This is a genomic window from Bacillus sp. FJAT-27225 (assembly GCF_001685025.1).
Taxonomy (GTDB): domain Bacteria; phylum Bacillota; class Bacilli; order Bacillales; family Cytobacillaceae; genus Bacillus_D.
The window spans coordinates 173,014-229,457 of record NZ_MAYU01000025.1; the positions used below are offsets into that span (position 1 = coordinate 173,014).

The following is a 56,444-nucleotide window of genomic DNA, read 5'->3' on the forward strand; positions in this document are numbered from 1 at the left end:
CTTGCCAATTGGAAAAATCGGTGTTGTCTACGGTCCGATGATGGCTGCACCGGATACGTTTTGGATAACCGTAAAGGGTAAAGGGGGCCATGCTGCATTGCCACACCAGACGATCGATTCAATCGCGGTTGCCGCCCAGGTGGTAACCAACCTGCAGCACATCGTCTCTAGAAATACTGATCCTCTCGATAATTTAGTTTTATCGGTCACACAGTTTATTGCCGGTACAACTCACAATGTTATTCCGGGCTCTGTTGAAATGTGCGGTACAGTGCGCAGCTTCGATCCACAGCTTCGTGAATCGGTTCCTGCTACAATGGAAAGAGTCATTAAAGGTATCACCGAAGCGCATGGGGCAACATATGAATTTAAATATCAATTCGGCTACCGACCAGTCATCAATGATGAGGAAGTTACCAGAGTTATCGAGGAAACCGTATTGGAAGTTTACGGCGAAGAAGCTCTCGATTTGATGCGGCCAAATATGGGAGGCGAGGACTTCTCTGCATTCCAGCAAAAAGCCCCTGGTGCATTTTTCTATGTTGGAGCAGGGAATGAGGAAAAGGGAATCACTTATCCTCACCACCATTCGCGTTTTACAATTGATGAAGACTCCCTTGAAAAAGGAGTAAAGATATTCCTACATTCAGCGTTTAAATTTTTGGCATAAGGAAATAATGCGTATCACTTGTCTGACGGATGAAGGAGAGGGCAGCCAAAAACAGCTGCTATCCCTCCTCATAAAGGTGAAGGGGGGAACAGTTCAAAAAACAGCTGCTACCCATCCTTCATAGACGCTTAAGGAACACTAATTTTTAATAAGTATAGAGAAGGAGGCTGGCCAAAATGGTCAGCCTTTTTTATGGAGTTGAAAAATTGCAAGTTTGATTGGTCTGAATTTGCAATCTAATAAACCCGGTGGCATGATAATAGTGTTTAGTGAATCGAAATGATCACTGGCAGATACAGAGACCGTAATTGGGGAGGAATAGTAATGTCAGCAGCACATTTGCAGGATACGGTTACGCTTCACAATGGCGTGAAAATGCCGTGGTTCGGCCTTGGCGTTTTTAAAGTTAGAGAAGGGCAGGAAGTTATTGACTCTGTCAAGGCCGCTATCCGCAACGGCTATAAAAGCATAGACACTGCAGCTGTTTATAGGAACGAAGAAGGCGTTGGGCAGGCATTAAAAGAAGCACTTGAGGAGAACGGTCTCAAGAGGGAAGATATATTTGTAACTTCAAAGGTCTGGAACTCTGACCAGAGCTTTGAATCCACACTTGAAGCTTATCATGCCAGCCTGCAAAGATTAGGCCTGGATTATCTGGATTTATACTTGATTCACTGGCCGGTCAAAGGGAAGTACAAGGAAACCTGGCGTGCGCTAGAGTCTTTGTATAAGGAAGGCAAGGTTCGTGCCATTGGCGTCAGCAATTTCCATGTCCACCATTTAAAAGATATTCTTGAAGATGCCGAGATTAAGCCGATGGTGAACCAGGTTGAATTTCATCCGCATCTTACCCAGGTCGAACTTCGTGCATTTTGCAAAGAACAGGGTATTCAGTTTGAAGCATGGTCTCCGCTTGCCCAGGGAAAGCTTCTTGAAAATGAAACTTTGAAGGACATCGCTGAGAAATACAATAAGTCGGTGGCACAAGTTATCCTTCGCTGGGACCTTCAGCATGGTGTAATAACAATCCCTAAGTCAATTAATGAACATCGCATCATTGAGAATGCCTCCATCTTTGATTTTAAGCTATCCAGCGAGGATATGGAAAAAATAGATGGATTGAATAAAAATGAGCGCGTTGGTTCTGATCCTGATAATTTTAATTTTTAATAAAAAGGCGGTTTCTCCAAATCGGGAGAAAACCGCCTTTTTCAGTTGCGAGTATCGTCTTTTAAGCAGAGCATATTCGGATAGTGGGCGAAGATTTTGACGCCTGTGCAATGATTCGGGGCCGCCCAAATTGTTTTGAGGCGGCGGTTAAAGAAATCGATGGATTCTTTATAAAAGAGCCCATACTGAAACACTTCCGCCATTGACCTTAAAGGTAGCCCAGCCGTCTACTTCAATTGTAACTTCTTCCTGTCTTTCTCCGGTTAAATCAAGCCATACTTCGCCTGCACGATGCTCACCTACATACATCCGTTTTTCACCATCATCCCCGTTTGAAATGATGACAGCACACCCGGAGTTTTCGATTTCTTCAGTGCCTTTCCTGACCCAGCCAATTGTACATGGATGGTCGAAGTAATCATCTTGCTCACCGTATGCTTTTGTTTTTCTTGCTTTAAGGAGGATGTCGAGTTGTTCCTTAATGCCAGGCTTTGGTTCGGGGCCGCCGATTCCGTAGTAATCGCCGTAGAAAACACATGGATAACCATCACGCCTTAGTAAAATGAGGGCATATGCACTTGGCTTGAACCAATCTTCAACCCAGGATTCAAGCGCTTCGTGCGGCTGGGAATCATGATTGTCGACAAATGTTACGGCGTGGTTTCCATGGGTATTGACAAGAGTGTCATGGAAAATGGTAGTCAAGTCAAAATCACTTCCTGCCTTTGAGGCTGCATGAAGTTTATAGTGCAGAGCGACGTCGAACAAATCGATATTAAAGTCAACAATATCAAGATACTGCCGGCAAGCTTCAAGGTCAGGCTTCCAAAATTCTCCGACAAAGTAGAAGTTTTCCCCGCGATGATCCATTAAAGAATGGACGAAATCGTTAATAAATTTATGGTTGATGTGTTTAATTGCATCCAAACGGTAACCGTCACAGTTTGTCATGTCTGCGAGCCACTTTCCCCAGTTGATCATTTCATCGTGGACATCGGAATGGTCATAATCATAGTTTGCGAACATGAGATAATCATAATTTCCAAACTCATCGTCCACATGGTCGCTCCACGATTTATTTTCACCAAGGATGCGGAAAATTCCGGTACGGCCAGTTTTTTCATCATAATCTGTACCGTTAAAATGTGTATAATTCCATTTAAAGGAGGAATATGCATCAGCGCGCCCCTGGAAATCGAAACGCGTCCAGCCGTGAATTTCAAAAGGCTCTGAAATCACTTCATGCCTGTTCAATTCATCGACTTCAACAACCTCGAATTTTTCCATGGCATCTGCCCCTGCTTTGTGATTCATGACAACATCGATGTAGACCTCAACACCATGATGGTGGCATGCTTCAATGGCTTCCAAAAGTTCTTCCTTTGTCCCATATTTTGTGCGGATCGTGCCTTTTTGGTCAAATTCACCGAGATCATACAGGTCATAAGGTGCGTAGCCATTGTCTTCGTGAGAGGTAGCCTTTGTAACAGGAGGAATCCAAACAGCATCAATTCCCATGTCTTTCAAGGTCGGAGCCATTTCCTTCAGCCGTTTCCAATGTTCACCATCGGCTTCCAAATGCCATTCGAAAAATTGCAGCATGGTTTTATTTTTTTCCATTTTACATAATCCTTCCCAACAAAAACTGTTTTAACTTATAGCAATCCTCTATACCCTGAATTCAAACTTTTTAATCTTTTTGAAAAAGCTTCCGGATTAATTTAACAAAGTGTTCTCAAATCGTTTGCATTCCCGCCATAAATGGATTTATTTCAATGTTCTCTTTCAGCTTATAATGAAGGTACAAACGACAGACGCTCAGAGAAAGAGAAAACAGGGTCCTGGGAGGAGACCAAAAATGTTAATGAAAAAGTGGAAGTATCTGATTGTGGCACTCTTGATTATTGCTGCATCCCTAATCTACTATCAGGCAACACACATCACCCTGTTGGATTTTTCGGGGACATATTGAAAGATAGAACTGTCGGGCACTTGCTGCCCGGCAGTTTTCATTTCAGAGCAAGGTTTGGCTCTGGGCCTTAACGGTTAAAATCAGATAGGAGTCTACATATTTGTAAAGAGGAGGATGTTAATGATTGGCGATGTTGAGCTTGTACTAGATACAAAGGCAACTCTTGGAGAGGGGCCAGTTTGGGATCAGAAAACCGGTGCCTTGTTTTGGGTAGATATTGAAGGAGAAAAGATTTATATTTATTATCCAGAGACAGGGGAAGACCGGATTCTGGATGTAGGACAGCGGATTGGCGCGATTGTGCCTAGACAATCTGGAGGGGCTGTCGCCGCGCTTGAGAACGGTCTATACTTTGTAGATATAGAGCTGGGACAGTTTGAGTTTATTGTTAACCCCGAGGGCGGCCTTCCAGAAAATCGCTTTAATGATGGAAAATGTGATCCGAAGGGAAGGTTTTGGGCCGGGACGTTGAATATGAGCGGCAAGGAGGGGCAGGCTTCCCTCTATTGTCTTGAAACGGACGGTTCGCTGACAAAAAAACTTGATGGGCTAAGTATTTCAAATGGGCTGGCCTGGTCCCCTGATCACAAATTTATGTATTTTATTGATACACCTACAAGGAATGTAGTTAGGTTCGAGTATAATCTTGAAACAGGCGATATTCGCAATCCGGATATTTGTGTAACTATTCCCGATGGAGAGGGCTTTCCGGATGGAATGACAATTGACAGTGAAGGCCATCTTTGGATCGCACACTGGGGTGGCGGAAAGGTTTCAAGATGGAATCCCGCGACTGGGATTAAGGTGACAGAAATTGAAATACCGGCTGTGAACGTGACATCCTGCACATTTGGAGGGGAGCACCTGCTAGACTTATATGTAACAACAGCACGAGACGGAATGTCCGATGAAGAGCTTGAAAAATACCCCAATGCAGGGGGTGTATTCAAGGTTACAACCGCAACAAAGGGTCTGCCAGGTTTTCAATATATGGGGTAGGGCATGGACAGCAGTATCTGAGAACCCAATGAGCAGTAGAAATAGGGTACTGGCAATTTTATAAAAATATTTATATGCTAACCGTTTATTATTCCCTATTAGAGGTAAATAGAAAGGTAGAAACATATACTTCCAAAAAGGGGATGTGTCTATGGAATGGATGGCAATTGGGCTGGGAGTGTTACTGTTACTGATTTTGATTGAAGAAACAGGCCAATATATATGGAGGAATCGGTTCTACGCCAAATATGTCAGCCAGGAAGACACTCCGCTGGAAGTAGAAATGGATAGTCAACCAGAGCCGCTTCAAAAGCCGAGTCCAGTCTATAGATTGAAGCAGGGTGTCATTCGGACGTTCTTTCAGCTGATGCTTATCTCGGTAATAGTCCTAAGGATGGATAAGGTATACAGGTTTTTGGAGAAAAGGGCTGAAGCTCGGCGCATTAAAGCGAAGAACCCAAGAGCCGGAAAATTCTCATTTAAACATCCGCTCGCAGGTGTAAAACATACTGCAATTGCAATCAAACGATATAAAAAAAGCTCTTCCCTCTAAAGGGAGGAGCTTTTTAACTTTCTGTAAATTACGGTTCCTGGAGCTCTTTCAGCTTATCGGCAAGTCTCCCAAAACCGTCCGTAACAGCGTTTACCCCTCGTTGGATAGCTTCCTTCCATTCTGGGGCGTTTTCCTTAATGGTTTCACCGGCTGCTTCGGCAGTTTTGGCAACTTCTTGTCTAAATTTTTCCGTTTGTTCAAGGAGTTCATCTGTCGATAACATTGGCTCGCCTTTTTCACCGGCAGTTGTTAACCCAAAGGAATCCTCCTTAAGAAACGGCTTTGCTTCTTTCATAATAGCCCCAAATAGCGGAGCTGCGCCCTGAGAAGCACCTGTTGTTAAATAATGCTGTCTGTCAGTCCGGTCATAGCCAAGCCAGATTGCACCTGCAACTTCAGGTGTATAGCCAGCAAACCACTGATCCTTTATTCCCCTAATATCCTCGTATGGGAGCTGGGTGGAACCGGTTTTCCCGGCGATGTCCAAACCTTCTACTCTGGCACTCCGCCCGGTTCCTTTTTCAACAACCCGGAGCAGCATTGAGGTCATCTCACGGGCAGTTCCCTTGGAAGTCACCTTTACAGATTTCTTCTTATGGCTTGCAATTTCATTTCCCGTAGGACCGACAATTTTGGTAATAAAATGGCTCTCATATCTCCGTCCGTCATTTGCCAGCCCAGCATAGGCAGATGCGACCTGAAGAGGGGAGATGCCGTTATGCATACCACCTAGTGCAAGTGCGAGGTTCCGGTCTTCCTTCTTAACCGGAATGCCAAACTTTTCAGCGGTTTCAGCCCCCCGGCTAACTCCGATATCGTTCAGAAGCCATACGGTCGGAACATTGAGTGATTTTTCCACTACTTCATAGAGCGGGACCTTGCCCAGGAATGTTCTTGTGGCGTTTTCAGGCTTGTAATCCCCAAATGTCATCGGCTCGTCGGTAAGCTCCGACTCCGCCGAGTAGCCTTCCTCGAGAGCCGGCGTGTAGACAGCCAATGGCTTTATCGTTGACCCAGGCTGTGCTTTCAATTGTGTGGCCCGATTGAAGCCGCGGAAAACATGCTCACCGCGGCCGCCGACTACTGCAAGGACACCGCCTGTTTTAGGTGATACAAACACAGCGCCGCTCTGAACGATTTCACCGCCGCGGCCCCGCGGGAACAGCCAATCGCGTTTGTATACGTCTTCGAGCGCCGTTTGAAGATCCGGATTCAATTGCGTATAAATTCGGTACCCCCTGGTCAAAATTTCATCCTGTGTCAAGCCGTACTTTTTAACTGCTTCATCGAGGACTGCATCGACATAGTAAGGAAACTTACGTTTTATCGGTGTCCCGCCGCCATCGCTGAGTTTAATTTTTTGAGATACGGCTTTTTTGTATTCATCATTGGAAATTTTATTAAGTTCCTTCATTTTTCCGAGGACGACATTCCGCCTTTCCAGTGCCCGATCGTAATTCCTGAACGGATCATATGCTGAAGGAGCTTTAAGCAGGCCCGCAAGCACTGCCGCTTCACTGATTGTCACATCACCAATATCCTTGTTGAAATATTTCTTTGCTGCTGATCCAATTCCATAAGCCCCGCTGCCAAAATAAACCTGGTTGAGGTACATCTCAAGTATTTCATCTTTTTTATAGGCATCTTCAAGTTCGGCCGCAAGAAACAGTTCCTCGGCCTTTCGCCTGTACGTTTGCTCCGGGGAAAGAAGGGCATTTTTGGCAAGCTGCTGAGTAATCGTACTGCCGCCGCCAGTTATCCTGCCCGCAAACAAATTACCAAAAAATGCACGGGCAATCCCTTTAATATCAAAACCGTTATGCTGGTAAAACCGTTCATCTTCAATTGAAAGAACAGCATCTTTTACATGCTGAGGTATTTCCTCAATTTTTGTACCGCCAACCCGGTTGGCAGTGATTTCGGCAGCTTTCTTGCCGTTTATGTCATAAATAACAGTCGACTGGCTTAAGCCCTCCTTGAGTGATTCAACATTCGCACGACTCGCCAGAAAAGCGAAGAACAAAATTGTCAACAGAAATGTAATGAGGGCAATGAGTAGCAGAATCTGTGTTAAATGCTTTCTTTTCCAAAAACGCTTTATCGCTTCCCAAAGGGCAATCAACTTTTCTTTTATCATAAAAATCTACCTTCAATCCAAAAGTCTTATAGCAGAAGAATATCAAAAGGAGAAACGAAACACAAAAAACTTCGGTCACCAATAGTTCCAAAATATAGCAGTGTCTACTATATTAAAAACATAATTTCTTTTCAACAGGGTATATATCATACGAAAACTTCTTCCGAGGGTTTCCCATTTTTTCGATTTTGTATATTTCTTCTGCTTTGTTGGTTCCATATATTTCCGAGTTTCTGCGTTTGCGCCCGTGTTCACATTTATATTAACGGGTTCAAATTATATCAGAAATTCATATTTAACAACAATTCCTCAAAAAGAAGCGGTACCCAGCATGTGGGTACCGCACCGTTTCTCCTGCCCAGCGATTACCAGCGGTGAGCTTTTGCATTGCTCCGAAGGATAATCTCTGTTTGAGACATGCGCGTTTGGCCATTCAGCTGCGATTTCGTATGCTTCCGACGGCTAAACGTGTGGTGAAAAAGCCCTGAACGTGGATCCAGCATGTTCCTGTAGCTCATTCGATCACCTCGTGTGCAGGATTTTGTGAAACGCAGGCATCATCAGGGATGCCGTATTTTAGCTTTTGCAAGAGACGGGAATATTACACTCATTGGCTTGTGCAGAAGATGGAGGATGGTCTATTTTTAATAAAATCCCGGCCGGAGCAGGGCGCAGGCGAAGGGGATCCTGCTTTATCCCACTCCTAAAAAAGTCAGTGTTTCGTAAGGATTAGTGAAGGAAAATGAAGGAGTATAATATTTCAAAATAGGCAGGCGGGAGGCTTTCGTGATATAGTAAAAAGAAATTTATTGATACATAGTGTTGGGAAGGTGAGTCTATGGCAACGAATGACAGCATGTTCCCGCTTAGGCGGGATGTGAAGATGCTAGGTAATATACTTGGTGAAATTCTTGAATTCAACGGAGGATCTACGCTATTTCAAACTGTTGAAAAGCTTAGGCTAATGTGCAAGGACCTTCGTGAAACGTTCGACGAGAAGATATATGAGGAGTTGAAACAGGAAATTGCGAGTCTTGACCCGAAGCTCAGAATCCAGGTAATCCGGGCGTTCGCTACATATTTCCATTTAATTAATGCGGCTGAACAGAACCACAGAATCCGGAGGCGCCGTGAGTATCAGCTCGAGGAAGATGCCAAAAAGCAGCCTGGTTCAATTGAACGAGCAATTTACTCGCTTAAGGAAAATAACATAAGTTCCGATGTCATCCGCAAGGTGCTGGCCGATATGTCCCTTGAACTCGTTATCACTGCACATCCTACTGAGGCGACAAAACGTTCTGTTCTTGAATTGCAGAAGCGGATTGCCGACCTGTTGAAGAGTCTTGACAATCCGCTTTTATCAAAAAAAGAGCGGAAGAAAATTGAGGAAAGTCTTTTTAACGAAGTTGCGGCCCTTTGGCAAACAGATGAACTTCGTGACAGAAAACCGACCGTGATTGATGAAGTGCGCAATGGCCTTTATTATTTTGACAAGACACTCTTTGATGTGCTTCCTGATATCCATCAAGAGGTTGAGGAGTGCCTTGGGAAATATTATCCGGAAGAGGCATGGAAGGTACCGACCTTCCTAAGGTTCGGATCATGGATTGGCGGGGACAGGGATGGGAATCCGCATGTTACTGCGGAGGTAACATGGGAAACACTTACCCGCCAGCGCAAACTCGTGTTAAAAAAGTATCGGAATGTTTTGGTTGAATTGATGAGGCGGTTTTCACATGCAACATCGCGGGTTGAAGTAAGTGATGAGCTAATTGAATCGGTCAGCCGGGACGAGGAACTGTTTTTGCCTGAAGAAAAGCGCTGGACTGTGTCCGAGGAGCAATATCGCCGGAAATTTGCGGTTATGATTGAGAGAGTGAAGCAGGTCGGCCAAAGTGAAATTGGCTACAAACAGCCTGAGGAGCTCCTTGACGATCTGGAGATTATTAGTCGCAGTGTGTATAAACATCATCCGGCAAACCGCGAGTTGAAAATGCTTGAAAAATTGATTCGCCAGGTTAAGCTGTTTGGCTTCCATCTGGCAACACTCGATATCCGCAACCATAGCGGCGAGCATGAGGCGGCGATAACCGAGATTTTGCGGAAGGTTAGGATTGCAGACGATTACCGCAGCCTTCCTGAGGAGGAAAAGCAGGAAATTCTATTGAGGCTGCTTCAAGATCCGCGCCCGGTGTTGCTCTTGCATGAGGATTATTCACCAGAGACACAAGAAATAATCCGCGTCTTTGAATTAATCCGTGAAGCCCACCAGGAATTCGGTAAGCAGTCGATTAATGTTTATTTGATAAGTATGGCCGAATCAGTTAGTGATCTTCTTGAAGTGCTGCTACTTGCAAAGGAAGCGGGCATTTATCGGCTGCATGCAGACGGGACCGTTGAGTCCGACCTAAACGTTGCTCCGCTCCTGGAAACCATCGATGATTTAACTGCCGGCCCAGAAATTATGGAAACATTGTTCAAGACGCCTCTGTACCGGGAGCATCTGCGCATGCTTGGTGACCGCCAGGAAATCATGCTTGGCTATTCAGACGGCAGCAAAGACGGCGGAACGATGACAGCAAACTGGAAATTATATAGGGCGCAGCTTGAAATTCATGAAATGGCAAAGCGTCACTCGATCAGATTGAAATTTTTCCATGGCCGTGGCGGTTCTCTCGGCCGCGGCGGCGGTCCATTGAACCGGAGCTTGCTGTCGCAGCCGGCTGAAACATTCGGAGATGGCATAAAGATTACTGAACAGGGTGAGGTTCTTTCATCCCGCTATCTGCTTGAAGATATTGCGTACAGAAGCCTTGAGCAGGCGACTTCGACCATGCTGCAGGTAGGTGCTCATGTATCCAACGAGTCCGAACAGGATTTCCGTGATCCTCGCTATGTTGAGGCAATTGAGGAAATTTCTTCAGCTTCTTTGGCAAAATATCAGTCGCTTGTGTTTGAAGACAAGGATTTCCTGACGTATTTCAATCAGGCGACTCCACTAAACGAAATCGGCGAATTGAACATTGGTTCACGTCCAATGAAGAGGAAGAACTCACAAAAATTTGAAAATCTGCGTGCAATACCGTGGGTGTTTGCCTGGACTCAAAGCCGTCAGCTTCTGCCAGGCTGGTACGCAGCCGGTACAGGGTTAGAAAGCTATGCAAATAAGGGTTCGGAAAATCTGGCGCTGCTTCAGGAAATGTACGAAAAGTGGCCGTTCTTCCGCTCGACCATCGACAACCTGCAGATGGCGCTGACAAAGGCAGACATCACAACAGCAAGCGAATACGCATCTCTGGTCGAGGACAAGGAAGCCGGGGACCGAATTTTCGGCAATATCAAGGACGAATACAAGCGTACCAGAAAGATCTTGCTTGAGATCTCCGGTGATGAAGAGCTGCTCGACCACTCGCCGAACATAAAGGCCTCAGTCAAGAGGCGCAATCCGTACATCGACCCACTCAACTTCCTGCAAGTAGAATTGATTAGGCAGCTCAGGGAAGATGACGGACAAAATGATCAATTGATGACAGAAGTATTACTTACAATCAGTGGAATTGCAGCTGGGTTGAGGAATACTGGTTGATCGAAGATAGGAGTCCCCTTATTTAGGGGGCTCCTTTTTTGGTGAGGTTATGCTTTATGTAGGGGGTTCCAAATGTATATGGCCAATTAGGGGCATACACGGATTATGTGAAACCTCGGTATCTTGAGCAAAACCTTGGATTAAAGTTAGTAAGCCAAGACGGAAATGTGAAACGTCCTTGAGCAACGGTTTCAGGGATAAATCAACGTGGTGAAAAAGTCCTTGAGCAGGGGATTCAAGGATAGAACGATGTGACAGAAATGAGAAAATGTCCTAGAGCAGGGGGGACAAGGACAAATCGAGTGATAGACATGTGAAAACGGGTAGTGTGATTAATTTTGTGTAACTGATTAAGTTAATCAAGTAGTTGGCACTATATTTTGATTTTTGCCTGGTGCTATTGGCATCGTTTTAGGCCTTTCAAACGGTCAAAATGTCCCCAATAGCTTGTATTGGCACCGTTTCAGGCCTTGGAAACAGTTAAAATGTCCCCAATAGCTTGTATTGGCACCGTTTCAGGCCGTGCAAACAGTCAAAATGTCCCCAATAGCGTTGGGAACACGATAGAGTATTAAGATAAATTTTGGCGAAGGTTTCGAGGACAATACCTCGTGAAGGGAATGTGAAATTGTCATTGAATAGGAGTTTTAGAACAAAGGAAAACGTACGAAACCATTATAGCTTTTTACGGAATCCAGGCACATAAAGAAGAGGAGCTTAGCAAAGGTATCGCTAGCTTCTCTCCGTCCATCTAATGATAACCCCAACATACCCCAAAAAAAGAAGCCCGGCAGCTGCCGGACCTCAATCATACATCCAGCCTCTATTGCTGAAAATTCAATTCCCATGTAATCCCGAATTCATCGCGGACTTTTCCGTATGTTGCACCCCAGAAGGTGTTTTGCAATTCCATGTAGACTATGCCATTTTCGGATAGTTTTTCATAGGCAGCCCTGATTGCATCCTCACTTTCAAACTCAAGTACAAGTGATACGTTGCTGCCGACAGTGACTTCTCGGCCACCGGCTGTGTCTGAAACCATGATAACCAGATCGCCTTTCCGGAGGCGGCCGTGGATCAAGAGGTCATCGGCGCCTGGCGGGGTCGGGTAGTCTGCTTCCCCATATGTTTGCAGGCCTTCAAGTTCTCCGCCAAAAATATCCTTGTATTTTTCCAGGGCTGAGCGGGCATTTCCGTTAAAGCTGAGATAGGGCGTAATTTGCTGCTTCATGATATCCACTCCTTTAATAGTAGTATTCTCCCTTTCTGGTGGAAATCCTTCAACTTGAATTTTTTGACGTCATGATAAGCAAACACCTATAATTCTAATGAATGACATAATTTTCTGAAAGGTTTATTCCGAAGAGTTCTACATAAGACTGTGCTGTTTACCTGGACCGGCAAGAGCGCTAGGCCAGATGAGGATTAATTTTACATGCTGTTAGAATCTGCAAGTCGATGAAGTTGGAAGTCGTTATCCTGTCTTCAATTCCCCAAATGGAATCGGCTAGGGAATGAAGATAAATGAGGTATGGTAAACAGTCGAAATTCCTAAAGCAATTATGGCAGGAGAAATTCGAAAACAAGTGAGGAGTCGTTACATGAGAAAGTGGATTGATATTTCACAGCCATTGGATGGAACAATTGGCCATTGGCCTGGTGATACTCCGTTTAAGTATGAGACTGCTTTTACGAAACAACAAACAGGTTCAGTAAACATTGGCCGCATCACGACGAGTTTGCACACCGGCACCCACGTTGACGCGCCTTTTCATTTTGATAATGAGGGAGCAAAGATCATTGACCTTGACATCGAGGTCTTTATTGGGCCTGCTCGAGTGATAGATGTGTGTTCTTTTTCAAAAATTGACCAAAAAGTTTTAGAGACATTCGATCTGGATGGAGTAGAACGGCTCCTAATGAAAACATCCATCCCCAATAACCCACAACTTTTTCCGGAAACAATCCCGGAACTTGACGCAAGCATTGCTGCTTACCTTGGTGAAATGGGCGTACTCCTCCTGGGGGTCGATATCCCGTCAGTCGATCCGCTCGACAGCAAGAGCATGGAAACGCACCATGCCCTGCACCGGAATGGCATTCATATTTTGGAAAACATTATGCTTGATAGCGTCGAAGAAGGGGACTATGAGTTGATTGCGCTGCCGCTTCCATTAAAAGATGCGGACGGAAGCCCTGTTCGTGCATGTATTAGAAAATTGGAAGGGGTGACGTGAATGAGCAGCGAAGAAATAACTGAAACAACAATCCATACTGATTTTAAAGATACTATGACCTATGGCGAGTACCTGCAGCTTGATAAAATCCTTTCTGCCCAAAACCGCCTGACCGGCCATCATGATGAAATGTTGTTTATCATTATCCATCAGGTAACCGAGCTGTGGATGAAGCTGATCCTTCATGAAGTTGAAGCGGCAATTGTTTCTATTAAAAAAAGTGACCTCGCTTCCGCTCAAAAGAAGCTGGCTCGTGTTTCCAAGACACAATCACAAATCATTCAGGCTTGGGATGTGCTTTCTACACTAACTCCTTCCGAATATATGGAGTTCCGTGATTCACTTGGCCAAGCATCTGGTTTCCAATCATTTCAGTACCGGATGCTAGAATTCGCGCTTGGTTACAAAACCCCTCATATCCTGAAAATCTATCAAAAGGACCCGGCATTGTTGGCGGAGCTTCAGAATGCGTACGAGGCTCCAGGGCTTTATGACGTTGCAATTGAGGCACTTCACAGAGCCGGGATTCCTGTAAATGAAGATGTGTTGAATCGCGATTTCACAAAGGCCTACAAGGAAAACGAGTCAGTAAAGGCTGCCTGGATGACGGTTTATAAAAACCCGAAAGTCTATTGGGAGCTGTATGAGCTGGCCGAAAAGCTGGTCGATATTGAAGACTGGCTTCAGCAATGGCGGTTCCGCCATATGAAAACCGTTGAGAGGATTATAGGCTTCAAGAAGGGGACTGGAGGCTCATCTGGTGTAGGATATTTGAAAAAAGTCCTCGACCAGCGCTTCTTCCCTGAGTTATGGGCTATCAGAACGGAGCTTTAGATAGCGTTTTTTTTAAAAGAAGCTTTGAATCGTGTTCCGGTTTAAGAGTTGAACAGAATAGTCCTAGGAGAAGATAATTATTGTGATAAAAGATGAAGAGGATATTGTTGCCCTTATCAGTAACGATTCTTTAATGATGGATTGTTTAAGAGCGGCGAACACATTAGATTTACCAGATTGGTGGATTTGTGCAGGATTTGTTCGTTCGAAAATCTGGGACACTTTGCACGGATATAAACAAAGGACACGTATACCCGATGTCGATGTAATCTACTTCGACGAAAAGGATAGAAACGAAGAAACAGAGAAATTATTAGAAGAAGAATTGGCCGTGTTACTTCCGGATATCCCATGGTCTGTAAAGAATCAGGCGAGAATGCATAGTGTTAATAAAATTCCGCCATATTTATCATCGACAGATGCAATTTCAAAATTTCCTGAAACGGCTACCGCTCTTGGTGTAAAACTCGATTGTGATCATCAGGTTATTCTTGCAGCTCCATGCGGAATTGAGGATGTGATCAAAATGGTCGTAAAACCGACTCGCTTTTTTGCTGAAACGCCTCAACGTACAGCATTATATAAGGATAGAATCCATAAAAAGAAATGGAAATCCACTTGGCCGAATGTAACGGTTATTCATATATAATTCCATTACAATAGCAAAGTTGGGGTTCATTTAACTTAAAGACAAAGCGGCTAATAGCAGTAGTAGCAGAAGGCGGGGCTGATATGAAGCGGTTCACTAAATTGATGATCGTGCTGTGTGTCATTTTCACATTAGCGGGATGTATTGGAGAAGATTACGATGTAGGGGTGCCAACAGCTCATTTGCATTTAGCCTTATATTCTGTGCAATTAAAAGAGGCGGATATTAGTTGGAGCACTGCCAGTGAAAATGTACAACAAAAAATCGAGGATATTGAAGGATATGCAACATCCCTGGAAGAAATAAAAGTCTTTTCAAATCAGAAAGCATCCTTGGAATTTAAAGAGAATGAAGACAATGGTGGAGATATTTGGACTGATACGAATATAAAGGTAGCCCTCGTAAAAAACGGTCAACGTCTTGAACTCCCTGTGGAAGATTCATTGGAATTTCAATTTCCACAGAACAAGGGGAAGTACATACTGGAAGTTGATTTTACTAATTCGGCCGGAACTGCTCAATATATTGGGAATGTACTCATTCAATAATTATATTGTCAGCGGAAAAGTCCCGCTAAAAGCAAAAACAGTCATATGAAAATGGTATGAATCATTTGCGAAATAACGTGGTCTCATGTGAATTATAAACCTTGTCCTTTAACTTAGTTAAGGGCAGGGTTTTTTTATTTTCTATATAATCATGGGGCAAAAGTATATCCCCATTTCTTCCTTTTTCAAGAGAATTGATTTAGCAAAGATTGATTATGAGTTAGAAAGATTGAATAGGCAAGCGACTTGAGCTGCCTTTTAGTATTCCTTCCCATATTCTCGGAATGCTTTGTAACATTCCTGTAACGTTTGTAACAATAAACTTGGGTAGTATTTCCACCTAACATGATTATTCATCCTAAATAACCCCTTAGACACATTTTAATCAGGTAAGGTACATTCCCTCAAAGTTAAACATTTACGAGAAGCAAGGCGGTTTTAACCAAGCTCTAAGCAGTGTTATTAATGTCCTTTATCGATAAAACAACCGATGAAATAATCTGATTTTAATATTCCTTTAACAAACAAATAGGTAAAACTTGGTACAATATGAAAGACGAAATTTTTGTGGAAAGCAGGGGCTATAAATGAGAGAAATGATTCATGATTTTGATGATCTACTGCTTATGCTCGATGAGCTGTTGAAGGAACAATCCCGTTTTGATTGGAATTCCTTTTATACTAATCGTGAAAAAAAGGTGCCTTTTTTTGCTAACAATCCTGATGAAAATCTAGTAAATTATTTCGATGATCAACTATTTAAGCCAGGAAGAGTTCTTGAATTAGGCTGTGGCCCAGGAAGAAATGCCATTTATTTTGCTGAAAAAGGCTGCACGGTTGATGCTGTTGATTTATCCAAGGAAGCGTTGGAATGGGCTAAGGAACGGGCTGAAGAAAAAAATCTAGAAATAAATTTTATAATGGAAAACATCTTTGATTTACATGCAGAAGAAGGCAGTTACGACATTATTTATGACTCTGGCTGCTTCCATCACATTCCTCCGCACAGAAGAATGTCTTATATAAATTTGATTAATAAGGCTCTTAAAGCGGATGGGTTGTTTGCGATTACATGTTTTGTGGAGAATGGTAAGCTCGGGGGAGCAAACATTTCCGATTGGGAGGTTTATAGGATCCGAAGCCTTAAAGGAGGTCTCGGTTTTAGTAAGGAAAAATTAAGATCGATTTTTAAAGATTTCAAGGAAATTGAAATCCGGTCAATGAGGGAATTACACCCCAAATCGAATGTTTTTGGAGTGGATGGCTTATTAACGGCGGTGTTTAAAAAGAGCCAGTCTTGAATATAGATTCAATCGCCGGCCGGTTTGGGTACCGTGTTGGCGTTTTTATATACTGCTCCGATGGCAAAGGATATAGGAGGAATCGTGAAGAATCCGGAAATACTTCTTATTGGGTCACTTAGTTAATAGATTATAATCTGAAAAACGAATTTAGATCGATGGGCTCTTAGCTTTTGCTTGGAGCTTTTTTATTTTCAAATCAATGCTTCTAGTAAAAAGCCCAACGCCGGATTCAGAAAAATCTACTAATTTTACAGGTTCATATGGTAAAAACATCCTGACAACGATAATATGGAAATATATACATATGGGATGTGAGAAATTTGGTATCCAAGAAAAAGAAAAAGCGATTTGTACCGCTTAGGCTAAACCTGCTGTTTTTAGCTATATTCTTTTTGTTTTCGATGTTAATTGTCCGGCTGGGCATTGTTCAAATCGTTTATGGTGATGATTTTAAGAGGGAAGTGGAACGGACTGAGGATGTTACTGTCAAATACCCTGTGCCAAGAGGCAAGATGTATGACAGGAACCAAAAAGTCATTGTAGACAATACGCCTCTGAATGCAATTATCTATACCAAATATCAGAACACGAAACCGGAAGAAATGCTCGAGACTGCGAGGAAACTGGCAAAACTGATTGAGAAAAAGCCTGGAAAAATTCCTGAATGGGAATTGATAGATTATTGGCTTTTGACTAATCCTAAGAAGGCCAAAAACAAAATAACCAAACAAGAATGGAAGTTGTATTATAAAAAGGACCTGAAGGAAAAAGATATTTACCGGCTCCAGGTGGAACGGGTGACCAAGGAAGAGCTTGAAACGATTACGAATAACCCGGCTGAAATGGAAGTTCTGGCTATTTACAGAAAGTTTAAATCAGGGTATGCACAGTCTCCCCAAATCGTTAAAAGCGGAAAAAAACAGAGGGACCCTGAGGATGACAAAGATATTGAAATTGTAACCGACGAGGAGTTCGCTGCGGTAAGTGAGAACCTGGAAGATTTGCCGGGGGTAGATACAACAACGGATTGGAAACGAAAGTATGTATTCAGTAACACATTAAGATCGATTCTTGGAAATGTCTCAAACGATGAGAAGGGGATTCCGAAAGAAAAACTGGATTACTACTTATCGAGGGGATACAGCAGAAACGACAGGGTTGGAACAAGCTATATCGAGCAGCAGTACGAGAACATTCTAAGAGGCCAGAAAGCGAAAGTCAAAAATGAGACAGACAAAGCTGGTTCAATCATTAAGTCGGAGACCGTCTCGGAAGGCAAACGTGGTAAGGACATAGTTCTGACAATTGATATGGAACTTCAGAAAGCAGTAGAAAAAATAATTGAAGATCAACTTTGGGCTGGAAAACGAAGCGGAAGCTCTCCTCTTCTCGACCGGGCGTTTGTTGTGCTAACCGATCCGCATACTGGTGAAATTCTTACAATGGCCGGAAAAAAGATTGAACGCAATAAGGATACAGGGGAATATGAAATAGGCGACTATGCTCTGGGTACTTTTACAACATCCTATAGTGTCGGGTCTGCCGTTAAGGGAGCAACCATTTACTCTGGATTCAAAGAGGGCGTTATAAAGCCAGGCAGCCGTTTTTTTGATACAGCGATGGTAATCAGAGGAACGGATGAAAAATCTTCCCACAGGGCAGGCATTGGCTGGACAGATAATGTCAGGGCGCTGGAACTTTCCTCCAACGTGTATATGTTTTATATTGCGATAAAAATTGGTGGAGGATATTATGAACGCAATCAACCGTTAACCATAAATCTAAACGGATTTAACAAAATGAGGTCTGCGTTCGGCCAATTTGGGCTTGGAACGAGGACAGGTATTGACCTTCCTGGTGAAGCAGCAGGGTTCCCTGGTCCTTTGGAAGGGGGTAAACTGCTCGACTTGGCGATTGGACAGTATGATACGTATACACCGATGCAGTTAGCCCAGTATGTTTCCACGATTGCTAATGGCGGCAAGAGAGTCCAGCTGCATATTTTAAAAGAGATACGGGAGCCAGAACTGGACAATAAAGAACTAGGCCCTATACTTGAAGAATTTCAGCCAAAGGTCCTCAATAAACTTGATGGCAGCCAGGTATGGCTTGATCAAATCCATAAAGGTTTCTGGCGGGTCATGCATGGAGCGGAGGGTACAGCAACCAAGACGTTTTCCAAGACAGCCTATAACCCGGCTGGAAAGACTGGAACCGCTGAAGCTTTTTATGATGGATTTGAGCGGAAGAAATTCGGAAAGATTCCTCCTGAAGTTATGAATCTCAGCCTGGTTAGCTACGCCCCGGCTGGACCGGGCCAAAAGCCAGAAGTGGCAATGTCGGTTGTTGTCCCATGGGCTTATTCTGGAAGCCGCGGGCCTGGCTACAATAGTACGATTGGGAAAGCAGTACTTGATACGTATTTTGAGCTAAAGGAAAAAAGGATGAAGGAATCCCAGCAGGTTGACAATAACACAGAGACACCGTAAAACAAAACAATTCTATGTCTAAGAGGTTGATAAGCCTTGAAGCAGCGGATTCTATCAATGAACCCGCTGCTTTTTTATGGATTTGAAAAACAAGCATATAAGCCTCTTAATTTAAAATACTACTTTTAACATGCTAATATGGTTTAAGAGAATACGAAGCTTGGGAGTGGATTTTATGGTGAAGGAAGAACTTGATATTAAACTGATTGCATTGGACATTGACGGTACTCTACTAAACGACAAGCACGAAGTTTCAAAGGCAGTCCGGGATGCAATTAGGGAAGCGGAAAAAAAGGGAATAACAGTCGTCCTTAGTACTGGACGGAGCCTGGCTACTTGCAAGGATTATGCTGTTTCCCTTCAATTGTCCTCGTACCTGGTAACTGTGAATGGGGCGGAAATTTGGGGGCCGGATGGGGAGTTGGTTGTCCGCAACCCAGTTGACCTCGCATTAATAAGATGGATGTACGATCTCTCAACTGAGCATAAGACCGGATTCTGGGCGACCAGCTCCACCGGTGTGGTTAGGGGCAACATGCCCGAAGACTTTGAAACCCGGGAATGGCTGAAATTCGGTTTCGATATACCTGATGACAAAGTCAGGGAAACAATAGCTAACTTGCTTAAAGAAAGAGGAGAACTCGAAATAAGCAATTCCAGCCCGACTAATATCGAAGTCAACGCAATCGGTATCAACAAAGCTGCCGCTCTGCATCAGGTATGCGCGCTTCTTGAAATGAACATGGAAAACGTGATGGCGGTCGGCGACAGCCTGAATGATATTTTGATGATAAAAGAAGCTGGCCTCGGAATTGCCATGGGCAATGCACAGGATGTCGTAAAGGAAGCAGCGGACTGGGTCACATCATCGAACAACGAAGACGGTGTCGCAAGAGCGATTCGTGAGTGGGTGCTTTAAAAGGACGAACTTAAATCCTGAAGGTAATGTATAGAATTCATTATCTTAATTCAGCTAGCAGGAATAACATAAAAATTGCTGATTGTCCCTTAATAAGGTAAGCTTATCACTGGATGAACAAAGCAATAGCCGGCAAAGTATGATATACTTTTTCAGGTATGAGCCATTATATCCATATAGTTTTTACAGAAAGGATCGTGACCAAATGAGTAACGGAATCTTCAAAATCCCGACACCTACAAATGAACCTGGCAACACATATGCCCCGGGAACAAAAGAACGGGAAACATTAAAAGCCGAATTAAAACGTCAATCTGAAACCGTAGTTGACATTCCTGTCATTATCAATGGCCAGGATGTGAAAACAGATACAATCAAGCAAGTCGTAATGCCTCATGATCATCAACACGTTCTAGCAAACTATTCACAGGCTGGTGAAAAAGAGCTGCGTGACGCGATTGAAGCGGCTATGGCTGCGAAAGAAGCTTGGGCAAATATGCCGTGGGAACACCGTGCATCCATTTTCCTGAAAGCTGCTGATTTAATCTCCGGTCCATACCGCGATTTAATGAACGCTGCAACAATGCTTGGGCAATCCAAGACTGCTATCCAAGCTGAAATCGATTCAGCACAAGAATTGATAGACTTCCTGCGTTTCGGTGTTGATTATGCGAACCAAGTTTATCAAATTCAGCCTGCAAGTATGAAGAATATTTGGAACCGATCAGACTACCGTCCATTGGATGGCTTTGTGTTGGCGATTTCTCCATTTAACTTCACTGCAATTGGCGGTAACCTTCCAGCGGCTCCTGCAATGATGGGTAACGTAGTTGTTTGGAAACCAGCATCAACGTCAATACTGGCAAACTATTACTTCATGCGCATTTTGGAAGAAGCAGGCCTGCCAAAAGGTGTTATTAACTTTGTGCCGTCCCGTGGTTCTCAAGTATCAGAAGTGGTACTGACAGACCCTCGCATGTCTGGATTCCATTTTACTGGTTCAACTAGTACGTTCCAGACAATCTGGAAAACAGTTGGTGAAAACATTCATAGATACCACTCTTATCCTCGCCTAATTGGCGAAACAGGCGGTAAGGACTTTGTCTTTGCACACGAAAGTGCCCAAGCTGATAAAGTTGTAGCAAACCTTGTCCGCGGTGCATTTGAATACCAGGGACAAAAATGTTCCGCTGCTTCCCGTGCATATATCCCTGCAAGCATGTGGGAAGAAGTAAAAGCTGGCTTGTTGAAAGAAGTTGCGAAAATTAAAGTCGGCGATGTCCGTGACTTCAGGAACTTCATGGGGGCGGTAATCGACAAACCTGCGTTTGATTCCATTACTAGCTATATCGAAGCTGCTAAATCTTCTGAGGATGCAGAGATTATTGCTGGCGGAACATATGACGATTCTGTGGGATATTTCATCCAGCCGACCATTATTTTGAGTAAGAATCCAAACTTCAAAACGATGTGTGAAGAAATTTTCGGCCCAGTATTAACAATCTATGTTTATGAAAATGATAAATTGGAAGAAACATTGGATGCAGTAGACACAGCGTCGATGTATGCGTTGACTGGTGCCATTTTTGCACAAGACCGCCAGGCAATCATGCACCTGGAACGCCGCTTGTCCGGAGCTGCAGGTAACTTCTATATCAATGACAAGCCAACTGGTGCAATGATTAACCAGCAGCCATTTGGCGGTTCCCGTGGATCGGGTACAAACGATAAAGCAGGTTCTGTATTCAACATGATTCGTTGGACCAGCCCTCGTGTTATTAAAGAAAACTTTGCTCCAACAACAGACGTAGCATATCCATTTATGGATGAAGAATAATAGTAATAAGAGGCTGAAACGATAAGTTTTCAGCCTCTTTTTTCGTTCCTGTATTCAGCTTACTTAAACTTTGCGGGGAATTGCTTTATAATAGCGCCTGTAATAGTGTCTGCTAGCATCAAGAGATGGCGGCTATTATGATCGGCTGCCATGATATCTGCTGTCCAATCTTTATGGATACGTGCAACAGCCATGTCGGTAATTAGTTTTAGATGAATATGGTACATTTCTTTGAACTGGGCTTTATTAATGTTAGGGTTCAATTTTGTCAGCAGATCAGCAATTTGGTCAGCATTCCGGTACCACTCAGAGTTCGCCTTATTGAGTGCATCCTTATTGCCGGCTTTGGCAGCCTCGACTACTTTTACAGCTATGTTAATATGCTCTTTAAGCAGATTGGTAAGCGTGTTTCCTGCTGCCTCACCGTAAAACGGTTTAATGGCATTGCCAAGGTCCTCCTGGTTTTTTAATAGGCGAGCGAGGACCGGCCCAGTATCTTCCAGACGAGCCACTGAGCTTTTGACAAGATCCCTTGTCCAAAAAGCATGGTCATTCCAGAGTACTCGATAGTTCAGCCTCAACTGCTCGGCAGAACTTTTAACTCTTACTGTCACGACGGGCTTCCGAGTATTCTCCTTGGCACCTTCAACCGAAACACCCATTGTTGTTAATGTAAACATTAGGACAAGAAGCACTGATAAAAGCTTTCTCAAACTAGACAACTCCTTTGAATAGATTCGTATGTAGTATGTGGATTTTAATATGTCTGCTATGCGTATCCTTGTTTGCCGCGGTCAATAATGGAATGGTAAAATTATCCTACTCAAACAAAGGGGGAAAATATAAATGAATGAACTGAAGGATGTTTTTCTTGAACAGCTGAATGCAACGTATAATGAATCAGGCTGGTTCACAGCACTGAAAGATGCACTTAACGGTGTTACTTTTGAGCAGGCGATATGGAGAGCCAATGAAAATTCCAACTCGATTTGGGGCAACGTCCGCCATCTTGTGTATTGGAGCGAGTTCTTTTTGGAAAAATATAATCCCGGCTCTGTAGAAGAGATTCTTCAGCTTGAAAATGCCCGCACCTTCGATGTGCCAGAGGAAGAAAAAAACGAAGAAAATTGGAAAAGGGAAGTGGAACGTCTCAAGCGGGCAATTGAAGGCTGGCGTGATGCACTGAATGAGAAACCCGATAAGCTGAAGGAAGGCGACTGGGGTAAGCTCCTAAGCGGGTACTTGCTGCATAATGCCTATCATATCGGCCAAATCGTCACGATTCGCAAGCAGCAGGAAAGCTGGACTGCTTCTGGACTTTAAAGGAAGTATTAAAACATACAGCTGCAGGAAGAAGTCAGTTGCAATAATCTAAGTGAATAATGTGACAAAGTCATTTATAGGAGTTTAAGTGACTTTGCAGTTGAAAATTATGTGACAAAGTCGTTTATAGAAGCTCTAAGTGACTTTACAGAGAAAAATAATGTGACAAAGTCATTTATAGAAGTTTTAAGTGACTTTTTAGTAAAAAATTATGTGACAAAGTCTTTTATGGCTGTGAATACCAACCGATTTAGTGAAAGGGGATGGCTATGGGTATTGTCAGCACTTCGATGTTTTCTACTTATAAAACTAAAATTCTCTCACTGCAAGCCCCTTTTCACGAGGAGGATTTAAAGTCACCAGAGTTCCTGCTCGACCGGGACGAAGACCGTAAGCTGGAAATCTACTACACGCCATTTGATTATATTAATAGGGAGGCTAAGGTTCTGATTGCCGGTATTACACCAGGCATTCACCAGATGAAGGTTGCATTTCAAACAGTATGGGAATTGGGGAATCGAGGCATTGAGGATGAGGCGATTCTTCAAGAAGTAAAAAAGCGCTCGAGCTTTGAAGGCCCGATGCGCCGCAATCTAGTCGTTATGCTTGATGAATTGGGGCTGGCCGATTACCTTGGCTTGAGCACATCCATGGAGCTGTTTGGTCCTGCAAACCATCTCGTCCATACGGCATCCGTTCTTCCTCATGCCGTTTTTTACAACGGGAAAAATTATAGTGGCTCCAGCCCAGACATATGGAAAACGGATTTACTGCAAAGGCATATCTGTACATACTTCGCAAAGGATCATAGCTTACTTCGCTCACCGCTAATCATTCCTCTTGGTGTGAATGTTCAAAAGGTACTGGCTGAACTCGGAAAAGAGGGGTTTTTGGACACCCGCCATACGCTGGCTGGCTTCCCGCACCCATCGGGCAGCAACGGACACCGGCACCGCCAATTCTCTGAGAACAAGGAGCGGCTGAAACAAGAAATAGCTCATTTTTTCGGCTAATGGGGAAGGTTCTACTCTGCCGGAAAAAGGAAGATAACAGTTAATGATTACCCTAAAGATTGTTTACATAATGAAGTTATTGGAAACAATTCGCTTTTTTATCCTGACATCCTCATCAGCCGCTCGTTTGTCATGTCAGCTAGGAGCTGATTGTTGAGTGTGCGAGCCATGGATTGGGTTAGATCCAAAACTTTCTTCATGCCTTCCTTGTAGCCGCGCTTGATGGCAAGCTCGTCACAGCGGATTTCCGATTCTACATTGTGCTGGTCTTTCTCAACCGGATGATCGATGTGGCCAAGCTCGTGCCAGATAATTGCTTCTTTAATATCGGGGTCAGAACAGAACTGTTTATAATCATATACAACAATAAACCAGTCAACTCCAGGGATTAATGATCTGTAAAACATCGTCAACAGCCGAGTATCGATTCCAATCAGTTCCAAATGCTGGCCGCTCTTAAGTCCATAGATTTTCAGGATGGTCTCTTTACCCTCAAGTATTACTACCTTGTCGTTCAGACCATATTTCTTTTTGTCTAATTCCTCGCAAAAACAAATCATTTTCATTTCCCCCATTTGCACGTTTTCTCTGTTAGTATTGTTAAATATATATTCAACTTTTAATCAATCTGAATGGACGGCAGGAAAATTTATTTTTGTAAGTATACTATAGTGGTAACGCTTACAAAAAGATTTAATTTTACAAATATTCAAATAATTTTCTTGACAGAAAGGATTGATTCTGTGCATGATACTCCGTTGGGTTTTAACCAATGTAATCCTTGTTGCTATAATTCTGTTTATCAGTCTTTACCGGGGTTATGACTCTAGTGCGATCCTTTACGGAAAACTAGTTGCACAGGCAGCGTTCATTCTTTTTCTTGTCAATTCAAACATGTATATAGTCTTTCTACTGATACGAAAAAGCAGGATTCGGGAAGTGAAGGTGAAACTGGCGAAGATCTCAAAAAAGCTGATGAGATACCACATTCCATTTGCGGTTTCAGCTTCTGTTTTGATTCTCGTCCACATTGGGATCATGGTGTATACATATTGGAGCAGCCTCCTCCAGCAGAAAATTCTAACTGGAATCGCTGCAGTAGCAATTCTCCCGATCCTGTTGTACAGTGGATATCGGCGGCATAAAAAAGCGACCGGCAGGCGCAGGAAGTCCCACTATTGGATGGCCTTTATCTTCCTGTTCTTTGTCGGTATTCACATTTTTGTATAATTAAAGGAGAGAAATATGGGGGAGAACTTTAAGCTAATTGTTGAAACGAATCCGGATCATGCGCGTTATGTACGGGAAAGGCTCGTTGAATTTAATAAGCCTCATCTGTCGGAAGCCTATAGAATACCACTTGAGGACGTACATATTTTTTTAAAAGATGAACAGGGGACGATTGTCGGTGGACTGCTCGGTGGAATTAAACTGAAATGCCTCTACATCGACATCTTTTGGCTTGATGAAACACTCAGGGGAGAAGGAAAGGGTAGTGAAGTTCTTGGGCTTGCTGAAAAATATGCTCTTGAAAAAGGCTGTACATTCGTAAAACTGGATACCTTCAGCTTCCAGGCGCCTGATTTTTATCAAAAACAAGGATATAAGATTTATGGCACGCTGGAGAATTTTCCAGAAGAAGGAATCACTCATTATTATCTTTACAAAAAACTGGAGGAACAGTAAGTGGAAGAGAAAGTGATCGTCTACACGACGAATGATTGCATTGAATGCACGATGGTAAAAAAGGTACTAAGTGAAGAAGGGGTGCCATTCGAGGTAAGGGATATTTCAGTGAACCCGGAATATAAGCGAGAAGTTGAGAAATACGGCTTCCTGGGCGTCCCGGTTACGGTGTATCGGGAAAATGCAGTAAAGGGCTTTACGAATGACCTTAAAGAAATTATCGAATCGGCAAAAAAATAGCCAGCAATACTGGCTATTGCGTGGCATCCAATGAATGTAATTGTCCATACCTAATTGCTTCATCGAAAATAAAGAACAGCAGGGAAGCAGTCAGACTATAGAAAACAAGAAATTCACCTAAAAATAAGATGCTTCCAAAGAATAGATAGACAAGGAACCTGATGAACAGTGCAACGGGCTTAGGGTTTGTTTTTTTCGATAAAAAGTCAGCGAGCAGCGAAACAGCAATGCCATACGAAAAAATAGCAACTGCAAAAACAAGAAAGATCAACCATAGTATGCTGGTATCGACTTGTTCTTTAAAGTAAACGAAAACAACCAATGTAGATAGAATTGCCGTAACAATACCTGTCAACGCTTTTCTTTTTAAAACTAGAAACCAATCCATCACATCAATCCTTTGAAAGAGTTTGAATTTTCTGCTTTTATTATAAGAATTTTTGTTTATATTGTAAATTGACCATAAGAATCTTTTACCAGGAGTTTACTATGTACCAGACCTTTACGATGAGAGAAAAAATAAAACAAATCGTTATTATGCTTATTCCAATCCTAATCACTCAGCTCGGGATGTTCTCAATGGTGTTTTTTAATACTATTATGACAGGGCGCTACAATGCTGCTGACCTTGCCGGAGTCGCAATCGGATCGTCAATCTGGAATCCGGTTTTTATCGGCCTGAGCGGAATTTTGCTTGCGGTATCACCGATAGCAGCACAGCGCATTGGAGAGAAGAAAGATAAAGAGGTAGCCTCAACGCTATCACATGGAATCTATTTAGGATTCATAATAGCGGTAATTGTTCTGATTGCCGGAGCTTTTGCGTTGAATCCAATTCTTGACTTTATGGATTTGAAGCCTCGTGTCAGGGAAACCGCCCATGCGTATTTGATCGGTTTAAGCCTTGGAATCATTCCGTTATTTATTTTTAACGTCTTGCGCTCGTTTATTTATGCACTCGGCAATACAAGGATCGTTATGTTCATCCTTCTATCGTCCTTGCCGTTCAGCTTGTTTTTGAACTACGTCCTCATTTATGGGTACCTCGGTTTACCTGAAATGGGCGGGGCCGGTGCTGGCTATGCAACATCCCTTACGTACTGGATCCTCTGCGGGATTACGTTTTATATTATAAAAACCAGGGAGCCATTCTCCACTTACTTCTCAAGGGCCAATTTTAAAAAAGTAGTGGGCAAAGAATTTTCCGAAATTCTAAAAATCGGAGTCCCAATGGGCCTGTCCGCATTTTTCGAAACAAGTATGTTCGCCATCGTTACAATATTGATATCAAAATTCAGCATTACAACGATTGCCGCATACCAGTCCGCATTAAATGTTGCTTCGTTTATGTACATGATTCCGCTGTCCATATCAATGGCATTGACAGTCCTCGTCAGCTTTGAAGTTGGTTCAAAGCGAAATCGGGATGCACATGTGTACAGCTGGCTTGGCATCGGGCTTTCCTTGCTGATTGCCCTTGTTACCGGAAGTCTTGTCGTCCTATTCAGGGATCAGGTTGCCAGCCTTTATTCGAACGATAGCGCTGTTGTTGCGCTTACAGCCGCATTTCTTATTTACGCATTGTTTTTCCAAATCGCCGATGCCATTCAGGCCACTGCGCTGTCGGCACTACGGGGATATAAAGATGTGAACCTCGCCTTTATTATGACGCTCATCGCGTACTGGCTTATCTGCCTGCCGCTTGGCTACGCTCTTTCCCACTTTACTGCGTTGGGAGCGACCGGCTATTGGATTGGGCTGACAATTGGGCTGTTTGCAGCAGGGGTCGCCTTATCAATGCGGTTAATCTATATCCAGAAAAAGAAATTTCCAAGTGGACAAATCAGCACCGAAACCTTCTAATCCGTTCTGGATTGAAGGTTTTCTTTTTTCTTTAAGTTTGGGGATACTACGTTAGAGGTGGTTACGATGTTTAAAAAGTTCCTTGTCTGTTTATTTTTTCTTGGATGCCTGGCTATCCATGTTGAAGCCGAAACTAACCTGCCAGTCGAACTATTTGATATTAACAAAGGACAGGTAGTTAAATCCGTCCAGTCAACAGCGGAAATACAACAAGAAGCATCAAAGTTCCTTCAAGAAATCACAGGTGTTTATCAGAAAATCAACCCTATACCGAAGGAAGGATTTATGATAAAAATACCCCTAAGTCCTCCGAACAAGGTTGAAAATCAATGGTTCAAAGGCGATACAGATGAAGTAATTGTCGTTTTTCCCAGCTTTGAAGCACCGTTTCTTATGCTGTTTGATAACAAAAACAACGTACATATCTTTACATTTAAAGGTGATACAAGCCGATTGCTCGAATTAATCAACTATAAACGCACTTGAAAATAATTTTTTTCAAATAGAGCTATGGATAAAGTATATTATTGGTGACATTTCGCCCCTAAGATTGTTCTAGAACGATACCAATAAAGCTTGTTGGTCACATTTGCCTTTAAAAATTCATCAAAACGATACCAATACAGCTTATTGATGACATTTCGTGTCTAAAAATGAACTAAGACGGTACCAATGTCCCCCGCTGATTCCATTTGGCTATTTTTACGAACTAAAATGTGTAAGAACGCCGTCGCTCTATTGGCGGCATTTTTGATGGGGAAAAATGTGAATTTCAGAATGATAAATAGTATTATATAGACAATTTGGAAAATCTCGTTCAAAATAAGAAGATGTTCAATAAGCAAATGAATCATATAGTTTTAAAAAATACAAAAAGTGGGCAGGCGAACAACATGATTGAGGTAAAATCATCTCCACTCAGTAATGGGGAATTCAATAGAGGGGTATTTGCTACACAGGATATCAAAAAAGGGACGCTCATTCACGAGGCACCGGTCATTTCCTATCCAAACGAACAACATGAGCATATTGAGAAAACACTCCTTGCTGACTATGCATTTGAGTATGGAATTAATCATACAGCAATCCTTCTCGGATATGGAATGTTATTTAATCATTCCTATGAACCCAACGCAATTTATGATATTAATTTTGACAACCACACCTTTGAGTTTTATGCTTACACAGATATAAAAGCAGGGGAAGAAATTTTAATCAACTATAATGGCGATGTAGACGACCGTGAAGAGCTTTGGTTCAACAAGGAGTAAACGAGGGCTGCAAAGGGATATTGGAACAAAAAAATTAAATAGCAACTAAATCAGGGGGAAGAGGAGTATGAATCGTACGCTTGTGTTATTAATGATGGTAAGCATTTTTATGATGGCAGGTTGTACAAATGAAAGCGGAGCCGCAAGTAAACCTCAAGAAACCAAACAAGAAATCAGTAAGAAAGAAATTGAACTAAGCCGAAAGATAACCGAACTAGAAAAACAAATTGAAGCCGCTCAAAAGGAAAAAGAAGCCTTTACTGCAATCATTAACATAGCCAAGGATTTTGTTCGAGCTCATACTTCAGGTGACCAGGAATCACTCAAATTTCTATTATCCACCGAACTCTCCCTCGAAGAAGTGGACAACAAGCTATATATTAAAAGCGGCTCGGAAGAATGGTTGCTTTATTCAGGCGGAGATACTGCGCTAGAAAACTGGGTCCTCCAGGGTTTTGACTATCAGCCTGAAAACGATGTCTATATCGTACGTATTCGGGAATTGTACAAAGATAAAAACGGTAATCTTGTCAGTCCACCGACATTCCTCAATCTAACTTTCAAACTGGAGAACAACGAGTGGAAGGTATCAGGGCTAAATTTTGATGTATAGATAAAGGCAATGAAGAGCCCCGGGCAATATCCGGGGCTCTTTTATTAACAATAAAGCTCGACAAAATACTGAGGATTCAGCTTTTCGCCGGTGACACGGCGAATTTTTTCATTCCAGTTATACAATGCTCCCGGCTTGAAAAACTCGTCGATAAGCATCGTTCCAGTCTGTTCAACGAAAAACTCCTCAGAAATGGTCCGCTCGATATGGCGCTGGAGCTGTGCGGCTGTCAGTTCGCCAAGCAGGTAATTCTGATAGTAAACCGGTGCGAGCGTAAAGTGAATTTTCGCAGCCCAGTCCGGATTGCTCCTGTCTTCGGGTGGAGTGACCAGCTGAATTTCCTCTACCGTTTTCCACCACAGTGCATTCAAATCCTGTTCCGGATTTTCATACAACTCTCTTTCAAAAAAGACAAACGTGATGATCCAGCGTCCCGAAATCAGCATTTGAAGCTGCTGATAGTGTTCTAGTTCCGAAGAAAGACCCGCCATGACATCCTGGTCAATTTCTAAAAATCTGCTCAGCCAGCGGGGATCTTTGCCCATTTTTCCAAACAGCATCGCAATTGCTTCAGTCGTTAACGTATGAGCCGGAGAGCGAAGGCTTAAGGGCAGATTTCTATCAGTGTATTTAAAATAGGCAGCATGCCCGAATTCATGAAGATTCGTTTCCATCCAATAAGAGCTTGGCGTCAGATTGCAGAGGACCCGGACATCCCCTTTTCTGTCGATATCGGTGCAAAAGGCAGTCGGATTTTTGCCGGGCCGCGGATACAGATCACTTTTTTCATACAGGTCCACAATGTCAATTCCAATTGAATTGAACGTATCCGTCGTCATCTGGACAAGGTCCTTGTCCTGATAAAAACGGTCCAGGTTCGCTGCGTCAGATGGAGGAGCCTCCTGGAAAAATGGATCAACATAATGCCATGGCCGGATGTCGGATGGTTCAATACCAAACCTGGCCGCAAGGCGCGCATCCAGATCCGTCTTAAGTCTTCGGTAGGTGTCGTCGGATTTCTCAATTAAATCATGAAATATCGTAAATATCTCGTCCCGGTCCAGTTCTTGATTCTTGAAGGACATTTCATGGTAGTTTGAAAATCCAAGCAGGCGTGCTGCCTCATTCCGTTTTTTGACAAGTTCGAGCAAGTCCTTCCCGACAGCCATTCCTACTTCTTTGCTCGCAAACCATACCTTTTTTCGTAGTTCCTGGTCTTCGGAGTTAATCAGCACGTCACGGATATCGTTGGCTGAATATGTTTTTCCATCAACTTTTGGTGAATATGTATTGAAACGCAAGTTGAGCTCGGACGAACGTTTTGATAAATCCGCCAGCATCTCCTCGGGAAGCTGGTTTTCCTCCATACTGGTGAGGAATACCTCAAATTCCCGGCGCTGCTCAGGCGTTAAATCTTCCTGCAACGCAAATTTTTGTGCCTGTTCATATGTATCCTTGTCTGAGAAAAATAAGCTGAATTTTGTACTGGCTTCGCTCAGCTTTTCCGCCCATTCAGGGGAACCTGTCGTTTGGGCCATCCAGCTTGTTTCAGTCACAACCTCCAAAAGCGCCTCCATTTCAGCATTTAATTTTTTCAAAAAAACCTCTGCACTGCTCATTGTGTTTCCTGCCTTTCTGGCTTAAAATTGTCACTATATTTTAAATTGTATAGCAAGTAGTAAAATCGTACCACTACCTTTTACAAAGAGGGGGAAGAATTATGCTTATCAGGCTGCTAGGAGAAGAGGATGCAGCAGACTATAAAAAGCTAAGGCTGGAGGCTCTTAAAAAGCATCCCGAGGCTTTTGCATCCAGTTATGAAGAGGAAGTTTTGTATACAGAAGAGTTTTTTGCATCCAGGCTCGGCGGGGGAGAAGCTCAAACAATCGGTGCATATGAAGGGGAGGCATTAATTGGGAGTGTGACAATTTTCCCCGAAACGAAGCAGAAGCTAAAACACCGCGCAAACCTGGTAGCTATGTTTGTGAATCCCGAATATAGGAAAACAGGGGTCGGCAAAGCACTAGTTCATACTGCGGTGGGCAGAGCAAGGAGCCTTGGAGCAACCCACGTTTATCTTGCTGTCACGTCAAGCAACATCCCGGCAAAACAGTTATACTTGTCAGCCGGATTTAAAGTCTATGGTGTCGACGAGCAAGCATTGAAGATGGATGGTGTTTTTTACAGCGAAGATTTGATGGTGCTGAAACTTTAACGTGAAGGGAAAAGAGGGAAACAATGGATGTCCCAAAGGAATTTTATGAAAAAGTAACCGGCGCCTTTGGAAATGCCGGTGAAAAGTGGCTCGAGAGGCTTGAATATGTGATTACCGAATATGAAAGGAAATGGAGGTTGACGATAAGCGGGCCGGTAGAGAATCTATCGTATAATTATGTTGTGAAAGCAATTGACCAAAACGGCACCCCTGTTATCCTGAAACTCGGTGTGCCAAACTTTGACTTCTCAAATGAAGTCCAGACCGTCCGCCTTTATAAAGGGGACGGGTTTGCCAGACTGCTAGCCGAAGACTCCGAAAACGGGGCAATGCTACTTGAACGGCTAATCCCGGGTACCAATTTGGCTGAACTTAAAGATGAAGAACTTGTAACAAAGACATTCATTCATGTTTGGAATAAAATTCGCAGGCCTCTAAGCAAGGACGTGAGCACTCCATCGATTATGGATTGGGCTAATGGCTTCACCAGGTATCGAGACATGTTTCCGGACGGGGGAGAGCCGATACCGATAGAGGCCATCGACCGAGCCAACTTGTACTTAAATGAAATCAATAGCATACATGAAAACGAGCTGCTTCATGGCGATCTCCATCATGAAAATATTCTTCTTGCTGAACGGGGCTGGCTGGCGATTGACCCTAAAGGGGTAGCCGGCAGCCGCTATTTTGACGTTGTTTCCTTTTTGACCAATTATCTGCATGAAAAGGAAAATCCCCGGCAGCTGCTTAAACAGAGGATTGACTGGATTTGCGAAGGACTATGCATGGATAAAGTTCACCTGCTCAAAGCTTCATATGCACTTGGAACTCTTTACGCCTGTTGGTCGATAGAGGATGGTGGAGACTGGAAGGAAACATATCGTTGTGTGGAATGGTTTGCGGAGTTCCTATCAGAAGAATAATACATATTTTATGAAAACCCATTTGAAATACTACTATAGTAGTAGTGAAAAGACTGCAATGGTTCTATTTCATCTCCTTTTTCGGACGTTTATAATCAAAGTATACTCGTGAAATGGGGGGAAGGGGCTATGGGAACGAATTTAAATGAACAAAGCCTTATCGAATATTGTAAATATGCGACCCCAACAGAGGTACTGAGGACAGTGACCAAAGGCAAAGTTCGCGGACTGGATTTGCTGGCCTTGAGGATTGTCATGGCAAGGAACAAGCTGCCTATAGAAGTGGTCAATGTGATGCTTGTCTATTTCTTTAAACATTTCGCCAATATGGTTTATGACCGGAATGATCTATTAAAAGTCTATGACTACTGGCTGAAACATAATGTGAGAACACATAGCGACGCAGAGAAAATGACAGACATTGATATTTGTTCAATCTTAAAAAAAGTGACTCAGCCTGATAGTTAAACCTATCGGGCTTTTTACATGGGCAGTTTTTTGTAAACGCCCCTGATTGTCGATATGTAAAATCAACCAGTTTTAGCCTTGTTGGTCCCGGGAAATTGAGAAAGTAGATGAAGGAGGGACTGGCAATGAATATTAAAGATGTTATGACAACAGAAGTGGAAACATGTGCGCCTGATGCATCTCTATTTGAGGTAGCCAAGAAAATGAGGGAGCTTGATGTTGGAGTAATCCCGATTTGTGATGGTGAACAGCTTGTCGGACTTGCGACTGACCGCGACCTCGTTATTCATGGTCTAGCCAATAATCTGTCAACAGATACCCCGATATCAGAGGTGATGACGAAAGATCCAGTAAGAGGAACAGTTGAGATGAGTGCAGAGGAAGCTGCCGATTTAATGGCTGATGTACAAATTCGCCGCCTCCCAATTGTTGAACAAGGCAGACTGATCGGGATAGTTTCACTTGGTGACCTGGCAGTGGAGGATCAATCCTCTGATGATGCCGGGCAGGCACTCGAGGAAATTTCAAACCCTTCCGAGCCGGAAAAATAAAAGGATGCTTGTAGCCCGTACTTTGGTGTACGGGCTATTTTGTGGAAAAAGTAGGGCACATTTTGTTATGAGGTTTTGTGGATTCTCCTTTCCTATTGGACCATCAATTAAGCTACTAAAAGAGGTTTGGTGGACTTCCCTCTACTATCAGGGCAACCAACTAATCTACTAAATGGGGGTTGGTGGATAAATAGGACTATCTGGAACATCAATTAATCCACTAAGTGTGGTTTGGTGGACTTTTTGCCTCAACATGAGAAGCTATTTATCCACTAAATTCATATTCGTGGACGAATAGTACCTTCTAGATCACCAATTAATCCACTAAACAATGTTTAGTGGACTTTTTACAACAAGCAGAGAACCAATTAAGCTCCGACACTGTAACTGTGAGTTTACCGCTACTCGGAGTGAATGGTCATATAAGGAGTTGGTGGAAGGAATTCTCTGAGATAGTAAAATTTTTTCGGATAAGTATGGAAAACCTCGGATATATGTTGGGAAATATCGGAAACCAATTGTTTTTTTACTGTTAACACGTGTAAAATTAGATGTAAAGTCCTAGAGATAATAATATGGAAGGGGTACATGGTTGGACAAGAGGGGTTATGCCAAGGGAGTTGAATTTTTTAATCTATCAGAAGGACATGTTTTTTATAACACATACAGTCCTGACAGGTACATAGACAATCTGCTTTTATTTATTCGCTCTGGCCTTAATCAGGGGCAACACTGCCTGATAATAGAAAATGACCGGCTTTGGTTAAGGGCCAAAAGTAGATTTTCGAAGAATTTTACATCAAAGCAGCTTGAACGCGTCATTCATATTAATAATTTTGATTTTTATTACTACACTGGTGATTTTCACACAGAAACGATTGTCGATTATTTCTCCAAAATCCTTTCTCCATATAAAGAAAGAAAATTCGAAGTTAGGACATGGACACATGTGGAGTGGGGGAATGACATCGACATGAATACAAAAATAAAGCAGTTCGAACAAAAGGCAGAAGAGGATGTTTCAAAACTGAAGCTTTTGGCAGTTTGTGCATATGATGGTGAAAGACTGAATAAATCATTGATTGAATCCCTGCACGCCACTCATAATTATTATTTAAGCGATAAGGTTTAATTAAAAACGGCTCACTCTTTAAAAGTGGCCGTTTTTATATGGAAATGTTCGGTTCAATGAATCTTACGTCTTTTTCAAAATTGTGCCAGAATTCTTTTGTCTAGAACCTTGGAAAGCTTTAGAAGGAGATTTGATATAATAGTTTCTTCATACTAGGCAGTCCTATATACGCCGCAGGTTTTCTAGACCCTCCATTGACGACCGTACACTTTATCCTTTTACCCATAGGGTCATTGAGAGTCCATTAACGACTGTAGACTCCAATTTAATAACAAAGAGTCGTCAAGAACCTTTATTGACGCCCGTGCACCCCATTTTATTGCCACAGGGTCGTCAAGAACCTCTATTAACGACCGTGCACCCATTTTAATAGCCATAGAGTCGTCAAGAACCTCTATTAACGACCGCGCACTCTATTTTTATGCCCACAGGGTCGTCAAGAATTAAAAGGAGGCACTATCCTCCAAAGAATAAGTCAATAATATTTGAAGCATTGCTGCTGCGTTTGTTATAAAACTCTGAGTACCCGCAGTTTTTACAAAAAACAACAGTAAATGTATTGTGCTGAATGTCGAACATTTTTGATAGTCCTGTCCCAGTCATTGCTACATCTTTAGTGCCTGTTTCTCTTCTCCCACATTTAATGCAGCCTTTCTTCTCCATGCAGACCACTCCTCGTAAATGTCCTTTACTTTAATAAACGAGATGTTTTTGAAAAAGTTACAATTGGTTTTGTTTTCCGAAGGGTTTTTTCCAGTTAGGTCGAATTTAAATGAGGGGAACATTTTCTTGTACCAATTTGTCTATTCATCGAGGAGGTTTCTGTGTGATTAAAAATGTAACTGTTATAGGATCAGGAGTAATGGGGCACGGAATTGCCCAAGTTTATGCACTCGCAGGATACCCAGTCAAAATGTATGACATCAAAGAGGAGTTTTTGCAAAAGGCAATGGAACTCGTTAAGGCTAACTTGTCCCTGTTGATTCAGGAAAATGTGATTACAGATCAGGAAAAGTCAGCCGCCCTTGAACGGATTAACCCGACAACGGATTTAGAGGAGGCTGTAAGGGATGCCGATTTTATCACTGAAGCAATCCCTGAAATCATCGAGCTGAAGTGGGAACTGTTCAGCAACCTGGAGAAGTTCGCCAAACCGGAAGCAATTATTGCTTCGAACACGTCAACTTTTCCAATTTCAAGGCTGATTGAGAAAGCTTCAACGCCTGAACGGATGCTGATTACCCACTTCTTCAATCCAGCCCAGCTAGTTCCGCTTGTTGAAATCGTGAAACACGACAATGTATCTGAGGAAACGGTCCAACTTACGAAGGATCTGATGACGAATATTGGGAAAACGCCAGTCGTCCTTAATAAGGATGTTCCCGGATTTATTGCAAACCGGCTGCAGGCAGCGATTGTCAGGGAAGCGTTCTATCTTTTAAAAGAAGGAGTGGCTGACGCGCGTGACATCGACACAGTCATTACAGCCGGCCCTGGTTTCCGCTGGGCATTTATTGGCCCGATCGAAACAGCGGATTTTGGTGGTCTTGATACGTGGAAGCGAGTTGTTGAAAACCTGGCCCCTGTCCTCGACGACAGCAAGGGTGCACCTGCAGTCATTGAAGAACTGTATGCGCAAGGAAAACTTGGCACGAAGACGGGAGAAGGAATTTACAAGTATGACAACGTATCCGTCGGGGATAAAATACGCGAGCGCGATGAAAATTTTATTAGGTTGGCAAAAATAAAAAATAACCAAGAGTAGGTGTGAATTGTTGACTGAAGAGGAACGGATTGACCGGGCCATGAAAAGGGCAGAAGCCTCTTTGGCGATTGATGGTTTCATTATTACGGATGAACATAGGAAGCTTGTCAGGTCACGGCTTCAGGGTAGTATCAGCGAAGAGGAATTCTTAAAGAAAGTGCTGAAGTATGTGAAAGGAAAGCACACGGAATAGACTGATATAATGGTAACGGAAATATGAAAAGGAGTACTTCCGGTTTTTTTGGGAAGTACTCTGTTTGTTTAGCTTTCAAGTTCTCCATAGTCGATTGATTTTCCGTTCTGGTCATAAAAAAACAAATCGGCAGGAAAGGCCACTGTATCCTTTGGAACCTTTTTGTATTTCACAAACATATATTCCTCGGAAACATCCGAAGTAAAGGCAAAGTCGCTGTAATATAATTGGGCTTTAATCGAAGCCAATCTGCCTGCTGGATTCTTTCCTACGATTAACCCATATACACCCTTATTTGTTTCAATCTTTTCATAGGATACGAGGTTGCTCCCATGCCCACTCCGCTCAATCTTATATCTGCCATTCCATCCCTTCGAAAGTTGAGCATATCCTATCCCGCCATTTTCCAGCTGAAACAATGCGATATATGCATCCGAGTCATCAAGTCGAATAAAATCAGCCACTTTCAGCTCCACACTGGACGAACCTCTGCTTAGCCACTCACTCAAATTTGCCTGAATATCTATCCGGTCATCCGGCGTATTAAACTGGCCATAATAGTACCACACGTACAGCCCGGCAAGGACACAACCCAAAACAATAAAATTTGACCTCATCTAACGACTTCCCTTCTCCTATACAAATTTGGAAAAATATGATAAAATATAACTAATAGGGACGGATTTCGTTTACCTGTTCAAATGAATGGAATTTTACTAAAAACAGTAGAAAATTGGATAAAACTGTCCAAGGTGAAAACCGGCCGAAATTCCGTAAGGGGTGAAATGAATGAATATAATGGCATTGTTGGGTGTTGGTGCACTTGCGTTGATTGGGTTTGGGGTTTTCGTTGATTATATGTATAAGAAAAAAGGAATTGTAACAGACCCTCATGAAAATCAAAAACATGTGAACCCGTCAGAGAGGGCATATGTTGAGTCGATGCTGAATCATCATAAGGACCAGCATAATAATCCGTTTTAATTTTCACCAAAAATCATCTTCAAGGTTTGACAATTCTACAAAATATTAAAATGCCTGCAGCAGATTGGTATTTACCTATATACAATAATACCATTAATTTACAAATAAAAATAGAGTCAGAGTTTTTAGAACAGACTCTTGTCACAAAAAATTGGCTGCCCATTAAAGGCAGCCAATTTTTAATCCTGCTGGTGGTGGCCGGAGAGGGAGGAGGTTGCTCCCATATGTCCTTCTTCCTTCTTAAGTTTTGAAACATCTCCGGCATTTTCGATATCACCGGTAGCCTCGTAGCCAGCAACAGGTATATTCGAGGTTGTCCCGTATAGACCCATTCCGCCGAGCTCGGCATTCAAATGTTCTTGTCTTTTCTCTTTTTTACTCATTAATTTTGCCTCTTTTCCATATAATATTTCTGTTCATCCTGTTACCTCGACCAATTTATGTAACGAGACATCAAAATCTGACTGGCAGTCATATTTGGGTCACTTTATCCGCCCGTCACGAACGCACCACTGGCCGCAGAAGAACTGAGTGAATCAAAATGGGTGTTTTTTGAAGCGAAATAAGGTCAGGAGGACATAGTAAGCCTCCTTTTTGGCTTAGTCTTCCACATTCCTTGTGGAAAATGTATAATTCCAAAATAAAAAAGGACTGAGAACAGTCCTTTTTCTAGCGCTATTTGGGCATCTTCCTGTAATACCGTTCGCCGGTCTCCGGGTTAAAATAAACCCTCGTTTTTTCACCAGTAACCGGATCAATGTTAACTTCATCCGTAGGATTGAAACCCGGCGGCACCTGGGAAGAATTGTTGCTTTTATATCGCTTATCATAAATAAAATAACCGAGTAAAATCAGAACAATTACAGCCAGGATTTGTAAAAGATAAAATCCAGCAACAAACTCCATTTAGACCTTCTCCACAACCGCAGCGGTTCCATAGGCAACAATTTCGCTCATGTTCTGGCCGATTTCACCTGAATCGAACCTCATCATAATGATTGCGTTCGCGCCCATTTCAGTTGCATTCCGGATCATCCTGTCCATTGCTTCCTTCCTCGAATCTTCGAGCATGGATGTATATTGCTTGATTTCACCGCCAACAAGGCCTTTAAGTCCTGCCATGATATCTCCGCCCAAGCCTCTGCTCCGGACAATCAGCCCGAAACAAGGACCTTTTACTTCTTTCACCCGGTATCCTTCTATTTTTTCCGTTGTTACAACTATCATAATAATCACCTCATTATTAGTATTCGCCCTTAATCGCAAATACTCCTTTTTCAAAGCTTGGAAAAAGGAATTTAATAAGAGGCTGATTCAAAATGGAATGCCTTCTTTATATATTCAGCTATGATAACAATTTCCTGTTAGTTTGGGTAATCGTACAAGTGCTAGTTGAATGACAACTCAGGGGTGCGAAGGTGCCAAACTGCTATTCATAAAGCCGATGAATCACAACTCGGGGGTGCAGAGGGACCAAGATGTCAATCATAAAGCCGATGAATGAAAACTCGTGGTTGCGGAGGTGCCAAGATGTCATTCATATAGGAGATTAAATTGCGGAGGGCCTGATAATGATAAACAAGAAGGAACTGTACAACAGAAAGCGATGAAATTCGTTCCATATAAAAAAGTACAAAAATAAAAGCTGCCCCAATAGAGGCGATATTTAACGCCCTTCTGGGACAGTCTCTCAATTTACTCTACAGTGATTTCTTCTTCCTTGTGATCATGAATGTCGCCTTTTTCAACATGGATTTGTACATGGTACGTCCCTGGCTCGCTAAAGGTATAGCGGGTTTCGTATGCCCCATCGGTTAAACCACTAGCATCTAGGAATTCGTGCTTTTCAGCGCCGTCCTTCCAAACCTCAAATCGAACGGCCGCATCGGTGAGGGGTTTGCCTTCGTTCACAAGAGTAACCTTCAGCAAATTTTCTTTGCCTGCCTGAAGGGGACTAGCAGAGAACTCCATTTGGACTCCGTGCGCATGGTGGACATCCGCACTTTCTTTAGATTCAGCATTGCCTGAATCTTTCGCTTCAGGATCCGCAGCGACGTCAATCGTCACTTTCGGCATCGTATGCATCTCCCGGGCAGTCACATGGCTGATGATGTCATATTTCCCAGGTTCGGAAAAGATTTTTCTTATCGAATAGATGCCTTCACCTTTATGCTCAGCTTCAATCATTTCGTTCTCGGATGCGCCTTGCTTCCTTATTTCGAACTTCACCTCATTGGCATCCTCGACATTTTCGTCACCTTGCGTAACATGTACCTTTAATTCAGCTTCCTTGTTTTGTTCAACTTTTTCAGGAATGTTGAACATGACTTCAACCATTTGTGGCGGGGAGTTTTTATTGCCGTTCGACGCATTGTTTTCATTAGACTTGCCACAGCCTGCAAGAGCAAGCAAAAATAGGCCAACCAGTATGACCAGCAGCTTTTTCATAACATTTTCCTCCTAAAAAACAAAAAAGATAAATCCAGATCTCATTCTTCTCTATAGTACAACAAGTCCTGGCAAAGTCCAGAAAAGATATTTATTACTATTATATTATTTAAATGCTATTTAAAAGGAATATAGTTCTAACTGCAGAAACTATATAAAGGAAACCCAACTATGAAACGGAGGATGATTGGTATGGCGTTTAAAGCAGGCGGTCTGTTTGTTAATTTACCGGTGAAGGATTTGGACAGGTCAATTGAGTTTTTCAAAAAAATCGGCTTCGAGTTTGATTCGCGATTCACGGACGAAAATGCGACATGTATGATAATCGGCGAGAATATATATGCGATGCTGCTCGTAGAAAAATTCTTTCAAAGCTTCACCAAAAAGGAAATCGCTGATCCAAAAAGGACAACTGAAGTTATTCTCGCACTAACAGCCGGAAGCAGAGAAGAGGTTGATGAAATTGTAAAAAAGGCACTGGATGCTGGAGGGCAATTTTCAAATGACCCGCAGGACCATGGCTTCATGTACAGCTCTAGTTTCCAGGATGTGGACGGCCACCTTTGGGAAGTTTTTTATATGGAAAATCCGGAACAGGAGCCTCAAGGCTAAATACTATGGGCATTTATCAAAAGAGTCACTGAATTTGAGTCAAAATGGTTTCTTTTAATTCCCCTTTAGTAAAATTTTCCTAGTTTACCAGGTCTGTGGTACGATAATTTCTGGGAGAATTTTCACATTAGGGGGTAACGCGGTTGATACAGCAGCACAAACGTCTTTATTATATCGATAATTTAAAAATTGCCATCTGTATGCTGGTTGTGGCTCACCATGCTGGGCAAGCGTATGGGCCGGGGGGCTGGTGGTACTTCCAGGAGGGGGAATCCGTCCAATGGCTCGGGCGTTTTTTCGCTGTCAATGCATCCTTCTTTATGAGCATGTTCTTTTTCCTGTCAGCCTATTTTCTGCCAAAGTCGCTTGAACGCAGGGGACAAATGACATTTCTCAAAGAGCGATTTAAGCGGATTGGCATCCCGCTCATTCCTGGCTTTTTGCTTATGATACCGATACTCATGTATTTGTATTATATAAACTTCCGAGTCTACGGAACCCCGTCTTTCTTTGAATACTATCGGCAAATTTTCTTTGGATTGGGCGAGCAGCCAGCTGGTTGGACCGGTCCATCCTGGCCCGATATGCAATTCGGTCATCTCTGGTTCCTTGAGCATCTGCTCGTTTATGCAGTCATCCTCGCTGCCTGGACGCACTTTTTTCCATGGAATGAAAACAATGAGCCGGCAATTCTTAAAACCTATCAAATCATTCTGTTCATTGGCGTGCTGACTACCGCAACGTTCTTAATCCGCATCGAGTATCCAATTGACCGATGGGAAGGTGCACTGGGCATCATCCAGACCGAATATGCACACCTTCCGCAATACGCCAGCTTTTTTACGCTTGGAATACTCGCTTCACGCAAGAAATGGCTTGAAAACTTTAGCTCAGCAACAGGATATGTATGGCTCTCAATCGGAATGGCGATAGTTGCGTTTTTTTATTTTAGCAATGAAGGGGTTATTTCCTTTTTTACAAAAGGCGGGGCGAACCTGGGCAATCTTGCAAAATCATTCGTTGAAACCATGCTATGCACATCGCTGATTATTGGGCTAGTAATCTTGTTCCGCAATCACTTCAGCGGAACCAACAAGCTTACGAAGCTGCTTGCCGATAATGCTTTTGTCGTTTATTTCGTTCATGTCCCAATCGTCGTTTTTCTCCAATACATGGTCACCGGGCTCGCGGTTGTCACGGTTGTCAAATTCCTGTTAACCGCGATTTTTGGAATCCTCCTCAGCTTTTTATTTAGTATTTTTGTCTGGAGGAAGATTCCTTATCTCCGCAGCCTTATGTAAATTGACAGGGCCGTCCTGTAATCAGGAGGGCCCTGCTGCATGCTCTCCTAAATAACCGGATATTCCTGCTCATAGCGGACATTCGTATAAAAGGGGGGCCGCGGCCCAATAACCGGCTGCTCAAACCGCACACTATTATTTCCATAGTATATCGGCTGTTTCCCGTCCGCCTCATCCATTATGAGAAATCTGACCTCCGCATTCTTATAATTCGCCATCACATATCCCTCCAACATATTTCATCTCTCCAGCATATACGTTTTTTGGAAAAAAAGTGCCCGGCCTACGCTCTCCGTTTCGGCACAACATACCGACGCCCACATACACTATTCCGAATGGGCTAAACCGGCAATAGGCTTTGAAGGAGGTACGGCATGACAGATAAGAGACAGCATAATCAAAACGAACCTCGGTATCCGATGTATCCCCACTACGGGAAAATCACGAAATATGAGGATGTTCCAATTACCGTCCCTGAACAGCGCCAGGAACGGCAGCCAGGTGTTGAAAGGCTGATGGATCCAAGACCAATCATTGAAAACCCCAATTACAAAGGAACAGGCAAGCTGAAAGGGAAGGCTGCTTTAATTACCGGGGGAGATAGCGGTATGGGCGCAGCAGTGGCCATCGCGTTTGCAAAGGAAGGTGCAGATGTTGCAATCGCCTATCTTGATGAACATGAGGACGCCAACAGAACAAGGAGGCGCATTGAGGAACTAGGTCAGCGATGCCTGCTTTTGCCAGGCGATCTGCGGGACAAACAGCAATGCATCCATATTGTCGAGCGGACTGTCGAGGAATTCGGCACGCTCGATGTGCTTTGCAATCATGTCGGCATTCAATTCCAACAGCTCAGCCTGCTTGACATAACTGATGAGCAATTCGATGATACATTCAAAGTGAATATCTACTCCCATTTCTATGTAACCAGGGCGGCGCTTCCCCATTTAAAACCCGGAAGCTCAATCATTAATACAGCATCCGTTGTTGCCTTTTACGGAAATGAGCAGCTGATCGACTACACAGCCACCAAGGCTGCCAACGTCGGCTTCACCCGTGCACTCGCAAACAATCTGGTCAAGCAGGGAATACGAGTCAATGCGGTCGCCCCGGGCAGATTTTGGACACCGTTGATTCCTGCCAGCTTTTCCGCTGACCAGGTTCCGCTCGCAGGCAACCCGATGCAGCGCCAGGGCCAACCGTTCGAAATTGCGCCGACCTTTGTTTACCTGGCCTCAGATGATTCCAGGTTTGTAACAGGACAAACGCTTCATGTTAATGGAGGGCAGGTAATGGGTTCTTAGATATGATTGAGCATAAGAGGACTTACGGATTCCTGTGAGGCTAAGTGACTTTAGCATTCAATCTTTGAGTGCAAAGTCACTTATAGCCTTTCTTAATGACTTTAGCATTCGAAATTTCCACACAAAGTCACTTATAGCGGTTCCTCAGTGACTTTAGCGTTCGGATTTTCCGCACAAAGTCACTTATAGACTTAAATAGTAAATACAGCATGTAAACTTTCAAGGACAAAGTTACTTATCTTAGTGTCTAAGGTACCTTTCTGTATAATTGGATAACAAACAACAAAAGAGGATATTGAGAAGTTTCGGAGAATAAATAATCGACAGCACTCAAGATGTGGTTTTATTATTGACCTAAAACATTTGGCTTGGTAAAAAGTCGGAGAATACGCATAAAGAGCTATTGAACTTACGCATGAACATTCATAGAGACTTTTTTATAAGGGTGATAGAAAAATTGATTTCGAGTGGAAAAGATTTTCACTGCTGTGCAACATGCCAGCATTTCAAAGCCGAAAAGACTACTGGCGGAATGAACTATTTTTGCAGCCGGCTGGGATATGAAACAAAACCAACTTATAAGTTTAACTGCTGGAGCCCGAAAGACCAGATTATAAAATTGATGCAGAAACGAACAGAAGGCTAAATCGTATAACCAAAAATACGCCTGCGATAGAGGTACATAAAGGAGAGGTCCAATGTTCATTGTAAATGTCGAAGGTGCTATCCAGAAAGATGGCAAGTGGCTTGTTATCAGAAGGAGCGAAAAAGAAGAGCATGCCGGGGGAATGCTTTCTCTCGTTGGAGGGAAGGTGGATGTGGGAGAACCATCTAATGACATCCTTGAAATAACGCTAAAACGCGAAATTTTTGAAGAGGTCGGGATTGAAATAGCCAATCCTCAATTTATAAATAGCTCCAGGTTTAGTACCGGTTCAGGAACACAGGTGATAAATATAATCTTCCGGTGTGAAGTCCTGGAAGGAAAAGCTCATATCAAAAGCCCGGATGAGGTTAGCGAGATTCTTTGGCTCACAACCGAGGAAATTTTAAATGATCCAAGTGCACCTGACTATTTAAAAGGGCCAATTCGTCTTGCCGATAAGTCACTGTCGGTTTTGTGAAGGAGGTTGAGGATGTGAAACAGATTGGTGAATCGCTAATCTTCCGATTTCAAACTTCCTTCCGAAGAGAGGGTTCACTCCCTATGTTTATCGATTGCATATGAAAATCGATGAGCGGATTCTTTGGGCGAACGGTATAAATACGACAGCGGCATTTAAATAAATTGGAATAGAAGAAAGAAGGTGAGCAAGTGAGAGAAAACCGTCGTTCGTCTTCCCATTATGACAATCAAATTTTCGAGATTGACGAGCAAATTTGCCAACTTTTAAAACAGCGTAAAGAGCAGTCAAGCGACAATCCTGGCTTTCCTCCGGATGAGATCATCTCAAACTGGGCCGTAAAGTACGGATTATATGAAGACTTTTTGCGGAATTTGTTTGAGGCAATGAGATACGAGGAGTTTTTCAAACCGAGAATAGAACCAGCAGGATTTCGAAAGCATCTGTCTGTACTAAAATCTGCTGCAATCCATGATAAGATCTATTCAATTACGGCTATCAGCCAATATGAGAATGCCAGCATAGTAAAACTTCACATTGATTGGTATGAGCCCGAAGAAAAATCGCAGCTGCGAATGAAAAACCAACATAAAACGTATGAGTTGTCTATTAGTGAACAGTATGATTGCAGGCAAGAACGGGCATCAGGCTCAGCCGGGCATTATACATACACCTTTATTGTTGCGCCCCCGCTTCCTGACGACGTTTCTGGTATTACTCTTGTTTTCAGGGAGTATAGCGACGTTATAAGGGACAAAGCAACAGGACTGGACATAATCATGGCGTTAGATTGACTCAACCACAAAATGCAGAGCCTTCCACTTGGGAAGAACTCTGCTTATTTTTATTTTGTCATGGTAACGTAACTTTGCCACACGTCCGCATTTTGTACCGCACAAAGAGAGCTCCCTGGGATGGCTGCAAAATCTTGATTTCCTTGCCTTCAAAAGCTGTTTGGGTTTCCATTACGACAAGATGTAGTCAGAATAAGCAAAACCAATCAGCAGGGACGAAAATATTGCAAACATGCCCACAACAGACTAAACTTAAATAATATGAAAATATAAAACCGAAATACTTTTGAAAGTGAGAGGCAAGCGATGAGTTCCATGTCAGAAATATCCTCCTATCTGGGACAACATGCAAAGCAGTTAGCCAAGCAGATAGTGGAAAGTGTTGTACAGAGGTTTGATACAACTTTACCCGAATGGGAAATAAAACAGGCAATTAAAATGTATGAGGAATTATTGGGTTATTTGAGTGGAGCACTGTTGACTGGTGACGAAGAAGAGGTGCCTGAAGCTCTTGTATCCTGGAGCAAACGAAATGCGGAAGCGCAGGCAGAAGCAGGGGGGAGCATATCGGAAATTATCGTCCGGTACTCGCCAACGAGGGAAGTATTCGCGGATCTATTGACCGCGATTGGCGGGAAGTTCGACCTTTCACGTGAGGAAACAACCCACCTAATTAAATGGATTAATAAACTTATGGATGTAAGTATGAATGAAACAGTTTCGGCCTTCGAGCGGTTAACCGAGGAATATAAAGCAGGAGCCGAAATGGAAATGGCAGAGTTATCTGCACCGATTGTCCCGCTTTTGGATGATATGGCAGTGATTCCTTTAATAGGGGAAATGAATCAGTACAGGGTGAAGTATATCCTGGAAAGAGTGATTCCGCGTGTCTCCGCTATGGAAATCAAACGTGTAATCATTGATTTTTCCGGCATAAAAAATATCGATGACCACATTGCCCACTCACTGCATGAGATTGGCAGTGTTTTTAAGCTTCTCGGCATTAGGACAATCGTGACTGGCCTCCGTCCGGAATTGGCGAAAATGGTTGTCCAAAGCGGACTTTCAATTTCGACTTTCGAGATTTATGCCAATGTAAAACAGGCATTGAAAAAAGCTCATTAAAAATCCACTCTGGGATTTCCAGAGTGGATTTTTGTTTCCTAACGAGATTTAAGATTCACAACTGTCGATAATTCTTCTTTCTAGTTTGATACAGCTATCAACAAGGAACTTACACTTTGTTTTTAAGCAATCCGTGAGGCATGCCCTTCAACTTTTGGCTCAGGCACAAAAGCCAGAATAATCATTCCGACAATGAAGAGTACAACAAGGCTGAAGACACCCATACTTGAATTGCCAGTAATCTGCGCAGTTGCCCCGACCAATAGCGGACCCATGATAGAAGCGAATTTGCCGAAAATATTATAGAATCCGAAAAATTCATTCACATTCGCTTTCGGCACAAGCTTTGCAAAATAAGATCGGCTTAGTGCCTGGATACCTCCTTGTGAGGTAGCAACAAGCATTGCCAGAATCCAAAAGTCTGTAGCTGTCTCAAGAAAATAAGCATAGATACAAACGATAATATAGACAGAGATACCGACATAGAGCATTTTCTTGCCCGTATATTTGGCAGACAGTTTTCCAAACAGAATTGCAAACGGCCAGGCAACCACTTGGGTAACGAACAGGACAATCAGTAACGTAGTTGAGGTTAGCCCAAGGTCTGTCCCATAGGCGGTTGACATTGTAATGATGGTTCCGACGCCGTCAATATAAAAGAAATAAGCTAAAAGAAAGAGAAATAATGCCCGGTATTTCTTAATTTCTTTAAAAGTCTTCCCAAGGCGCCTGAAGCTGTTTAATATAATCTGTGGTTCGCGCTCAAGATAATGTTTTTGATGGACATTTTTGAACATTGGGATTGCCCATAGCCCCCACCAAAGTGCTGTAATCAGAAAAGCGATTTTACTCGCAATAGTTACTGAAATAGGGAGAATGCCTTGTTGGGCGGTAATGATGATGGCAATTGACAGAATGAATGGAATCGTCGAGCCGATATAGCCCATCCCATAACCGCGGGCTGAGACCTCGTCAAGCCGTTCATCCGTGGTTACGTCAACAATGAATGCATCGTAAAATACATTCGTCCCCGTTGAACCGAGGACAGCAAGTGTGTAGCAGATTAGCAGCGCCATCCAATTGCCGCTGGGGATGAACGCGAGCGCAGCGGTTGCTGTAATCCCAAGAATAAAAAACATCGTAAAGAACTTCTTTTTCAAACCCCTATAGTCCGCAACTGTCCCGAGAATCGGCGCGATCATAGCTAATATAAATGTCGCAATCGCAATAGTATAGCCAAGATAAGCAGTCGAGTCTGCGCCACTTAGCCCGGCATCCGTTGCAGATGCCTTGTAAAACAACGGAAATACGGCGGTCGAGATAATGATTGAGTAGGCCGAACTTGCCCAGTCGTAGCGGATCCAGCTGCTTTCTTCCTTTGTAAAACCTTTCATGAACGTACCCCCTAATTTGTTTGTGACAACCTTTTAGGCTTGTGGAGAAATTTTGATAAAGGTTTTTCGTGACTTCAATTACTGATTTTCGTATTACTAAGTTCCTGGATTAGTAATTCTTCAATAACATGGCCATCGGTATCCCCGAGATCAACACCGATCAGCCTCGCAAGTGTCGGCCCTTCATCAACAAGCCTCATCGATGGAATTTTAACTCCTGGCCGAATCCCTCTTCCGGCTGCGAAAAATACCGTCTCGTAATCGTTCTTAGTAGGGGAGTATCCATGGCATGCGAATGTGTAGTTTTTCTCGCGGGCTGTTTCCTTTGTCACGGCCTCCAGGTAGTCACCTTCAATTGCCTCCTCGAAGTAATAGCCCCGCTCAGCTTCAATCATATAGAGGGCATTGCCATCCGCGCCTCTTAACGCAGCTTCGGGTCCGGTAATGATTTCTTCAATTCCTTTGCCTTTTTCCTGTAAAAGGGTAAGGACAGTCTGTTTCGTTTCTTCATCATTTTCGTCTTTGACATAAATGTACGCCGAGCCATCACAGCTGTTGCAAAACGCTTTCCAGTCGGCCACTTTACCGCTCACATTAAGCTTGATCAGGCCATGTTCCCTAAATAATACGTTAGGCTTAATTACTTTAGACTCGTCAAGCTGACTATGATCACCCAATAGGACAACCGTCGAATTATCTTCAAGGCCGGCCTCACGAATTGCAGACAGCAGTCTGCCCAGCCTCTTGTCATGGCGCCTGAGAGCGTCATATGCCTCGCTTGACGAAAATCCGTGATCATGCCGCATCGAATCCAAATCGACAAAATGGGCAAGCAGCAATCCAGGTTTTTTTGTTAAAATCGTATGTACCGTTGATTCAAGAACGAAATCATCAAGATACGGCTGGCTGATTCCGCGGCGTAGATGGCCGAACTTGCTGTTCAATTCAATTTGAAAAAGAGGTGTTCCATTCATGAGGGACACTGGAATTTGATGATGCCAAGGCCTGTTAGGAAAAATTTCCGGAAGATTGTAATCAATCGCAGCTTTTGCTGTCACAGGCCATAACAGGGCAGCAGTCGTCATCCCTGCTTTTTTTGCTTCGTCGTACAAAGTAGTTCCCTGGATATGGCGGCGGTGCCAATACCAATCGGGGGAAGGTCGTCCGGGCTGAACCCGCTTGTTGTTGACAATCCTATGCCTGTTCGGGAAGTTACCGGTCACGATTGTCGTATGGCATGGATAGGTCACGGATGGATAAATCGTTTCGACAGACGTACAATAGGAGCTTTTTTCGATAAAAGCACTGAAGTTTGGCAAGTCTCTCAGGTAAGGAACATCCAGAGCCGACAGACAATCGAAAGAAAAGACAAATAAATGGTCAGTAAGTCGATTCATGGCACATTCCCTCCAAAAATATGTACTATTTTAATAATAAGAAATAGTTGGAAAAATAGGAAGTAAAAATTATTTTTCCGTCCTAGTCATAAAGTCTTACTAAATAGGTTTAGAAGTGTTGGAATAGGGCTATAGATACGTTGGGAACTGAAAATAAGTTTATTATTTTTAATTTGAAGCTTCTGAGTGATATACTTTTAACACTTCACAGATAGAGTAAAATAAAGAAATGATAAAAAAGGGGAATTTATAGAATGGAATCTACTATTAATCTTGGGATTCAAATCTCAGATTTCATAACAGATAATCGGCAAGAATTTAAAGAAAAGCTCCTTTCCGAAGCAGTGGATGTTGCACCAAAGATCCAAGAGATACTTCAAAAAGGAAACATTGATCTCCTGAAGAATGCAGAGCTGCTCGTCGGCTATGTATTGGAGGAGAAGGAAGAAGAGCTAATTCAATTTGCCGAGCAAGAAGGGCAAATTTGGGCAGAACACGCACTTACTCTTTCGTTCAAACTGGAATGGGTTCAAGCAATCCGCCGCACGGTTTGGAATTATATTTATCTTTTTGACCAAAAAAATGATAGTCTAGTGAAAAAGGAAGATTTTTTTACTCTTGAAAGACGAACCAATGATAAAATTGATCAATTTCTGAATACTTTCTTCCTTAGTTATTCGACTTTCAAAGATGAACTTCTTAATACCCAGCGCAAACTAGTCGAGCATCTATCAGTTCCAATCATTCCGGTCAGTCCGAGCGTATCCGTCCTCCCGCTTATTGGCCTGATTGATTCATACCGAATGCAGACAATTGAGGAAAAAACACTCATTGAAATCGCCAACCAAAAGGTACAGACATTGATTATTGACTTGTCGGGGATCGCAACAATGGAAATGGATGTCATGGACCACTTCCAGAAAGTGCTCAGCGGGGTTTCCATGATGGGCTGCAAAGGCGTCATCACCGGACTGAGGCCAGACCTTGTCAGAAAAATGATCCATGCCGGCATTACCTTTGCCGACAAAGCCGAAACAAAAGGCACACTCCAGGAAACACTGAAAAAATACCTTGAAATGCAATAGGGGACGTTCTCCATCGCCAAACCGGTGACGGGGATTGTTTTCCTTTGCAATAACAAATAGAGTGTCCTGTCCAGCAGGCAGGTCATCGTGCCTGATAAAAGTTTCTTTCAATAACGTTGTGCTGCAATTTTTTTGCAAAGTCACGAATCGGTCCAAGTTAAGAAAGAGTTGGGCCGTTTTATTTTTTTGCTGTTATAATGAAATGTGTTAAGTAAAGGTAGACATTCTGCCTAGTAGAGAACCTTCATAAAAATCGGCCAATATCGAAATCTTTTTACTAGATGGGGGGGGGAGGTACGATGAAACCTTATATCCATAAGTTCTTCCTTTATCTACTGTTATTCTTCACGTTAAACCTTATTGTTAATGCTCTTTTTAAATCCAGCTTACATGTAGGCACCGCTTTTTCGGTCGCGTTAGGGATGTCACTGGGTATAACGTACAGCGTGTATAGGAGCAGCAGGAAAAAGAAGCTTTTATAAAGACACGAAAAAACGCTCAAATGTTAATCTGAGCGTTTTTTTCGTAGTTATTTATTTGTAAAACACTTTGTCGATATTGTATTTTGCCTTCAATGTATTGATGGCATAAGTTTCGTATATTTCCCGATCCATCGGGTCATCCACGACCAGAACCGCTATCTTTTTGACTTCATCACGATGGTCTTTGATAGGAGATACGTTATCTTCAAAATGGCGTTTTACCCGGGGGCGCAGCTTCCTGGCTTTTCCGACGAACATCAAGTCATCATTCGCATCGTAAAAAAGGATTATGCCGCCTTTGTCGCGCGGAATCCGATGATAGTCGGTAAATCCGTACGTACTGCTAATCACGGCTTCGACAGGCTGTCCAAGTTGGTTCTTTCTTGTTAGAACCACATCCGGAGAGGGAAGTTCAATATTAATCATTACAATCACTCGCTTTCTTTACTTCACTTACTTTACCATAGCTTGGGCAAGAATCCAATCCATGCCGGGCATGAATAGTTTTACCAAAACAGCCCGTAAACAATATGAGTTTATTGGAAAAATACAAGGTTGTACATGCTTTTTTACATATATCCGAGAAAATCTGAATATATCCGAGAAAAATAAAATATATCCGAGAAAATTTGAATATATCCGAGAAAAACGCTGGATATCCGAGATTTTCACATTTTCGACAAATTTACACGCCACTAATTGTTTGAAGAAAACCACCCGGAAAGTTTGTAAACCACTTCATTAATGGTATAACCAAGTAGAGAGAATCAAAACTATGATTCGGAGGAAAAAAATATGCTGAAATACAATTTTGAAGAGTTTCTTAAAGCAAATGACGCCCAGGCACTTTTTAAAGAAGAAAAAGAATTTGCAGAAAAACATGCGATGGTTCAAGCTGGAATGATTGTGGAACGGGATGCAAGGGAGCGCTTCAAGGATGCCTACATTGAACGGAGCGACAAAGAATCCGAGCAGTTGATTGACGAGGCCGGACCGGGATTGCTGGATCATCCGCTGACTTATCTCAAGGAAAATAAGAACGAGTTTTTGTACATGGAATCTGATTGGTTCGACCTGATTGGAGTTGATGCGGTTTCCCTCGAGTTGGACGACTTGTTCGGCTATTACTCTGCCCTTTGTGGGCTTAAGCTGCAAAAGAAATATGGCGAGCAGCTCAGGAAACTCCTGGAAGAAGAGTTTGGTTTTGACAAGCTTGATTATGGACTGATGTTCGATAGCAACGAAGGAATCTGGAATTTTAATTTCTGTGTAAACAAACTGAATGATTTTTTTGAAACCATGTCGATAGGCGAGGCATTTAGCCTTGTGTATCGCTTCCTGTTCCAACTGATTGATAAAGCGGAAAATGGTAAAATATAATAGATTGAGCAAAGGCAGCGGTACATCCGCTGTTTTTTGTGAATGGGAAAGTATGGATCTAAACTTTCCCAACGCATAAAAAAACTATGCTATTCGCCGATAAGACTGGCGAATACCAGTTTTTTTAACAAAAGGGGGAGCGGAGAGTGCGGATTTTCGGGGAAAAAGTTGAGGGGAAGCAATACGTTCACAGGCCTGCTGTGTACGGAGTTATGTTTAACGAGAAAAAGGAAATCGGAATTATCGAATGCGGGGGAAAGTATTTCCTTCCGGGCGGCGGATTGGAGGGGCAAGAAACGCATGAGGAGTGCCTGAAGAGGGAGAACATTGAGGAGATTGGCCTTGAAAGTGAGATCGGTGCCTTTATCGGCCGTGCACAGCGCTATTTTGTTTCAACCTTGGATCATATTTATTATTTAAGCGACGGTTATTTTTACTTTTGTGAGCCAGGTGCGCGAAGTTATGACCCACTCGAGGATGACCATACCCTCGTCTGGATGGGGCCAACAGAAGCGATCAACTGCCTTTTTCATGAACATCAAAGCTGGGCTGTACAAGAGGCAGTAAAACTGCTTTCAACGCCTGTAAAAGGATAAAAACCAGGGTGCGGGAAATTAGCCGCACCCTGGTTTTTACTAACTTCAAAGCTCAAGCCCTTTCGTTACCCGGGTGCGCTCGATCACCTTCAATACCGCAAAGCCAATTGCTGCTCCAACAAATGAACTGGTTATGAACGCAGGCATGAAGCCGAACAAGGTGGCTTCCTTGCCGATGAATAGAAGCGCAATTGGGTAGGATGCGAAAGCACCGAGTATCCCAGTACCAATAACCTCACCTGAAAATGCCATCCCGACACTTCTTGTTTTTTTATAAAAATAAGCTGCCAGCAAGGCGCCAAGCATGCTTCCCGGGAAAGCAAACACAGAGCCGGTTCCCATCATGTTCCTCAGAAGCGACACACCAAGGGCCTGCGCGACCGCATAATAGGGGCCAAGCAAAACAGCAGACAGCACATTCATAACATGCTGGATAGGGAATGCCTTCACAATGCCTAGCGGGATATAGAAAAGGTGGCTCGTTAGTGTGCCTAAGGCAATAAACATCGCAGTTAATGTAAGCTTCTGTGTTTGTTTCATATAGTAGTTCCCCCTCGTAACAAAACTGTATTTTTTAGTTCGCGGGCAGCTTCTTCAGGGTTTTCCGCCCGGCTGATAGCTGTGATAACTGAAACGCCATCCGCTCCTGCTTCGATGACAGACCTTGCATTTACGCTTGTTATTCCGCCTATTCCTACAATCGGAATGGCATATCCCTTTAGGCGGAGTTCCTTAATCAAGGGGGTACCGCGGGCAGGGTTTGCGTCTTCTTTTGTTTTAGTCGAAAAAATCGGTCCAATGCCAACGTAATCAGCACCTGATTCAATCGCATGCCGGACTTCCTCTTCGCTGTGAGCGGATACTCCCAATATCTTGTCGCCAATCCTACTCCGCACTTCCTCGGCGCTGCCGTCATCCTGGCCAATATGGACGCCGTCGGCATCAATCGAAAGTGCAAGATTAACATCATCGTTCACGATAAACGGAATCCCATGCGCTCTGCAAATAGATAACAGCCTTCTAGCAAAATCCGTTTTATCTTTTCCTTCAAGGGCACCTTTACCTTTTTCACGGAACTGAAACAGTGTAATGCCGCCTTTAATCGCTTCTATAAGAACCTTCTCAGGCTGTTGCAGGCAATTGTTTCTCCCTGCGATAAAATAAACCTTAAGTAATTCTTTCATATTTACTGGCTCAACTCTCTGCATCTGCTTAGTTCCTTTCCGTCAAAATGAGCTGATTGTATGCCCAATGATTGGTCGGCCCGTGGCCATTGCCAATGTGGATTGGATGCTCAATCGCCGCCTGGATAAACCGTTTAGCGTCTGAAACGGCCTCATTAACTGAATTTCCTTTTGCAAGCCCAGCCGTAATGGCCGCAGAAAACGTGCAGCCGGTGCCGTGTGTATTCTTTGTCTCAATCCGCTCGCTGGCAAAATAAGAAAATTCTTTTCCGTCAAAAAGAAGATCTACCGCCTGTGTGGAATGTTCATCATGTCCGCCCTTAATAATCACATATTGGGCACCAAGGGCATGGAGCCGCTTAGCCGCTTCCATTTTATCTTCTTCCGTTTTTATCGTTAATTCAGTCAGCACCTCGGCTTCAGGAATATTGGGTGTTACCACAGCTGCAAGTGGCAGCAGATAGTTTTTCAAGGCTGAGACAGCTTCCTGCTGAAGGAGGGAGGCGCCGCCTTTTGCAATCATTACCGGATCGACGACAACATTCTTCCACTCGTACATGGATATTTTTCTTGAAACTTCCTCAATAATTTCAGCATTAAAAAGCATCCCGGTCTTAAGTGCGTCTGTTCCGATATCTTCTCCAATTGAACATATCTGCTCCGCAACCGCCTCAACAGTCATTGGATAAACCTCCTGGACACCGAGCGTGTTTTGTGCGGTTACCGCTGTCAGGACAGACATGCCATACACACCGAGTTCCTGAAATGTTTTGATATCAGCCTGAATTCCTGCACCGCCGCCGCTATCTGAACCGGCTATCGTTAACACTTTTCTCATTGGTGGAATTCCTCCTTTAAAAGTTGATACGAGGCTCTTTGTTCAAGGTCATCACCGCTAATCTTATAAAGCTGGTTTAAGAATTCACGTTGAAAACTGCCTGGACCTTCGAGCTCGGTTTTCTCTGCCGCCATTTCCGCTGCAGCTCCATAGCAAACTGCAGCAGCAGCGGCAGCTATAAGGCCATTTTTTTCAACGGCTGAAAACGCCCCAATAACAGAGGTTAACAGGCATCCAGCTCCGGTCACCTTTGTAAGAAGGGGGTGGCCGTTACTGGCAACATAGGTTGACTCTCCGTCGGTAATAACATCATCTTTGCCGGTTATGGCGATGACGGTCTCTAACTTACGGGCAGCAAGTACAGCAAGCTCGCGGGTGCTTCGATCCGAAATGGCAGAATCGACTCCTTTAATTTCCCAACGTTCCCCAATTAGGTTGGCGATTTCCGCTGCATTTCCCCGAATGATCGAGAGGTGCAGTTGGTTTGCCAGTTGCCTGGCTGTTTCTGTTCGATATGGGGTTGCTCCGGCACCAACAGGGTCCAGGATAACTGGAACTCCGTGCTCATTGGCGGATTTCCCGGCTGCCACCATTGCTTCGACTACGGGCGCAGTCAGAGTGCCAATATTCAAAACGAGGCTGCCGGCTGCCTTTGCCATGTCGGCAACTTCTTCAGCGGCATAAGCCATGACAGGGGAAGCGCCCAGTGCCAGCAGGCCATTGGCGGTAAAATTGGCTACAACCACATTGGTAATGTTATGGACAAGCGGATTTGTTTGGCGAACTTTATGTAGCATTGAACCTAATTCAGTTGTATTCAATAATGGCACCTCCTTAAGACATTACGAGTCCGCCATCGGCCATGATATTTTGGCCGGTCACAGCCCTGGACCATGGCGATGCGAAAAATAGTACACTGTCGGCCAATTCAGCAGGCGTTGTCACCTTTTTCAAGGGAGTGGACGCTTTTATCAAACCAAAAACTTCCTCCGAGGTTGCTGAGCTTGCATCGGTTGTCTGCAATAATCCTCCGGAAACCATGTTAACGGTGATCCCGTACTGGCCAAGGTCTGCGGCCATTGAACGGGTAAAACCGAGCAGGGCAGCTTTGCTCGTGTTGTAGTCATGGTAGGGAACAACCGGATTTTGGACAAGGTTGGTACCGATATTGATAATCCTGCCAAACTTCATATTTTTCATATCCTCGAGCCCTGCCTGTACTGTATTGAGAGCGCC

General features: G+C 43.2%; 63 protein-coding genes (2 of these 63 only partly in view). 40 read left to right on the forward strand and 23 right to left on the reverse strand.

The window, feature by feature from the left end; genetic code table 11:
* Nucleotides 1–670, forward strand: partial view of a M20 family metallopeptidase gene (locus A8F94_RS23345; protein ID WP_066206509.1) — the 3' portion only. The gene continues 515 nt to the left of window position 1, outside the view; 670 of the gene's 1,185 nt are visible here — the last part of the coding sequence; its start codon lies beyond the left edge, outside the window; it ends in the stop codon at nt 668–670.
* Nucleotides 671–994: 324 nt separating this feature from the next.
* Nucleotides 995–1,840: an aldo/keto reductase gene (locus A8F94_RS23350; RefSeq protein ID WP_066206512.1), complete on the forward strand. Its 846-nt coding sequence runs from the start codon at nt 995–997 to the stop codon at nt 1,838–1,840.
* A gap of 168 nt (nt 1,841–2,008) precedes the next feature.
* Here the strand turns inward: A8F94_RS23350 and A8F94_RS23355 are convergent, their stop codons facing one another.
* Nucleotides 2,009–3,460, reverse strand: a complete 1,452-nt coding sequence (locus A8F94_RS23355; RefSeq protein ID WP_066206515.1) for an alpha-amylase — start codon at nt 3,458–3,460, stop codon at nt 2,009–2,011.
* A gap of 472 nt (nt 3,461–3,932) precedes the next feature.
* On the opposite strand from A8F94_RS23355, the gene A8F94_RS23360 reads away from it, so the two are divergent.
* Together A8F94_RS23360 and A8F94_RS23365 are read left to right on the forward strand one after the other, a co-directional pair.
* Nucleotides 3,933–4,811 carry an SMP-30/gluconolactonase/LRE family protein gene (locus A8F94_RS23360; protein ID WP_066206518.1) on the forward strand — a complete coding sequence of 293 codons (879 nt, stop codon included), beginning with the start codon at nt 3,933–3,935 and terminating at the stop codon, nt 4,809–4,811.
* 151 nt (nt 4,812–4,962) lie between these two features.
* Nucleotides 4,963–5,364: a hypothetical protein gene (locus A8F94_RS23365; protein WP_066206521.1), complete on the forward strand. Its 402-nt coding sequence runs from the start codon at nt 4,963–4,965 to the stop codon at nt 5,362–5,364.
* Between the two features lie 28 nt (nt 5,365–5,392).
* Here the strand turns inward: A8F94_RS23365 and A8F94_RS23370 are convergent, their stop codons facing one another.
* The gene (locus tag A8F94_RS23370) at nt 5,393–7,501 is read right to left on the reverse strand and encodes a transglycosylase domain-containing protein (RefSeq protein WP_066206524.1); all 2,109 of its coding nucleotides are present in this window, start codon (nt 7,499–7,501) and stop codon (nt 5,393–5,395) included.
* A 365-nt stretch (nt 7,502–7,866) separates the two neighbouring features.
* Nucleotides 7,867–8,019 carry a YpzG family protein gene (locus tag A8F94_RS25260; RefSeq protein ID WP_077247885.1) on the reverse strand — a complete coding sequence of 51 codons (153 nt, stop codon included), beginning with the start codon at nt 8,017–8,019 and terminating at the stop codon, nt 7,867–7,869.
* A gap of 320 nt (nt 8,020–8,339) precedes the next feature.
* On the opposite strand from A8F94_RS25260, the gene ppc reads away from it, so the two are divergent.
* Complete coding sequence (gene ppc, locus A8F94_RS23375) at nt 8,340–11,087, forward strand: phosphoenolpyruvate carboxylase (RefSeq protein ID WP_066206527.1); 2,748 nt, start codon at nt 8,340–8,342, stop codon at nt 11,085–11,087.
* 823 nt (nt 11,088–11,910) lie between these two features.
* On the opposite strand, the gene A8F94_RS23380 is transcribed toward ppc, so the two are convergent.
* Nucleotides 11,911–12,318, reverse strand: coding sequence for a VOC family protein (locus tag A8F94_RS23380; protein ID WP_066206529.1), 408 nt, complete (start codon nt 12,316–12,318; stop codon nt 11,911–11,913).
* A 370-nt stretch (nt 12,319–12,688) separates the two neighbouring features.
* On the opposite strand from A8F94_RS23380, the gene kynB reads away from it, so the two are divergent.
* The 8 genes from kynB (at nt 12,689) to pruA (ending at nt 21,904) form a co-directional block, all read left to right on the forward strand.
* Entirely contained in the window at nt 12,689–13,324 is a 636-nt protein-coding gene (gene kynB / locus A8F94_RS23385; RefSeq protein WP_066206532.1) for an arylformamidase, read from the forward strand.
* Nucleotides 13,325–14,158 carry a tryptophan 2,3-dioxygenase gene (gene kynA / locus A8F94_RS23390; protein ID WP_066206535.1) on the forward strand — a complete coding sequence of 278 codons (834 nt, stop codon included), beginning with the start codon at nt 13,325–13,327 and terminating at the stop codon, nt 14,156–14,158.
* A gap of 79 nt (nt 14,159–14,237) precedes the next feature.
* On the forward strand, nt 14,238–14,807 hold the full coding sequence (locus tag A8F94_RS23395; RefSeq protein WP_066206541.1) for a nucleotidyltransferase family protein: 570 nt from the start codon (nt 14,238–14,240) through the stop codon (nt 14,805–14,807).
* A gap of 83 nt (nt 14,808–14,890) precedes the next feature.
* Nucleotides 14,891–15,355 carry a hypothetical protein gene (locus A8F94_RS23400; protein ID WP_066206547.1) on the forward strand — a complete coding sequence of 155 codons (465 nt, stop codon included), beginning with the start codon at nt 14,891–14,893 and terminating at the stop codon, nt 15,353–15,355.
* A 587-nt stretch (nt 15,356–15,942) separates the two neighbouring features.
* Complete coding sequence (locus A8F94_RS23405; protein WP_066206552.1) at nt 15,943–16,656, forward strand: class I SAM-dependent methyltransferase; 714 nt, start codon at nt 15,943–15,945, stop codon at nt 16,654–16,656.
* Between the two features lie 323 nt (nt 16,657–16,979).
* Entirely contained in the window at nt 16,980–19,148 is a 2,169-nt protein-coding gene (locus A8F94_RS23410; RefSeq protein WP_139070168.1) for a peptidoglycan D,D-transpeptidase FtsI family protein, read from the forward strand.
* Between the two features lie 175 nt (nt 19,149–19,323).
* Complete coding sequence (locus tag A8F94_RS23415) at nt 19,324–20,067, forward strand: Cof-type HAD-IIB family hydrolase (protein WP_066206558.1); 744 nt, start codon at nt 19,324–19,326, stop codon at nt 20,065–20,067.
* 205 nt (nt 20,068–20,272) lie between these two features.
* The gene (gene pruA / locus A8F94_RS23420) at nt 20,273–21,904 is read left to right on the forward strand and encodes an L-glutamate gamma-semialdehyde dehydrogenase (protein ID WP_066206560.1); all 1,632 of its coding nucleotides are present in this window, start codon (nt 20,273–20,275) and stop codon (nt 21,902–21,904) included.
* A 59-nt stretch (nt 21,905–21,963) separates the two neighbouring features.
* Here the strand turns inward: pruA and A8F94_RS23425 are convergent, their stop codons facing one another.
* The gene (locus A8F94_RS23425) at nt 21,964–22,617 is read right to left on the reverse strand and encodes a hypothetical protein (protein WP_066206565.1); all 654 of its coding nucleotides are present in this window, start codon (nt 22,615–22,617) and stop codon (nt 21,964–21,966) included.
* A 133-nt stretch (nt 22,618–22,750) separates the two neighbouring features.
* On the opposite strand from A8F94_RS23425, the gene A8F94_RS23430 reads away from it, so the two are divergent.
* A complete protein-coding gene (locus A8F94_RS23430; protein ID WP_066206568.1) occupies nt 22,751–23,227 on the forward strand; it encodes a DinB family protein in 477 nt (158 codons plus the stop codon).
* A gap of 269 nt (nt 23,228–23,496) precedes the next feature.
* A complete protein-coding gene (locus tag A8F94_RS23435; protein WP_077247887.1) occupies nt 23,497–24,240 on the forward strand; it encodes a hypothetical protein in 744 nt (247 codons plus the stop codon).
* A gap of 98 nt (nt 24,241–24,338) precedes the next feature.
* On the opposite strand, the gene A8F94_RS23440 is transcribed toward A8F94_RS23435, so the two are convergent.
* Entirely contained in the window at nt 24,339–24,800 is a 462-nt protein-coding gene (locus A8F94_RS23440; RefSeq protein WP_066206570.1) for a hypothetical protein, read from the reverse strand.
* A gap of 187 nt (nt 24,801–24,987) precedes the next feature.
* Here A8F94_RS23440 and A8F94_RS23445 point away from each other — a divergent pair, with 187 nt between their 5' ends.
* The 3 genes from A8F94_RS23445 to A8F94_RS23455 are packed head-to-tail and all read left to right on the forward strand — an operon-like array spanning nt 24,988 to nt 26,166.
* Nucleotides 24,988–25,470, forward strand: coding sequence for a hypothetical protein (locus tag A8F94_RS23445; protein ID WP_066206575.1), 483 nt, complete (start codon nt 24,988–24,990; stop codon nt 25,468–25,470).
* A 15-nt stretch (nt 25,471–25,485) separates the two neighbouring features.
* Nucleotides 25,486–25,926 (forward strand): GNAT family N-acetyltransferase, encoded by a 441-nt coding sequence (locus tag A8F94_RS23450; protein WP_066206577.1) that lies wholly within the window; start codon nt 25,486–25,488, stop codon nt 25,924–25,926.
* A complete protein-coding gene (locus A8F94_RS23455) occupies nt 25,927–26,166 on the forward strand; it encodes a glutaredoxin family protein (RefSeq protein ID WP_077247888.1) in 240 nt (79 codons plus the stop codon).
* A 13-nt stretch (nt 26,167–26,179) separates the two neighbouring features.
* Here A8F94_RS23455 and A8F94_RS23460 read toward each other — a convergent pair whose 3' ends face one another.
* Nucleotides 26,180–26,554 carry a hypothetical protein gene (locus A8F94_RS23460; RefSeq protein WP_066206580.1) on the reverse strand — a complete coding sequence of 125 codons (375 nt, stop codon included), beginning with the start codon at nt 26,552–26,554 and terminating at the stop codon, nt 26,180–26,182.
* Nucleotides 26,555–26,655: 101 nt separating this feature from the next.
* On the opposite strand from A8F94_RS23460, the gene A8F94_RS23465 reads away from it, so the two are divergent.
* The 4 genes from A8F94_RS23465 to A8F94_RS23480 all read left to right on the forward strand — a co-directional run bounded on the left by A8F94_RS23465 (nt 26,656) and on the right by A8F94_RS23480 (nt 29,913).
* Nucleotides 26,656–28,029, forward strand: a complete 1,374-nt coding sequence (locus A8F94_RS23465; protein ID WP_066206582.1) for an MATE family efflux transporter — start codon at nt 26,656–26,658, stop codon at nt 28,027–28,029.
* 66 nt (nt 28,030–28,095) lie between these two features.
* Entirely contained in the window at nt 28,096–28,515 is a 420-nt protein-coding gene (locus A8F94_RS23470) for a hypothetical protein (RefSeq protein WP_066206585.1), read from the forward strand.
* Between the two features lie 407 nt (nt 28,516–28,922).
* Nucleotides 28,923–29,300 carry an SET domain-containing protein gene (locus A8F94_RS23475; protein WP_066206978.1) on the forward strand — a complete coding sequence of 126 codons (378 nt, stop codon included), beginning with the start codon at nt 28,923–28,925 and terminating at the stop codon, nt 29,298–29,300.
* A gap of 67 nt (nt 29,301–29,367) precedes the next feature.
* Nucleotides 29,368–29,913 carry a hypothetical protein gene (locus A8F94_RS23480; RefSeq protein ID WP_066206591.1) on the forward strand — a complete coding sequence of 182 codons (546 nt, stop codon included), beginning with the start codon at nt 29,368–29,370 and terminating at the stop codon, nt 29,911–29,913.
* A gap of 44 nt (nt 29,914–29,957) precedes the next feature.
* Here A8F94_RS23480 and A8F94_RS23485 read toward each other — a convergent pair whose 3' ends face one another.
* Nucleotides 29,958–31,532: a M2 family metallopeptidase gene (locus A8F94_RS23485; protein ID WP_066206593.1), complete on the reverse strand. Its 1,575-nt coding sequence runs from the start codon at nt 31,530–31,532 to the stop codon at nt 29,958–29,960.
* Nucleotides 31,533–31,633: 101 nt separating this feature from the next.
* On the opposite strand from A8F94_RS23485, the gene A8F94_RS23490 reads away from it, so the two are divergent.
* From A8F94_RS23490 to A8F94_RS23510, 5 genes are all read left to right on the forward strand, one after another.
* Entirely contained in the window at nt 31,634–32,128 is a 495-nt protein-coding gene (locus A8F94_RS23490; protein WP_066206595.1) for a GNAT family N-acetyltransferase, read from the forward strand.
* Between the two features lie 23 nt (nt 32,129–32,151).
* The gene (locus tag A8F94_RS23495; RefSeq protein WP_066206598.1) at nt 32,152–33,051 is read left to right on the forward strand and encodes an aminoglycoside phosphotransferase family protein; all 900 of its coding nucleotides are present in this window, start codon (nt 32,152–32,154) and stop codon (nt 33,049–33,051) included.
* Between the two features lie 129 nt (nt 33,052–33,180).
* Complete coding sequence (locus tag A8F94_RS23500) at nt 33,181–33,519, forward strand: hypothetical protein (protein ID WP_066206601.1); 339 nt, start codon at nt 33,181–33,183, stop codon at nt 33,517–33,519.
* A 125-nt stretch (nt 33,520–33,644) separates the two neighbouring features.
* Nucleotides 33,645–34,070 (forward strand): CBS domain-containing protein, encoded by a 426-nt coding sequence (locus tag A8F94_RS23505; RefSeq protein ID WP_066206604.1) that lies wholly within the window; start codon nt 33,645–33,647, stop codon nt 34,068–34,070.
* 592 nt (nt 34,071–34,662) lie between these two features.
* A complete protein-coding gene (locus A8F94_RS23510) occupies nt 34,663–35,202 on the forward strand; it encodes an MEDS domain-containing protein (protein ID WP_066206608.1) in 540 nt (179 codons plus the stop codon).
* 456 nt (nt 35,203–35,658) lie between these two features.
* Here the strand turns inward: A8F94_RS23510 and A8F94_RS23515 are convergent, their stop codons facing one another.
* Nucleotides 35,659–35,865, reverse strand: coding sequence for a zinc ribbon domain-containing protein (locus tag A8F94_RS23515; protein ID WP_066206610.1), 207 nt, complete (start codon nt 35,863–35,865; stop codon nt 35,659–35,661).
* 163 nt (nt 35,866–36,028) lie between these two features.
* On the opposite strand from A8F94_RS23515, the gene A8F94_RS23520 reads away from it, so the two are divergent.
* Both A8F94_RS23520 and A8F94_RS23525 read left to right on the forward strand, forming a co-directional pair.
* Nucleotides 36,029–36,967, forward strand: a complete 939-nt coding sequence (locus tag A8F94_RS23520; protein WP_066206613.1) for a 3-hydroxyacyl-CoA dehydrogenase family protein — start codon at nt 36,029–36,031, stop codon at nt 36,965–36,967.
* Between the two features lie 10 nt (nt 36,968–36,977).
* Nucleotides 36,978–37,160 (forward strand): antitoxin VbhA family protein, encoded by a 183-nt coding sequence (locus A8F94_RS23525; protein ID WP_066206616.1) that lies wholly within the window; start codon nt 36,978–36,980, stop codon nt 37,158–37,160.
* 68 nt (nt 37,161–37,228) lie between these two features.
* Here A8F94_RS23525 and A8F94_RS23530 read toward each other — a convergent pair whose 3' ends face one another.
* Nucleotides 37,229–37,777 (reverse strand): hypothetical protein, encoded by a 549-nt coding sequence (locus tag A8F94_RS23530; protein WP_066206619.1) that lies wholly within the window; start codon nt 37,775–37,777, stop codon nt 37,229–37,231.
* Nucleotides 37,778–37,949: 172 nt separating this feature from the next.
* Between A8F94_RS23530 and A8F94_RS23535 the strand changes: the two genes are divergently transcribed.
* Complete coding sequence (locus tag A8F94_RS23535) at nt 37,950–38,144, forward strand: hypothetical protein (RefSeq protein ID WP_066206622.1); 195 nt, start codon at nt 37,950–37,952, stop codon at nt 38,142–38,144.
* Between the two features lie 179 nt (nt 38,145–38,323).
* On the opposite strand, the gene A8F94_RS23540 is transcribed toward A8F94_RS23535, so the two are convergent.
* The 4 genes from A8F94_RS23540 to A8F94_RS23555 form a co-directional block, all read right to left on the reverse strand.
* Entirely contained in the window at nt 38,324–38,527 is a 204-nt protein-coding gene (locus A8F94_RS23540; RefSeq protein WP_066206625.1) for a hypothetical protein, read from the reverse strand.
* Between the two features lie 292 nt (nt 38,528–38,819).
* Entirely contained in the window at nt 38,820–39,050 is a 231-nt protein-coding gene (locus tag A8F94_RS23545; protein WP_066206627.1) for a hypothetical protein, read from the reverse strand.
* Entirely contained in the window at nt 39,051–39,371 is a 321-nt protein-coding gene (locus tag A8F94_RS23550; protein ID WP_066206632.1) for a YbjQ family protein, read from the reverse strand.
* 468 nt (nt 39,372–39,839) lie between these two features.
* The gene (locus A8F94_RS23555; RefSeq protein WP_066206635.1) at nt 39,840–40,592 is read right to left on the reverse strand and encodes a FixH family protein; all 753 of its coding nucleotides are present in this window, start codon (nt 40,590–40,592) and stop codon (nt 39,840–39,842) included.
* 192 nt (nt 40,593–40,784) lie between these two features.
* Between A8F94_RS23555 and A8F94_RS23560 the strand changes: the two genes are divergently transcribed.
* On the forward strand, nt 40,785–41,204 hold the full coding sequence (locus tag A8F94_RS23560) for a VOC family protein (RefSeq protein WP_066206981.1): 420 nt from the start codon (nt 40,785–40,787) through the stop codon (nt 41,202–41,204).
* A 143-nt stretch (nt 41,205–41,347) separates the two neighbouring features.
* The gene (locus A8F94_RS23565; protein ID WP_066206638.1) at nt 41,348–42,505 is read left to right on the forward strand and encodes an acyltransferase family protein; all 1,158 of its coding nucleotides are present in this window, start codon (nt 41,348–41,350) and stop codon (nt 42,503–42,505) included.
* Nucleotides 42,506–42,552: 47 nt separating this feature from the next.
* On the opposite strand, the gene A8F94_RS25995 is transcribed toward A8F94_RS23565, so the two are convergent.
* Nucleotides 42,553–42,723 carry a hypothetical protein gene (locus A8F94_RS25995; protein WP_175384506.1) on the reverse strand — a complete coding sequence of 57 codons (171 nt, stop codon included), beginning with the start codon at nt 42,721–42,723 and terminating at the stop codon, nt 42,553–42,555.
* A gap of 156 nt (nt 42,724–42,879) precedes the next feature.
* On the opposite strand from A8F94_RS25995, the gene A8F94_RS23570 reads away from it, so the two are divergent.
* The 5 genes from A8F94_RS23570 (at nt 42,880) to A8F94_RS23590 (ending at nt 46,852) form a co-directional block, all read left to right on the forward strand.
* A complete protein-coding gene (locus A8F94_RS23570) occupies nt 42,880–43,809 on the forward strand; it encodes an SDR family oxidoreductase (protein WP_066206641.1) in 930 nt (309 codons plus the stop codon).
* 460 nt (nt 43,810–44,269) lie between these two features.
* The gene (locus tag A8F94_RS26280) at nt 44,270–44,455 is read left to right on the forward strand and encodes a hypothetical protein (RefSeq protein ID WP_139070174.1); all 186 of its coding nucleotides are present in this window, start codon (nt 44,270–44,272) and stop codon (nt 44,453–44,455) included.
* Nucleotides 44,456–44,507: 52 nt separating this feature from the next.
* The gene (locus A8F94_RS23580; protein WP_066206646.1) at nt 44,508–44,933 is read left to right on the forward strand and encodes an NUDIX hydrolase; all 426 of its coding nucleotides are present in this window, start codon (nt 44,508–44,510) and stop codon (nt 44,931–44,933) included.
* Between the two features lie 191 nt (nt 44,934–45,124).
* Entirely contained in the window at nt 45,125–45,727 is a 603-nt protein-coding gene (locus A8F94_RS23585) for a hypothetical protein (RefSeq protein ID WP_066206648.1), read from the forward strand.
* Nucleotides 45,728–46,033: 306 nt separating this feature from the next.
* Nucleotides 46,034–46,852, forward strand: coding sequence for an STAS domain-containing protein (locus A8F94_RS23590; protein WP_066206651.1), 819 nt, complete (start codon nt 46,034–46,036; stop codon nt 46,850–46,852).
* A 122-nt stretch (nt 46,853–46,974) separates the two neighbouring features.
* Here the strand turns inward: A8F94_RS23590 and A8F94_RS23595 are convergent, their stop codons facing one another.
* On the reverse strand, nt 46,975–48,246 hold the full coding sequence (locus A8F94_RS23595; protein WP_066206654.1) for an MFS transporter: 1,272 nt from the start codon (nt 48,244–48,246) through the stop codon (nt 46,975–46,977).
* A 74-nt stretch (nt 48,247–48,320) separates the two neighbouring features.
* On the reverse strand, nt 48,321–49,643 hold the full coding sequence (locus A8F94_RS23600) for an alkaline phosphatase family protein (RefSeq protein ID WP_066206657.1): 1,323 nt from the start codon (nt 49,641–49,643) through the stop codon (nt 48,321–48,323).
* A gap of 254 nt (nt 49,644–49,897) precedes the next feature.
* Here A8F94_RS23600 and A8F94_RS23605 point away from each other — a divergent pair, with 254 nt between their 5' ends.
* Complete coding sequence (locus A8F94_RS23605; RefSeq protein WP_066206660.1) at nt 49,898–50,728, forward strand: STAS domain-containing protein; 831 nt, start codon at nt 49,898–49,900, stop codon at nt 50,726–50,728.
* Nucleotides 50,729–51,261: 533 nt separating this feature from the next.
* On the opposite strand, the gene A8F94_RS23615 is transcribed toward A8F94_RS23605, so the two are convergent.
* Nucleotides 51,262–51,636 carry a nucleotide excision repair endonuclease gene (locus tag A8F94_RS23615; protein WP_066206666.1) on the reverse strand — a complete coding sequence of 125 codons (375 nt, stop codon included), beginning with the start codon at nt 51,634–51,636 and terminating at the stop codon, nt 51,262–51,264.
* Nucleotides 51,637–52,005: 369 nt separating this feature from the next.
* Between A8F94_RS23615 and A8F94_RS23620 the strand changes: the two genes are divergently transcribed.
* Nucleotides 52,006–52,590: a hypothetical protein gene (locus tag A8F94_RS23620; RefSeq protein WP_066206670.1), complete on the forward strand. Its 585-nt coding sequence runs from the start codon at nt 52,006–52,008 to the stop codon at nt 52,588–52,590.
* Nucleotides 52,591–52,736: 146 nt separating this feature from the next.
* The gene (locus A8F94_RS23625) at nt 52,737–53,186 is read left to right on the forward strand and encodes an NUDIX hydrolase (protein ID WP_066206674.1); all 450 of its coding nucleotides are present in this window, start codon (nt 52,737–52,739) and stop codon (nt 53,184–53,186) included.
* A gap of 45 nt (nt 53,187–53,231) precedes the next feature.
* On the opposite strand, the gene thiW is transcribed toward A8F94_RS23625, so the two are convergent.
* The 5 genes in view from thiW to A8F94_RS23650 are tightly spaced (at most 13 nt apart) and all read right to left on the reverse strand, a layout consistent with a single transcriptional unit that may run on beyond the window.
* The gene (gene thiW, locus A8F94_RS23630) at nt 53,232–53,726 is read right to left on the reverse strand and encodes an energy coupling factor transporter S component ThiW (RefSeq protein WP_066206677.1); all 495 of its coding nucleotides are present in this window, start codon (nt 53,724–53,726) and stop codon (nt 53,232–53,234) included.
* Nucleotides 53,723–54,394 carry a thiamine phosphate synthase gene (gene thiE / locus A8F94_RS23635; RefSeq protein WP_066206679.1) on the reverse strand — a complete coding sequence of 224 codons (672 nt, stop codon included), beginning with the start codon at nt 54,392–54,394 and terminating at the stop codon, nt 53,723–53,725. Before thiE ends, thiW begins: the two co-directional genes overlap by 4 nt.
* A gap of 4 nt (nt 54,395–54,398) precedes the next feature.
* Complete coding sequence (thiD, locus tag A8F94_RS23640) at nt 54,399–55,208, reverse strand: bifunctional hydroxymethylpyrimidine kinase/phosphomethylpyrimidine kinase (protein WP_066206682.1); 810 nt, start codon at nt 55,206–55,208, stop codon at nt 54,399–54,401.
* Nucleotides 55,205–56,029, reverse strand: coding sequence for a hydroxyethylthiazole kinase (thiM, locus tag A8F94_RS23645; RefSeq protein ID WP_066206685.1), 825 nt, complete (start codon nt 56,027–56,029; stop codon nt 55,205–55,207). The genes thiD and thiM overlap by 4 nt, the downstream gene beginning before the upstream one ends.
* Before the next feature lie 13 nt (nt 56,030–56,042).
* Nucleotides 56,043–56,444 carry the 3' portion of a 3-oxoacyl-ACP reductase gene (locus A8F94_RS23650; RefSeq protein ID WP_066206688.1) on the reverse strand. 360 nt of this gene lie beyond the right edge of the window, so 402 of the gene's 762 nt are visible here — the last part of the coding sequence; the start codon falls outside the window, past its right edge; its stop codon occupies nt 56,043–56,045.

Excerpts from the sequence above, each read along its gene's own strand:
- A8F94_RS23350 (WP_066206512.1), top strand. The coding sequence starts at position 995 with ATGTCAGCAGCACATTTGCAGGATACGGTTACGCTTCACAATGGCGTG.
- A8F94_RS23355 (WP_066206515.1), bottom strand. The coding sequence starts at position 3,460 with ATGGAAAAAAATAAAACCATGCTGCAATTTTTCGAATGGCATTTGGAA.
- A8F94_RS23360 (WP_066206518.1), top strand. The coding sequence starts at position 3,933 with ATGATTGGCGATGTTGAGCTTGTACTAGATACAAAGGCAACTCTTGGA.
- A8F94_RS23365 (WP_066206521.1), top strand. The coding sequence starts at position 4,963 with ATGGAATGGATGGCAATTGGGCTGGGAGTGTTACTGTTACTGATTTTG.
- A8F94_RS23370 (WP_066206524.1), bottom strand. The coding sequence starts at position 7,501 with ATGATAAAAGAAAAGTTGATTGCCCTTTGGGAAGCGATAAAGCGTTTT.
- A8F94_RS25260 (WP_077247885.1), bottom strand. The coding sequence starts at position 8,019 with ATGAGCTACAGGAACATGCTGGATCCACGTTCAGGGCTTTTTCACCAC.
- ppc (WP_066206527.1), top strand. The coding sequence starts at position 8,340 with ATGGCAACGAATGACAGCATGTTCCCGCTTAGGCGGGATGTGAAGATG.
- A8F94_RS23380 (WP_066206529.1), bottom strand. The coding sequence starts at position 12,318 with ATGAAGCAGCAAATTACGCCCTATCTCAGCTTTAACGGAAATGCCCGC.
- kynB (WP_066206532.1), top strand. The coding sequence starts at position 12,689 with ATGAGAAAGTGGATTGATATTTCACAGCCATTGGATGGAACAATTGGC.
- kynA (WP_066206535.1), top strand. The coding sequence starts at position 13,325 with ATGAGCAGCGAAGAAATAACTGAAACAACAATCCATACTGATTTTAAA.
- A8F94_RS23400 (WP_066206547.1), top strand. The coding sequence starts at position 14,891 with ATGAAGCGGTTCACTAAATTGATGATCGTGCTGTGTGTCATTTTCACA.
- A8F94_RS23405 (WP_066206552.1), top strand. The coding sequence starts at position 15,943 with ATGAGAGAAATGATTCATGATTTTGATGATCTACTGCTTATGCTCGAT.
- A8F94_RS23415 (WP_066206558.1), top strand. The coding sequence starts at position 19,324 with ATGGTGAAGGAAGAACTTGATATTAAACTGATTGCATTGGACATTGAC.
- pruA (WP_066206560.1), top strand. The coding sequence starts at position 20,273 with ATGAGTAACGGAATCTTCAAAATCCCGACACCTACAAATGAACCTGGC.
- A8F94_RS23430 (WP_066206568.1), top strand. The coding sequence starts at position 22,751 with ATGAATGAACTGAAGGATGTTTTTCTTGAACAGCTGAATGCAACGTAT.
- A8F94_RS23435 (WP_077247887.1), top strand. The coding sequence starts at position 23,497 with ATGGGTATTGTCAGCACTTCGATGTTTTCTACTTATAAAACTAAAATT.
- A8F94_RS23440 (WP_066206570.1), bottom strand. The coding sequence starts at position 24,800 with ATGATTTGTTTTTGCGAGGAATTAGACAAAAAGAAATATGGTCTGAAC.
- A8F94_RS23445 (WP_066206575.1), top strand. The coding sequence starts at position 24,988 with ATGATACTCCGTTGGGTTTTAACCAATGTAATCCTTGTTGCTATAATT.
- A8F94_RS23450 (WP_066206577.1), top strand. The coding sequence starts at position 25,486 with ATGGGGGAGAACTTTAAGCTAATTGTTGAAACGAATCCGGATCATGCG.
- A8F94_RS23460 (WP_066206580.1), bottom strand. The coding sequence starts at position 26,554 with ATGGATTGGTTTCTAGTTTTAAAAAGAAAAGCGTTGACAGGTATTGTT.
- A8F94_RS23465 (WP_066206582.1), top strand. The coding sequence starts at position 26,656 with ATGTACCAGACCTTTACGATGAGAGAAAAAATAAAACAAATCGTTATT.
- A8F94_RS23470 (WP_066206585.1), top strand. The coding sequence starts at position 28,096 with ATGTTTAAAAAGTTCCTTGTCTGTTTATTTTTTCTTGGATGCCTGGCT.
- A8F94_RS23475 (WP_066206978.1), top strand. The coding sequence starts at position 28,923 with ATGATTGAGGTAAAATCATCTCCACTCAGTAATGGGGAATTCAATAGA.
- A8F94_RS23480 (WP_066206591.1), top strand. The coding sequence starts at position 29,368 with ATGAATCGTACGCTTGTGTTATTAATGATGGTAAGCATTTTTATGATG.
- A8F94_RS23485 (WP_066206593.1), bottom strand. The coding sequence starts at position 31,532 with ATGAGCAGTGCAGAGGTTTTTTTGAAAAAATTAAATGCTGAAATGGAG.
- A8F94_RS23490 (WP_066206595.1), top strand. The coding sequence starts at position 31,634 with ATGCTTATCAGGCTGCTAGGAGAAGAGGATGCAGCAGACTATAAAAAG.
- A8F94_RS23495 (WP_066206598.1), top strand. The coding sequence starts at position 32,152 with ATGGATGTCCCAAAGGAATTTTATGAAAAAGTAACCGGCGCCTTTGGA.
- A8F94_RS23500 (WP_066206601.1), top strand. The coding sequence starts at position 33,181 with ATGGGAACGAATTTAAATGAACAAAGCCTTATCGAATATTGTAAATAT.
- A8F94_RS23505 (WP_066206604.1), top strand. The coding sequence starts at position 33,645 with ATGAATATTAAAGATGTTATGACAACAGAAGTGGAAACATGTGCGCCT.
- A8F94_RS23515 (WP_066206610.1), bottom strand. The coding sequence starts at position 35,865 with ATGGAGAAGAAAGGCTGCATTAAATGTGGGAGAAGAGAAACAGGCACT.
- A8F94_RS23530 (WP_066206619.1), bottom strand. The coding sequence starts at position 37,777 with ATGAGGTCAAATTTTATTGTTTTGGGTTGTGTCCTTGCCGGGCTGTAC.
- A8F94_RS23535 (WP_066206622.1), top strand. The coding sequence starts at position 37,950 with ATGAATATAATGGCATTGTTGGGTGTTGGTGCACTTGCGTTGATTGGG.
- A8F94_RS23540 (WP_066206625.1), bottom strand. The coding sequence starts at position 38,527 with ATGAGTAAAAAAGAGAAAAGACAAGAACATTTGAATGCCGAGCTCGGC.
- A8F94_RS23545 (WP_066206627.1), bottom strand. The coding sequence starts at position 39,050 with ATGGAGTTTGTTGCTGGATTTTATCTTTTACAAATCCTGGCTGTAATT.
- A8F94_RS23550 (WP_066206632.1), bottom strand. The coding sequence starts at position 39,371 with ATGATAGTTGTAACAACGGAAAAAATAGAAGGATACCGGGTGAAAGAA.
- A8F94_RS23555 (WP_066206635.1), bottom strand. The coding sequence starts at position 40,592 with ATGAAAAAGCTGCTGGTCATACTGGTTGGCCTATTTTTGCTTGCTCTT.
- A8F94_RS23560 (WP_066206981.1), top strand. The coding sequence starts at position 40,785 with ATGGCGTTTAAAGCAGGCGGTCTGTTTGTTAATTTACCGGTGAAGGAT.
- A8F94_RS25995 (WP_175384506.1), bottom strand. The coding sequence starts at position 42,723 with ATGGCGAATTATAAGAATGCGGAGGTCAGATTTCTCATAATGGATGAG.
- A8F94_RS23570 (WP_066206641.1), top strand. The coding sequence starts at position 42,880 with ATGACAGATAAGAGACAGCATAATCAAAACGAACCTCGGTATCCGATG.
- A8F94_RS23580 (WP_066206646.1), top strand. The coding sequence starts at position 44,508 with ATGTTCATTGTAAATGTCGAAGGTGCTATCCAGAAAGATGGCAAGTGG.
- A8F94_RS23590 (WP_066206651.1), top strand. The coding sequence starts at position 46,034 with ATGAGTTCCATGTCAGAAATATCCTCCTATCTGGGACAACATGCAAAG.
- A8F94_RS23595 (WP_066206654.1), bottom strand. The coding sequence starts at position 48,246 with ATGAAAGGTTTTACAAAGGAAGAAAGCAGCTGGATCCGCTACGACTGG.
- A8F94_RS23600 (WP_066206657.1), bottom strand. The coding sequence starts at position 49,643 with ATGAATCGACTTACTGACCATTTATTTGTCTTTTCTTTCGATTGTCTG.
- A8F94_RS23605 (WP_066206660.1), top strand. The coding sequence starts at position 49,898 with ATGGAATCTACTATTAATCTTGGGATTCAAATCTCAGATTTCATAACA.
- A8F94_RS23615 (WP_066206666.1), bottom strand. The coding sequence starts at position 51,636 with ATGATTAATATTGAACTTCCCTCTCCGGATGTGGTTCTAACAAGAAAG.
- A8F94_RS23620 (WP_066206670.1), top strand. The coding sequence starts at position 52,006 with ATGCTGAAATACAATTTTGAAGAGTTTCTTAAAGCAAATGACGCCCAG.
- thiW (WP_066206677.1), bottom strand. The coding sequence starts at position 53,726 with ATGAAACAAACACAGAAGCTTACATTAACTGCGATGTTTATTGCCTTA.
- thiE (WP_066206679.1), bottom strand. The coding sequence starts at position 54,394 with ATGCAGAGAGTTGAGCCAGTAAATATGAAAGAATTACTTAAGGTTTAT.
- thiD (WP_066206682.1), bottom strand. The coding sequence starts at position 55,208 with ATGAGAAAAGTGTTAACGATAGCCGGTTCAGATAGCGGCGGCGGTGCA.